This is a genomic window from Burkholderia sp. MSMB2157WGS (assembly GCF_001532755.1).
Lineage (GTDB): Bacteria > Pseudomonadota > Gammaproteobacteria > Burkholderiales > Burkholderiaceae > Burkholderia.
Map to the genome: position 1 here is coordinate 1 of NZ_LPJG01000036.1, position 57,671 is coordinate 57,671.

Consider the following 57,671-nt stretch of genomic DNA (forward strand, 5'->3'; position numbering starts at 1 on the left):
CTACGCCGATGATAGTGCGGATTCCCGTGTGAAAGTAGGTAATCGTCAGGCTCCCTAAGCCAGAAACCCCCGCCCGAAAGGCGGGGGTTTTTGCATTGGCGCGGCGGAAATACGCGGTGCAGGCGGAAAGTGTCACCCAGCCTATCGGCGTTAGCACTCCACCGCCGCAATCAATTGCAGTGCCGGACCGTCAATTTAGCCCTCCGCTGTTCTCGAGCACTCCGTGGTTGTGCCCTCCAGAATCTCCCTGCACCTCCACCAACCGTACCATCCGTCTTCGGGATCGATTCCGTCGGTGCTGCACATCCGGCGACGGTGTTGTGATGGCCGGTGATGAGCGATGTTGATCAACGATGATCAATAAACATCGCTTTCTGACGCAAAATCCCCCTTGTCTTGTCGCATCTTCGATGCGCCGCGTCCCGGGCATCACGCAGCGAACGCAGTGCGAAATCGCATAAAAATCTATGCGCATAAAGTTCATTCGCGCGACATGCTCGGCAGAGCAGGGAGTCAGTCCTTCGGAGTAATATCGCCGTTCGTCCCGATCTCACGGTGCTTGGTTGCATCCGCCGGCGGTCGGTGTCCTTTGCATTCCGTCTCCTGCATCGTTCATGACTGACAGCCCCGCTCAAGGTGGTCGGACGACCGACTTCTTGCCCTATCTCGTCGCCGCGACGTTCTTCATGGAGTATCTCGACACGACCGTCATCGCGACCGCGCTGCCGCAAATGGCCAGTTCGTTCGGCGTTGGGCCGAACGCACTGAGCCTCGGGATGACGGCCTACATGTTGGCGCTGGCGGTGTTCATTCCGATCAGCGGCTGGATCGCGGATCGCTATGGCTCGCGGACGGTCTTCGCGAGCGCGATCGTCGTCTTTACCGGCGCGTCGGTGCTGTGCGGGCTATCCGAAGGTGTGATGTCGTTCACGGCTGCCCGGCTGCTACAGGGCGTCGGCGGGGCGATGATGGTGCCGGTCGGGCGAATGATCGTCGTGCGGAGTACCGAGAAGGCGAGGCTGATGCGCGCGATCGCGACGATCACGTGGCCGGGCATCGTCGCGCCCGTCGTCGGGCCGCCGGTCGGCGGCTTCATCACGACCTATGCATCGTGGCGATGGATCTTCCTGTTGAACGTCCCGTTCGGCATCGCTGCGCTCGTTTGTACCTGCCTGATCGTCCGGAACACGCGGGCCGACGAGCAACGGCCGCTCGACTGGGTCGGTTTCGTGCTGGCCGGCGGCGCATTGACCTGCCTGCTGATCGGCACCGAAGCAGCCGGCCAGCAGGATGTCGACTTCACGCGCGCGGGTGTCCTGGTGGGGGCAAGCGTGCTGTTCGGCATCGCCGCATGGCTGCATGCGCGACGCTGCGCGCATCCGCTGCTCGATTTCACGACGCTGAAAGTGCCGACGTTCTCCGTGACGGTGATCACCGGCTCGATCACGCGGATGGCGATCAACGCCGTCCCGTACCTGATGCCGTTGCTGTTCCAGATCGGCTTCGGGCTGTCGCCGTTCCAGTCGGGGCTGTTGTTGCTCGCCAGCGCGCTCGGCAATCTCGGGATGAAGGCAGGCACATCGTGGATCCTCGACCGTTACGGCTTTCGGCGCGTTGCGCTCGTCGACGTGACGATCGTCGGCATCGTCACGATCGCATGCGGCTGGCTGACCGCGTCGACACCGCTGGCGATCACGTTGCTCGTCGTATTCGTCTACGGGCTCACGCGGTCGATGCAGTTCACGACGCTCGCGACGCTGGCTTATGCGGATATCCCGGCTCAGCAGACGAGCGCGGCGAGCACGCTGTGGAGCGCCGCGCAGCAGATGACGATCGGGATGGGGATCGCGTTCGGTGCATTGTCGCTGCGGCTCGCGGCATGGGGGCGCGGCGATGCGGCCGGCATGCACTACGTGCTCGACGATTTCCGCTGGGCGTTCGTCGCGGCGGGCGTGCTCGCACTGCTGACGTTGCCGGGCTACGCCCGGCTGGCTTCCGATGCCGGCGATCGGCTGCGGGCCAACATGGCGCGCGGCTAGGCCGGACTGCAAATCGTATTGGCGGGGAGGCAGGTGAGGGCGCGTGTTTTTCGGCGTTCACCGGTAGTGCTGATGCGTTGCAGCCGTGCTTGCCTGACGGTCAGCGCAACCGGCCTTCCGTCCCTCGGCCGAGTCGGCCTTCCGGCCAGCCATGCTTGGTCGGTCGTTTTCCGAACGACGGCGTGCGGTGCGGGGACGACCATGAATGCGATGCGCAATGAGCGGCGCGGCAGCAGCGCAGCTGTTTCGATTCCCGTTACTGCGCGTCATGGAAGATGATGCCGACCGTGTGGCGGTGGCCGCTTCGAATCCGGCTGACGCCATGACGCAGGTTGACGCGATAGACGCCACGGGTTCCCTGCACAGGCCGGCCGTGTACCGCGAAGATCACTGCATCACCTTGCGTCAGCGGCACCACTTCCGCACGCGACTGCATGCGGGGTCGCTGTTCCGTCAACACGAACTCCCCGCCACTGAAATCGCGGCCCGGCGCCGACAGCAGGATCGCGACCTGCAGCGGAAACACGTGCTCGCCGTACAGGTCCTGGTGGAGGCAGTTGTAGTCGTCGGCGCCGTATTGCAGGATCAGCGGCGTCGGTCGCATCTGTCCCGCCGCGTGGCAGCGATCGAGGAATGTCGCATGGTCTTTCGGATAACGGACGTCGATGCCGAGCGCCTGGTTCCAGCGATTCGCGACCGGCACGAGATGCGGGTAGATCGTCGCGCGCAGTTCGGCGATGACCGCTGGCAGCGGATACGCGAAATACTTGTACTCGCCGCGGCCAAAGCCGTGCCGCGCCATCACGACACGTGAACGATAGAGCGCATCGCGCGGATAGAGCGACGCGAGTGCATCGCACGCGCTTGCCGACATCAGGCCCGGCACGCACGCGCATCCGTAGCGATCGAGCTCGGCCTCGATGCTCGGCCAGTCGAGGGTGCCGACGCGTTGTGCGATGTCCAGCGGTTCGACGGCAGGTTGCAGATCGGCAATGTTCACGGGCGTACCTCGAGGCATCGGCAGTGTGGCGCCGTGCGATCGCGCACGGTCGAATTCACGGAAGTTGACGAACCCAGTCTAGCGGCGTCCGTGTGCCGGTACGCTCCAGATCTTGCGCTTTAATTCGGACGGGAAAACGTTGTAGGCGCGGCATCGACACACTAAATGCGGCGACGTGCCGGAGCGGAGAGACGGAGAGACGGAGAGACGGAGAGACGGAGAGACGGAGAGACGGAGAGACGGAGAGACGGAGAGACGGAGAGACCCTGCCTGCCGCGGCGGATGGCCGGCTATCGCCCGCCACCCGCCGTGTCGCCGATCAAGCCAGCGACCTGAACAACCAGTAAAGCCCTGCCGCCAGCGCGATCGACGCCGGCAGCGTCAGCACCCACGCGAGGACGAGGCTGCGCACGGTGCTCCATTGCAGCCCGGAGCCGTTCGCCGCCATCGTGCCCGCGACGCCCGACGACAGCACGTGTGTCGTCGACACGGGCAGCCCGTACATGTCGGCGGCGCCGATCGTCAGCATCGCGACGAGTTCGGCCGATGCACCCTGTCCGTACGTCAAATGCTGCTTGCCGATTTTTTCGCCGACGGTCACGACGATCCGCTTCCAGCCGACCATCGTGCCGAGACCCAGCGCGATCGCGACGGCAACCTTCACCCACGTCGGAATGAACTTGGTCGCGTGGTCGAGCTGCTTGCGATAGTTGTCGATCGCGAGCTTGTCGTCGGTGGCGAATGCGGGCTGGCCCGACTTCTCGATCAGGCGAATGGCTTCGGATACCAGATACATCGTGTTGCGCACGTTGTCGACGTCGCGCTGCGGCACGGCCGCCATCGAGCCCGACGCGCCGACGGCGGTCGCGAGCGACGTGGACAACTGCGCCACGGCCGGCAGCACGGCGGGCGTCAGTTCGCGATGCTGCACGTAGTGTTCGACATCGGCGCGCGGATTCGAGGAGGGCGCGACGCCGTTCGTGTACTTCCCGAACGTCGCAGCCGCCTGGTTCGCGACCGCCACGAAGGTCTGCGATTCAGCGGGCGTGACGGCCTTGTTCAGCGCATACGCGGTCGGCACCGTGCCGATCAGGATCAGCATGATGAGGCCCATCCCTTTCTGTCCGTCGTTCGACCCGTGTGCGAACGACACGCCGGTGCAGGTGAGGATCAGCAGGCAGCGAATCCAGAACGGCGGCGGCTGGTCCTTCGGCGGCTCCTTGTACAGCTCGGGAATCCGCACGACAGCCTTCAGCACGAGCAGCAACAGCGACGCACACAGGAAGCCGACGATGGGCGAGAGCAGCAGCGACTTGCCGACGCCGAGCGCCTGGCCCCAGTCGACGCCGCTCGTGCCGGACGGCCCGTGCATCAACTGGTTCATCAGCCCGACACCGATGATCGACCCGATCAGCGTATGCGAGCTCGACGACGGCAACCCGAAATACCAGGTCGCGAGGTTCCAGACGATCGCGGCGATCAGCAGCGCGAACACCATCGCGAAGCCCGAGCCGCTGCCGACCTGCAGGATCAGCTCGACCGGCAGCAACTGCAGGATGCCGAACGCGACGGCTCCACTCGAGACCATCACGCCGAGGAAGTTCCACATGCCCGACCAGATCACCGCGACGTTCGGCGTGAGCGAGTGCGTATAGATCACGGTCGCGACCGCATTCGCGGTGTCGTGGAAGCCGTTGACGAACTCGAAGCCGAGAGCGATCAGCAGTGCTGCGCCGAGCAGCAGGTACGGGAACATCGACCCTTCGCGGACCGGCGACAGATCGTCGACCAGGTGCGTGGCGATATAGGCGGCGCCAAGCACGAGCACCAACAGGAAGACGGTATAGCCGATCTGCCGGGTGCGCGCGACGGAGGCCGAATTGTTCGGGGCGGACGAAGCAGGTTGATTCATGACGACATCTCGTAAGGGAGCCTCGTCCGATCCTAGCTGCGGCTAGCAGTCAGTTTGATGACAGTCGGGATGCCGAACGGAATGTCTTACGGGATGTAAGGCGAGCGGCGGCATGCGAAGCGTCGGGGGCGCATCGTCCGCTCACATAGTGAACACGACAGCGGCTTACGCGCCGGTGTCGCGCGAGTCATCGTCCGTCGCGGCCAGGGTCCAGCCGGCCGGCGACGCGACGAACGTCGTGCACGACAGCGGCGCGACGTGGAGGCGTGTGGCTGCCCCGGTACCCATCCGCAGCACATGCGCGATGGCCGCGCGGACGATCGGCGCATGCGTGATCGCGACGACGTCGCGATCGGGCGGCAGTGCGCTCAACCATGTGCCGACCCGACGCGCGGCACCGTCGAACGATTCGCCGCGATGCGGCGACGCGGACGGTGTGCCGATCCACGCCGCCAGTTCGTCGGGCAGGTCGCGCGCGAGATCGTGCAGCCGCTTGCCGCGCCAATTGCCGTAATCGATGTCGCGCAGCGCATCGTCGATATCGGCGTGCAGTCCGAGTGCGTCGGCGGTCTGCCTCGCGCACCGCGCCGGGCTGCACAGCACGAGCGAGCCGGCACCGACCGTCCAGCGGCCGCGCAGCGCAGCGGCTTCGGCCAGCCCGTGCGCGTCGAGCGGATCGTCGTCGGGAAACGTGCCGGTGCGCATTGCGCGGGTCGATGCGTGTGCGATCAGGCGCAGCGAGGCATGCATGTTCATGTCGGTTGTCGGGCGATCGGGAGCGGTGCGCACTTGCCGTGTGTCATCGCTTCAATACGCGAACGTTCGCGCGTACAATTCGCCCGATACGAAGCGCGGAAGCCGGTGCAATTCCGGCGCGGTCGCGCCACTGTAACCGGGGAATCGACGATCCCGGAAGCCAGACCTGCCTTCGTACCCATCCATCATTTGTCGGGGCGCGATTCCCCTGAGGTGCATCCATGAGCGAAGCAGTGCTGAAGCCGGCGGTCGTGCCGGCGCCCATTCCCGTGCGTGAACTGTTGCCGTGGGCCGTGTTCGTCGGCCTGATCCTGCTGCTCGCACTCTATTTCGTCGGCGCGGAACAGGGCGCGACGTCGCTCGTGCCGGGCATGTACGTCCACGAATTCGTCCACGACGGCCGCCATCTGCTCGGCTTTCCCTGCCACTGACGCGGAGTAACAAGATGGTCGGAAAGCTGCTCATGCGCGGGATGCTCGCAGGCATCGCCGCGGGGCTTCTCACGTTCGGGTTCGCGAAAATGGTCGGCGAACCGCAAGTCGATCAGGCGATCTCCTTAGAGGAAAAAACCGCCGCCGCCCAGGGCGAGGCGCCGGAACCCGAGCTGGTCAGTCGCCACACGCAGGCCGGCCTCGGGTTGCTGACGGGTGTTGTGACCTACGGCGCGGCATTCGGCGGGCTGTTCTCGCTGGTCTTCGCGTATGCATACGGACGAGGCAGTCGCCTGCCGGCACGGCCGCTGGCCGCGTGGCTCGCGCTGGCGGCGTTCGTCGCGCTCGTGATCGTGCCGAACCTCAAGTACCCGGCCAATCCGCCGTCGGTCGGCGACCCCGACACGATCGGCTATCGCACCGGTCTGTTCTTCCTGATGATCGCGATCTCGGTCGCGACGATGGTGTTCTCGGTCGGCGTGCGTCGCCATCTGCTGGCGAAGCTTGGCCAATGGAACGCGTCGATCGTCGCGGGGCTCGTGTTCGTCGCGATCATCGCGGCCGTGCAGATCGGGCTGCCGTCGGTCAGCGAACTGCCGGCCGATTTCCCGGCGGCCTTGCTGTGGAAATTCCGCGTGGCGGCCATCGGCATGCAGGTGATCATGTGGACGACGATCGGCCTGCTGTTCGGCGCGTGGGTCGAGCGCGGCGAACGCGCGGGCATGCGCGCCGCCTGACGCGCGAGACCAACGGGTGCGCCTAGCGCAGCATGCGCGGCGCGCTCCCCGTCGATTCGCGCGCGAGCGCGACGAACGCGGCCAGATAGTCGATCGATGCGTCCGCTTCGCGGATGCCGAGGAAGATCTGCTTCGCGATGCCCTGCTTGCCGAGCTTGACCGGCACGACCGGCATCCGGTCCGCGTACTCGTCGGCGAGCCACCGCGGCAGCGCGGCCACGCCGCGCCCGCTCGCGACCATCTGCAACATGATGTCGGTGGTCTCGATCGACTTGTGTCGCCTCGGCACGATGCCGGCCGGCGTCAGAAACTGGTTGTAGATGTCGAGCCGGTCGGTTTCGACCGGGTACGTGATCAGGATCTCGTCGGTCAGTTGCTCGGGGCTCACGTAGTCGACATTCGCGAACCGGTGCGAATCCGCGACCACCAGCACCTGTTCGTAGTCGAACACGGGATCGAAGCGCAGCCCCGGCTTGTTCAGCGGATCGGGCGTCACGAGCACGTCGATGTCGTAACCGAACAGCGCGCCGATGCCGCCGAACTGGAAGCGCTGCTTCACGTCCACGTCGACGTCGGGCCAGCACGACAGGTACGGCGAGACGACCTTCAGCAGCCACTGGTAGCACGGGTGGCACTCCATCCCGATGCGCAGCGTGCCGCGCTCGCCCTTCGCGTACTGCTTCATCCGTTCCTCGGCAAGCTCGAACTGCGGCAGCAGCCGGTTTGCCAGCTTCAGCAGATACTGCCCGCCCTGTGTGAGCCGCAGGCCGCGGCCTTCCCGGTCCCAGATCGGCGTGCCGAGCTGCTGCTCGATTTTCCTGACGGTATGGCTGAGCGCCGATTGCGTGAGGTGCAGCGCATTGGCCGCCGCGGTCAGCGAGCCCTGGCGCTCGACTTCGCGAATGACGACGAGATGGAATCGTTCCAGCATGGATCGCGCTCATGCAGCAAATACATGAAGAATATTAATGGATGAATGAAATAATGCCATTTTATTTCATGGTTTGAAATCCCTATGATGGCTGCCGGATCTTCACCTTTTCTCTGGACGGCAGCTTCATGGTCACGACACACAACCTCGGTTTTCCGCGCATCGGCGCGAAGCGCGAACTCAAGTTCGGTCTCGAACGCTACTGGAACGGCGAATCGTCGCGCGACGAACTGACGGCGCTCGGCGCCGAGCTGCGCCGGCGTCACTGGCACGACCAGCGCGATCTCGACCTCGCGCCGATCGGCGACTTCGCGTTCTACGACCACGTGCTCGACATGAGCTTCACGCTCGGCAACTTGCCGAAACGCGTGCAGGATTTCCACGGCGATGCGCTCGACAACTATTTCCGCGTCGCGCGCGGCCGTTCGGCGCAGTCGGCGCAGGAGCACGCCGCGTGCTGCGGCGGTGTCGCGGCCGGCGAAATGACGAAGTGGTTCGACACGAACTACCACTACATCGTGCCGGAGTTCCATGCGGACACGAACTTCTCGCTCGATCCGTCGCGTCTGCTGCAGCAACTGGCCGAAGCGAACGCGCAGGGCGTGCACGCGAAGCCGGTGATTCTCGGCCCGGTCACGTACCTGTGGCTCGGCAAGGCGAAGGACGATTCCGATCGTCTCGCGCTATTGCCGAAGCTGCTGCCGGTGTACGGTGCGCTGATCGACACGCTGACCGCGCAGGGCGTCGAATGGGTGCAGATCGACGAGCCGATTCTCGTCACCGAGCTCGATGCCGAATGGCGCCGCGCGTTCCGTACCGCATACGCGGCGCTGGAAACTCGCCGCATCAAGCTGCTGCTCGCCACGTACTTCGGGCAGCTTCAGGACAACCTGACGCTCGCGGCGTCGCTGCCGGTCGACGGCTTGCATATCGACGCGATCAACGCACGCGACGAAGTCGACGCGCTGGTGCGTGAACTGCCGGCCGATCGCGTGCTGTCGGTCGGCGCGATCAACGGCCGCAACATCTGGAAGACGGATCTGAACGCGACGCTCGACTGGCTCGAGCCGCTCGCGAAGCAACTGGGCGACCGGCTGTGGCTCGCGCCGTCGTGCTCGCTGCTGCACGTGCCGGTCGATCTCGCGAGCGAGGAGAAGCTCGACGCGGAAATCCGTTCGTGGCTCGCGTTCGCGCTGCAGAAGCTCGACGAGCTGAAGGTGCTCGCGACCGCGCTGAACGAAGGTCGCGACAAGGTGGCCGCCGCGCTCGCCGCGAATGCCGCCGCGATCGATTCGCGCCGCCGCTCGCCGCGCGTGAACAACCCGGCGGTGAAGGCCGCGATCGCCCGCATCGACGCGCAGCTCGGCAACCGCGCGAGCCCCTATACGCAGCGTGCGTCGAAGCAGTCGGCGCGCCTGAACCTGCCGGCGTTCCCGACGACGACGATCGGCTCGTTTCCGCAGACCGCCGACATTCGCCAGGCGCGCAGCCGGTTCAAGGCCGGCGCGCTGGACGAAGCCGGCTATCGCGCGGCGATGCGGGCCGAGATCGAGCGCAGTGTCCGCGAACAGGAATCGCTCGAACTCGACGTGCTCGTGCATGGCGAAGCCGAGCGCAACGACATGGTCGAATACTTCGGCGAACAACTCGACGGCTACGCGTTCAGCCAGTTCGGCTGGGTGCAGTCGTACGGTTCGCGCTGCGTGAAGCCGCCGATCCTGTTCGGCGACATCAGCCGCCCGAAGGCGATGACGGTCGAATGGATCGCCTATGCGCAGTCGCTGACGGACAAGCCGATGAAGGGCATGCTCACCGGCCCCGTGACGATCCTGAACTGGTCGTTCGTGCGCGACGACCAGCCGCGCTCGGTATCGTGCTACCAGCTCGCGCTGGCGATCCGCGATGAAGTGCTCGATCTCGAGAAGGCCGGCGTGCGCGTGATCCAGATCGACGAAGCGGCGCTGCGCGAAGGGCTGCCGCTGCGCCGCGCGCAATGGAGCGAATACCTGCAGTGGGCGGTCGAGTCGTTCCGCATCGCCGCGAACGGCGTGCAGGACGATACGCAGATCCACACGCACATGTGCTATTCGGAGTTCAACGACATCATCGCGTCGATCGCCGACATGGACGCGGACGTGATCACGATCGAGACGTCGCGCTCGGACATGGAGCTGCTCGATGCGTTCGACGACTTCAAGTACCCGAACGAAATCGGGCCGGGCGTGTACGACATCCATTCGCCGAACATCCCGACGCAGGATCACATCGTCGGGCTGATGAGGAAGGCGGCCGAGCGGATTCCGGCGGAACGCCTGTGGGTGAACCCGGATTGCGGGCTGAAGACGCGCCAATGGTCGGAAGTGATTCCGGCGCTGACGAACATGGTCGCCGCCGCGAAGACGCTGCGCAACCAGATGCGTTAACCACGCAGCGAGCGCTGGGCGGCGCCGTCGCGATCGACGGTCGGAAGGCAAAAAATCGGCCCGCGGAAGAAGCGGGCCGATTTTCGTCATGCATGCAGTTGCGCACTGCGTCGCGCTACGCGGCGCGCGTGCCGCGCGGCAGCGCGTCGTTCGTCTTGCCGGGCGCACCCGCATCGTCGATGCCGACGCGGCGTGCGATCAGCCACACGCACAGCGACGACAGTGCGGCGGCGCTCGTGTACTGGATCGCGAGCGGCCACCATTGCGGGGCCGCGTTCTGCGCGATCAGCGTCGCGACGAGCGGCGTGAGGCCGCCGGCGAGCGCGCCGCACACCTGATAGGCGATCGAGATCGCCGTATAGCGGATCCGCGCGACGAAGATGCCGCTGACGAAGCCCGCCACCACCGAGTAGTAGCCCGATTCCGCGAGCGTCGCGAGGCCGACGCCGACCGTGATCGACACCGGCGTGCCCAGGTGCACGAGCGGCAGCATCACGAACGGGACGATCATCGCCCAGGCGCCGGCGATCAGCAGCACGCGCGTGGTGCCGAAGCGCTGCGCGAGGAACGCGGCCGCAAGCTGTACGACGAACTGCAGCACCGCGACGATCGTCATGCAATGCAGCACCATCGACCGGTCGAGCGACAGGAACTGCGTCGCATAGCTGATCATGAAGATGTTGCTGAAATACACGCCGGCGATCCCGTACACGTTCGCGCCGATCGCGAGCAGCAGCAGCGGCCAGTACTTGAGCGCTTCGCGCAGCGGTTTTTGCGCGATGTTGCCGCTCTGCTTCACTTCCTCGAACTCGGGCGACTCCGACACGCTCGCACGGATCACGAAGCCGACGATCAGGAGCACCGAGCTCGCGAGGAACGGCACGCGCCAGCCCCAGCTCATCATGTCGTCCTTCGACAGCGTGCTGATCGCGCCGAACGCGAGCATCGACAGGATCAGGCCGCTCGCGCTGCCGAGCTGCGCGAACGACGCGAAGAACGTGCGCTTGCCTTCGGGCGCATGCTCGCCGGCCAGCAGCACCGCGCCGCCCCATTCGCCGCCGACTGCGATGCCTTGCAGCACGCGCATCAGCACGAGCAGGATCGGGGCGATCACGCCGGCTTGCGCATGGGTCGGCAGCAGGCCGATCGCGACCGTCGACACGGCCATCAGCATCAGCGTCGCGAGCAGCGAACGCTTGCGGCCGAAGCGGTCGCCGAGGTAGCCGAACATCACGCCGCCAAGTGGCCGCGCGAAGAAGCCGACCGCGAACGAGCCGAACGACGCGAGCAGGCTGATGAAGCGGTTTTCGCCGGGAAAGAACAGCGGCCCGAACACGATGGCGGCGGCGGTCGCGTAACTATAGAAGTCGTACCACTCGATCGTGGTGCCGACGAACGAAGCGAGCGCCGCCCGCTTCGGTTGCTTGACGGAAGTCCCCATCTCGATGTGTGCTCCTCTGGAATCTTCTGATTTGGAATGGTGGCGGCGCGAGGATCAGTCGCGGTACGCGACGCCCGGCAGCACGCACAGCAGCTCGTACGCGAGGTTCGCGCCGAGCAGGGCCGTGGTGCCGAACGGGTCGTACGGCGGCGCGACTTCGACGAGATCGCACCCGACGATGTTCAGCCCCTTCGCGCCGCGGATGATCTCGAGCGCCTGCGGCACCGTGAGGCCCGCGATTTCCGGCGTACCGGTGCCCGGCGCGTAGGCCGGATCGATGCCGTCGATGTCGAAGCTGATGTAGACGGGCGTATCGCCGATGCGTGCGCGCACTTCCTCCATCAGCGGCGCGAGCGACTTGTTCCAGCATTCCTCGGCCTGGACGACACGGAAGCCCTGCTCGCGGCACCAGTCGAAATCCTCGGCCGCGTAGCCGGTGCCGCGCAGGCCGATCTGCGTGACCTTGTCGCCGTGCAGCAGGCCTTCCTCGACCGCGCGGCGGAACGGCGTGCCGTGCGCGATCTTTTCGCCCATCATCGTGTCGTTCACGTCGGCGTGTGCATCGACGTGGATCAATGCAACCTTGCCGTGCTTGCGGTGGATCGCGCGCAGGATCGGCAGCGCGATCGTATGGTCGCCGCCGAGCGTGATCGGCTTGCAGTCGTGCTCGAGAATCGCGTCGTACGCGGCCTCGATGCGGGCGATCGAATCGTGCAGGTTGTACGGATTGATCGCGACGTCGCCGATGTCGGCGATCTGCAGCGAATCGAAGGGGGCGGCGCGCGTGGCCATGTTGTACGGGCGCAGCAGCACGGATTCGGTGCGGATCTGGCGCGGGCCGAAGCGCGCGCCCGTGCGGTTGGACGTGCCGAGATCGAACGGCACGCCGACGAAACACGCGTCGAGGCCTTCGGCGCTCGCCACGTGCGGCAGGCGCATCATCGTCGCGATGCCGCCGCAGCGCGGCATTTCATTGCCGCCGAGCGGCTGGAAATGGGTGTGGTCGTTCATGGGGTGTCTCTTTCGGGGTGGGGTTGCCGTATCATGCGACGCGGTCTGGCGCACAGTTTTACGCGCTCCGTCGGGAAAGAAGAATGCGAAGATATCGACGTAAACATCGATCGTCGTCGATGTATGGAAGGGGATGAACGTGCTGGGGAATCTGTCGACCCTCGATCTGCGGTTGATCCGCGTGTTTCTCGCGGTCACGGACGCGGGCGGCGTGTCGGCCGCGCAGGCCGTGCTGAACGTCGGCCAGTCGACGATCAGCGCGCAGTTGTCGTCGCTGGAGACGCGGCTCGGCTATCGGCTCTGCGAACGCGGCCGCAGCGGCTTCCGGCTCACGCCGAAGGGCGAGCGGTTCCACGCGATGAGCCGCAAGCTGCTGGCGGCGCTCGACGAATTCGGGATGGCCGCGCGGCATATGGACCGCCAGTTGGTCGGCACGCTGAACATCGGCCTGATCGGCCATACGCCGGTGAGCCAGAATGCGCGGATCGCCGAGGCGATCGCCGCGTTCCGTACCCGCGACGAGGCCGTGCGCTTTTCGATTTCGGTGCGCGCGCCCGGCGATCTCGAGGAGAAGCTGCTGAGCGACGAGATCCAGATTGCGGTCGGCTACTTCTGGCATCGCGTGCCGTCGCTTCATTACACGCCGCTGTTCGTCGAGCGTCAGGTCGCGTATTGCGGCCGCGGCCATCCGCTGTTCGACGGCGCGGGCGCGCTGACGCCGGCCGACGTCGCCGGTTTCGAATGGGCGTGGCGCTCGTATCCGCTGCCCGAGGCGCAACTGTCGACGACGCCCGATCGCGTGACCGCGACCGCCGACAACATGGAGGCCGTCGCGCTGCTGATCCTGTCCGGCCACCATCTGGGTTACCTGCCGCAGCATTTCGCGGCGCCTTACGTCGCGCAGGGGCTGCTCGCACCGCTCAATCCGGAGCAACTGCGCTACGACGTGACGTTCCACATGGTCGTCGCGCGCAACGGCCGCGGGAATCCGCTCGTGGAGGCGTTTCTCGAGGATCTCGAGCGCGCGCACCAGTCATCCGACTTCGCATGACGGCGGTGCCGCCAACAGTGTGAACGAGCGTTACACCGGGGCAGGCCGCCGCTCCGGCGCGCGTCAGGGCACCGGCAACCCCGCGTCGTGCTTCACCTCGCGCAGCGACAGCGCCGACTCGATCGACGTCACGCCCGGCAGCATCCGCAGCGAATCGCGCAGGAACGTGCCGTAGTCGTCGAGGTCGCGCGCGACCACCTGCAGCAGGTAGTCGGCCGTGCCCGCGACGTTGTGGCAGGCCAGGATCCGCTCGATGCCGAGCACTTCCCGTTCGAACCGGTCGGCGACCTTGCGGTCGTGCGTCGCGAACCGCACGAGCACGAACGCGACCACGCCGAAGCCGAGCGCCTGGCGCGATAGCTGCGCGCGGTAGCGTTCGATGTAGCCGTCGGTTTCGAGGCGTTTCAGGCGACGAGCGCAAGGCGTCTCGGACAGCCCGACGGATTCGGCGAGCCGCGCGATCGGCAGGCGGCCGTCGCGTTGCACCGCAGCGAGGATCGCGCGGTCGGTTTTGTCGAGGTCGATCATATTGGCGGAATCCTTGTTTCGATCCATGGATTGTGGCGGATTCCCCTACCGATCGCCAATTATTCGCCAAAAATGGCCAGTAATCCCTCGTCCTTCAACGGCAACATATCGTCATTGGAGGACGGGGCAGACCATGATTTCCACGCATTTGCTGTTGATTTATCTTGCCGCGCTGGCGGCCATTTATGCGGTGCCGGGGCCCGACATGGCGCTCGTGCTGCAGACCAGCATCGGCCGCGGCGTGCGGCCGGGGATGGCGGCGGCGGCCGGCCTGTCGCTCGCGCGCACGGCGCACGTGACGCTGTCGGCGTGCGGCGTCGCGGCGCTGATCCGCAGCGCGCCGTGGCTGTACGAGGTGATCCGCTACGGCGGCGCGCTCTATCTCGCGTATGTCGCGATCCAGGTGTTCCGCTCGCCGGTGTTCGCGCTCGGCGACGGCGATGCGGCGGCGGGCGAACTGCGGCAGTCGTTCGTGAAGGGGCTGCTGACCAACCTGCTGAATCCGAAGGCGCTGCTGTTCTGCTCGGTGCTGCTGCCACAGTTCGTGCGGCCCGAGACCGGGCCGGTCGTCGGGCAGATGTTCGAGCTCGGCGCGTTGCTGGTGGCGGCCGGCGTGTGCTTCGACCTCGCATGCGTGTTCGGCGCGTCGCGCATCGCGGCATGGATGCGCGCGCATCCGCTGGCGCAGACGGTGCAGCGCTGGACCTTTTCCGCGGCGTTGATCGGTTTCGCACTGCGGCTGTCGATGGACTGAGCGTGGCCTTCGCTGCATGGCCGCCGCGCAGGTCGACCGACGTGGCGGCGGCCATGCGACGATCGACGCCGGCCGCGCGCGATGCCGGCCCGCGCTCGTGCGCGTTGCCGCAGAAGGGCGTGCGCGCAAATCGTCTGACTGTTCTAAACTTCCTCTAGCTTCGCGCGAACGCGCCGTCGCAAACCGACTGACCGAACGGAACCGTCTTCCGCAGGCTATGTCCGATTTCCTGGCTGTTCCGTGCAACGCGGTACCAAGGAGGGTCTGAACATGGCAAGGCATCTTCAAGCCGACCGTGAACCCCGCATCGTCGCCGAGTCCAAGTGTCTCGGCCAGTGCGATCCGGCAGAACGCATCCACGTCACGATCATGTTGCGGCGGCAGGAAGAAGGGCAACTCGATGCATTGGTTCACCAGCTCGCCACCGGCGACGCGCACGCAAAACCGCTGTCGCGCGATGCATTCGCGCAGCGTTTCTCCGCCAATCCCGACGATATCCGCAAGACCGAGGAATTCGCGCATCGTCATCAACTGACGGTCGATCGCGTCGACCCGGTCGAAAGCGTCGTCGTGCTGTCCGGCACGATCCGGCAGTTCGAAACCGCGTTCAGCGTGAAGCTCGAGCGCTTCGAGCATCGGGCGATCGGTCAGTATCGCGGCCGGTCGGGCCCGATCGCGCTGCCCGACGAGCTCGGCGATGCGGTGACGGCCGTGCTCGGTCTCGACAGCCGTCCGCAGGCGCGGCCGCACTTTCGGATCCGCCCGCCGTTCAGGCCGGCGCGCGGCGCGGCGGCCGTCACGTTCACGCCGATCCAGCTTGCGTCGCTGTACGACTTCCCGGCCGGCGACGGCGCCGGACAATGCATCGCGATCGTCGAGCTCGGCGGCGGCTATCGCGCGGCCGACATCCAGCAGTATTTCCGCGGGCTCGGGATCGCGACGCCGCCGACGCTCGTCGACGTGAACGTCGGCACCGGCCGCAACGCGCCGACCGGCGAGCCGAACGGCCCGGACGGCGAAGTCGCGCTCGACATCGAAATCGCCGGCGCGATCGCACCGGCCGCGAAGCTCGCGGTGTACTTCGCGCCGAACAGCGACGCGGGCTTCATCCAGGCCGTCAACGCGGCCGTCACCGACAAGACCAACCGGCCTTCCGTGATCTCGATCAGTTGGGGCGGCCCGGAAGCGATCTGGCAGGCGCAGTCGGCACACGCGTTCAACCGCGTGCTGCAGGCGGCCGCCGCGCAGGGGATCACCGTCTGTGCGGCGTCGGGCGACAGCGGCTCGGGCGACGGGCTGCAGGATGGCGCCGATCACGTCGATTTCCCCGCGTCGAGCCCGTACGTGCTCGGCTGCGGCGGCACGCAACTCGACGCGCTGCCCGGGCAGGGCATTCGCAGCGAAGTCGCGTGGAACGACGAGGCGTCCGGCGGCGGTGCGGGCGGCGGCGGCGTCAGTGCGCTGTTCGACCTGCCGGCATGGCAGCAGGGGCTCTCGGTTGCGCACGCCGACGGCAGCAGCACGCCGCTTGCCAAGCGCGGCGTGCCGGACGTGGCCGGCGACGCGTCGCCGCAGACCGGCTACGAGGTGTCGATCGCCGGCACCCCGGCGGTGATGGGCGGCACGAGCGCGGTCGCGCCGTTGTGGGCCGCGCTGATCGCACGAATCAACGCGGCGGCCGGCACGTCCGCCGGCTGGATCAATCCGACGCTGTACAAGAACCCGGGCGCGCTGCGCGACATCACGAAAGGATCGAACGGCACGTATGCGGCCGCGTCGGGCTGGGACGCGTGCACGGGCCTCGGCAGCCCGAACGGCGCGCAGCTCGCCGCGATCCTCGCGCGCAAGCCGTCGAGCTGACGCGCCGGCGCAGGTCTTTCGGTTCGACGCGGGTGGTCTGCCCGCGTCTTTTTTCACCTCCAGGAGCAGCACGATGGGCATCGATTCCGCATCTTCCGGCGGCGTGTATCCGCTGCATCACGGCGACCACAATTCGCATGGCGTGCCGCCGACCATCAACCCGGTCGCGCTGAGCCACGGCCGCGACCAGCCGTTCTTCGATCCGGTCGCATACGGCAACGGCCCGGACGACTCGGTGACCGACACGACCGAGGCGGCCGCGATCACGCACCACACGATCCTGATCGACGGCAAGCGCATCGCGTACACGGCGACGGTCGGCCATCTCGTGACGGTCGATCCGAGCAGTTCGCAGCCGGCCGCGAAGATCTTCTACGTCGCGTTCACGGCCGACGGCGCGAAGGAAGAAACGCGGCCCGTGACGTTCTTCTATAACGGCGGGCCCGGTTCGTCGTCGGTGTTCGTGTTGCTCGGCTCGTTCGCGCCGAAGCGCATCAAGACGTCGATGCCGGGTTTCACGCCGCCCGCGCCGTACCAGATCGAAGACAACCCGGACAGCATGATCGACCACAGCGACCTGGTGTTCATCAACCCGGTCGGCACCGGCTATTCGGCGGCCGTCGCGCCGCACAAGAATCGCGATTTCTGGGGCGTCGACCAGGATGCGGATTCGCTGAAGCAGTTCATCAAGCGCTACCTGACGAAGAACAATCGCTGGAACTCGCCGAAATACCTGTTCGGCGAATCGTACGGCACCGCGCGCAGCTGCGTGCTCGCGTACAAGCTGCACGAGGATGGCGTCGACCTGAACGGCGTCACGCTGCAATCGTCGATCCTCGATTACCGGCAGGCCGGCAACCCGGTCGGCGCGCTGCCGACCGCCGCGGCCGACGCGTGGTATCACAAGAAACTCGGCATCAAGCCGCCGCCGAGCGATCTCGGCGCGTTCGTCGAGGAAGTCGCGCAGTTCGCGCGCACCGACTACCTGGCCGCGCTGCGCGCGGCGCCGCACGCGAACCCGGCCACCGTGCAGAAGCTGTCGCAATACACGGGCATCGATACGGCGACGCTGCAATCGTGGGGCCTCGATATCGCGGGCTACGACACGCGCGGCAACTCGCTGTTCCTGACGACGCTGCTGCATGCGCAGGGGCTCGCGCTCGGTTCGTACGACGGCCGCGTGACGGGGATCTCGTCGGGCATCGCCGGCAAGATCGACCCGAATTCGGGCGGCAACGATCCGACGATGACGGCCGTGACGGGCGTCTATACGGCGATGTGGAACAGTTACCTGAACGAGCAGTTGAAGTTCACGTCGAATTCCGCGTTCACGGATCTGAACGACCAGGCGTTCCGGAACTGGGACTTCAGCCACGTCGACCCGACCGGCGCACAGCAGGGCATCGACGCGAAGGGGAACGTGATCCTCTACACGGCCGGCGACCTCGCCGCGGTGATGGCGCTGAACGTCGACCTGAAGGTGCTGTCGGCGAATGGCCTCTACGACTTCGTCACGCCGTTCTACCAGACCGTGATCGATCTGCAGCAGATGCCGCTGGAGGACCAGAAGGTGCGGCAGAACCTGTCCGCGCGGTTCTATCCGTCGGGGCACATGGTGTATCTCGACGGCGGCTCGCGTACCGCGCTCAAACGCGATCTCGCGACGATGTACGACGCGACGGTCAGCGATACGGGCGCGCGGATGCGGATTCGTGCGCTGCAGGCGAAGAAGACGGGCGGCAACGCGTAGCGCTGCCGGTCGCGCCCGTGCCGCGCGGAACCGTTCGGGTTTGCGCGGTGCGGCGCAGTGGCGCCGCGCCGTCGATCAGCCGCAGTGGCCGGGTTGCGCGGTCGGCCAGTCGAACATCGTGTACGGCAGTGCGCGCTTGTGGCGCGAGCCGTCGTAGAAGCGCAGCACCGTTTCGTAGACGCGGTCGGCGACCGGCTTGCCTTCGAGGAAATCGTCGATCTCGTCGTAGGTCACGCCATACGCGTGCTCGTCGGGGCGCAGCGGGCGCAGCTCCTCGAGGTCGGCCGTCGGCACCTTCATCACGATCAGCTCGTCGCCGCCGAGCGCGCGCGCCACCCCGCGCACGCGACGCTTGCTCAGGCCCGCGAGCGGCAGGATGTCCGCGCCGCCGTCGCCGAACTTCGTGAAGAAACCCATCAGCGATTCGGCCGCGTGGTCGGTGCCGATCACGATGCCGCGCCGCGCGCCGGCCACCGCGTACTGCGCGATCATGCGCTCGCGCGCCTTGATGTTGCCGTGCACGAAATCCTGCTGCGCGGGGGTTTCGAACGCGTGGCCGGACGCGACCAGCGAACGGAGCATCGCATCGGCGGCCGGCTTCACGTCGACCGTCAGTACCTCGTCCGCGCGCACGAACGCGAGCGCACGCTGCGCGTCCTCTTCGTCGTTTTGCACGCCGTTCGGCAAGCGCATCGCGATGAAGCGCGCATCGTAGCCTTCGGCGCGCAGGCGCTCGACCGACAGTTGCGCAAGCCGGCCGGCCGTCGACGAATCCACGCCGCCGCTGATGCCGAGCACGTAGGTCCGCAGGCCGGTCGAACGAAGGTACTGCGCGAGGAAATCGACGCGGCGATCGATTTCGGCTTCGGCGTCGAAGTGCGGGGCGACGTTCAGTTCGGCGATGATCGCGCGTTGGCGGCTGGCGTAATCGGCGGATGTCATGAGTGAAGTTCCGGAACGAAATGCAAGGCGCACATCATAAGCGCAATTGCGGCGTGTCGCCGCGCCGGGCCTGCGATCCGGCGGTTTCGCGTTGCTTCGGCGAGACGCGCCGCATCGCCGTGGTGCGCGGTGCGCCGGGCGGGTGCAGGAGGCGGCGCGAAGGGCGTCCGGGCGGCGCCCGATGGCCAGGTCAGCGCCGCGCGAGCACGACGCCCAGCAGCGCGAGCGCGAAGCCGGCGAGCTGGATCGTCGCGAGCGTTTCGCCGAACAGCCCGTAACCCTGCAGCGCGGCCAGCGGCGGCGCGAGAAACAGCAGCGACGTCGCGCGCGCCGCATTGCCGCGCCGCAGCATCCACATCAGCATCGTGACCGCGCCGCCGGACAGGAACACGACGCCCCACACGAGCGATATCCACAGCGCCGGCGCGCCGATCCAGCGGGTTTCGTGGAGCAGCACGACGAAGACGGCCGCGACGAGCGCCGCGCCGAAGTTCTGCACGGCGACCGCCGTGCGCAGATCGCTTTGCGCGAGCTTGCCTTTCTGGTACAGCGAGCCGGCGGTGATCGAGCCGACCGCCAGAACCGACACGGTGACGACGAGCCACGCGGGCGCCGCGCCCGGCGGCGGCGCGACGCCGCCCGTGACTTTCGGCGCGAGCACGAGCGCGACGCCGGCCAGCCCGAGCGCCATCCCGAGCCAGCCGCGTGCGGGCAGGCGTTCGTTGAACAGCGGGACCGCGAGCACGGCGGTGGCAAGCGGCTGCAGCGCGCCGAGCAGCGCCATCACGCCCGCATTCAGTCCCTGCGCGACGGCCCAGTAGCTCGCACCGAGATAGACGCCTTGCAGCAGCGCCCCGGCGATCAGGTGGCGCGGCCATTCGCGGCGGGCCGGCCACGGCGCGCGCGCGACGAGCGCCACCACGCCGAACAGCGCGGCCGTGCCGGCGAAGCGCGCGAGCAGGAACAGGTTCGGATCGACGTAAGGCTTGATCGCCCGGGCAACGATGAAGCCGGTGGACCAGAGCGCGACGAAAGCGGCGGCGACGATCGAGGTAAGCATGCATGACGGGCCGCGAGGCGGCCGGACGGAACCGGAAAGTCGGCCAGTATCGGTCGAAGCGGCGCCGGCGTCTTGTCGAATCCTGCACTCGTGCCGCGCGGCGTGCGATCGTGCCGGCGGCCATCGCGCCGGTGTGCGGGGCGGCGGGGACGAGCGGCCGCCGCACGGCGCGGCGCGGACGGGGCGCGCCGCGGCGACGGTCAGTCGATCGAGAACGTGTCGAGCGGCTGGTTGGCGCGCGCGTCGGTCGCGAAGCGCGCGGCGAGCTGTTCGTAGAGCCGGCGCGCTTCGTCGAGCGTCAGGTCGATCCAGTATGGATCGCCTGCCGCGTCGTTGAGGCGTTCCGGCGGGAACTGGATTTCGATCACACTGCCTTTGCGATACATGGCGCGAGCCCCTTTGTCGGTCGTTCGTTCGGCGAAGCGCAAAGTGTAGCAACCGGCGCCGCGCGGATTCGCGCGCGCCAGACAATACAGAATTTCGCTTTCGGGAAACGCGCCGGGCCGCCGCCCGGCCACGTTTCCCGGCGCGGTCAAATGGTCGTCAAACGTCCGTAATACAATGGCCGGCTTACCCATTACCAGTCGCCTCGGGCGTACACGCGATGCTGGCGGAACAACGTCATCAATACATTCTGTCGGAGCTCGGACGGTCGGGCGCGTTGTCGGTCGCGGAACTCGTGCGCTCGCTCGACGTCTCGCGCGAAACCGTGCGGCGCGACCTGAACGCGCTGGCCGCGCGCGGCCTGCTCGTGATGACGCATGGCGGCGCGCTGGCCGCGGATCGCCGCGAGCCGAGCCTGTCCGAGCGCGAAGCCGCGAACGCCGACGCGAAGCGCACGATCGGGCGGCGCGCGGCCGAATTCGTGCCCGACGATGCGTCGGTGCTGATCGATTCGGGCAGCACGCCGCATGCGGTCGCGCTGGCGCTCGCCGACCGGCACCGGCTGTCGATCTACACGAACGACTGGCGCACCGCGTTCGTGCTCGCGCGGCGCAACGGCAACCGCGTGACGCTGCTCGGCGGCGAGCTGTCCGACGACGAGGATGCCACGTTCGGTCTCGACACGATCCACCAGCTCGCGCAATACCACGTCGATTTCGCGTTCGTCGGCGCCGGCGGCATCACGCCCGACGGCGAGTGCACCGACTACTCCCGGCTCGCGGCCGAAGTGCGCAGCCGGATGATCGCGGCGGCGGGCACGGCGATCATCGTCGCCGACCATTCGAAATTCGGCCGCGTGACGCCGGTGCGGATCAACGGCGCGGCCGCCGCCCGCTATCTGGTGACCGAGCGCGCGCCCGACAAGGCCGTGCGGCGCGCGCTGACGGCGCGCGGGATCGAGCTGCTCGTGTGCGACTGACGCGCGTCCGACATACAAGGTTCATCGAACGGTCATCGTCCGGGAAGAACCGTCGTCAAGACTGACCCATTCATCTCGACCGGCCGCCGGGCCAGGGAGCAACGAATGACCGTCAGCGTGCGCAGCTATCTTTCCCCCACCCTGGTCCTGCTGGCTTTCGACTGGCCCGATGCGGCGTCGCGGTCCGATTTCCTCGGCTTCGCGATCCGGCGCACGCCCGGCTTCTGGTCGGCCGACGGCAAGACGCGTGCGCCGGACAGCTGGCTGCCCAATCGCCTGACGTTCGACGGCCCGGCCGCCGACACGCAGGGCGATGCGCCGACCGATCAGGCGCCGATTCAGAAATTCATGTGGTGGGACGCGCGCATCGATCCGCAGGACCGCGGTGCGTCGTTCCGCTACGACGTCTATCCGGTCGTCGGCACGCCGGCGAACCTGCAGGTGCTCGACGCGCAAGCCGGCGTGTGCGACGTCGTGCTGCCCGCGCACATCGAGGACGGCATCGGTACGTGGTTCAACCGCGCGGTGGTCAGCTCGCAGGCGTTCGCGAAGCAGGTCGCGGCGCTGGGCCTCGCGCCGAACGAGGCGCCGAGCGCCGCGCAGGCGCTGAAGCTGCGCACGTGGCTCGCGAACGACATGGAGCAGGTGTTCGCGGAGATGCTCGATCCTGCGTCGCGCGCGGTATCGGCCGTCTATCACCTGACCGACACGCTGTGGGCGCTGCCCGCGTTCGAGGCGTTCGGCCGCCGGCACGGCGAAGCGTCGCTCGCGATCGTCTACGACGCGCATACGACGGCGCGCAAGGGCAAGCCGCCGCTGCCGTCGCCGAACCAGCCGGCCGTCGACGCGCTGCAGGGCCTTGCGACGCTCGCGCCGCGCGACCGGACGCACATCATGCACGACAAGTTCATCGTGACCGATGCGCCGTCCAGCGCGGCGCCCGCGCGCGTGCTGACCGGTTCCGCGAATTTCACGACCGAGGGGCTGACCGAGCAGGCCAACGTGCTGCACGCGTTCGATTCGCCCGCGCTCGCCGCGCTGTACAACGAGCGCGCCCATGCGCTGGCCGGGAATCCGTCGATTGCGGAAACCGCCCGGCTGTCGCCGGGCTGGTCGGCGCCGATGACGATCGGCAGCGCGCAGGTACGCGTCGCGTACTCGCCGGAGCCGTCGGGGCAGCGTACCGAGATCGATACGATCGTCGCCGCGATCGCGGCCGCGAAGCATTCGGTGTCGTTCTGCCTGTTCATGCCGACCGACGCGGCGCTGCGCGATGCGTGTTTCGCGGCCGGCGACCGCGGGTTGATGATGTTCGGCCTCGTGAACCGGATCAACGCGGGCAGCGCGGCGAAGGCCGATGCCGCGCAGCAGGGCGGCCAGTCGCTCGATGCGGCGACGCTCGCGAACCTCGAGCTGTACCACCGCAGCCGCGACAACCATGACGTGATCGATGCGTCGTATTTTTCGCCGGCCACGGTGCCGCAAGGCTTCGAGCCGGAGCTGCGGCTCTTCCCGGGCGAGCCGGCGCCGGCCTTTCCGCCCGTCGTGATCCATCACAAGTTCATCGTGATCGATGCGGAAGGCGCGAATCCGGTCGTCTATACGGGCTCGGCGAACATGAGCCGCAACTCCGAGCAGTACAACGACGAGAACCTGCTCGAGATCCGCGACGAGCGGATCGCGGCGATCTATCTCGCGGAATTCCTGCGGCTTTACGAGCACTACCGCGCACGCGCATTGGCGATCGATGCGAAGCAGCGGGGCACGGGCGCGCATGCGCGGCTCGCGCTCGCGCCCGATTCGAGCTGGGCGAAGAAGTATTACGTGGCGGGCAGCCCCGAACAGAAGGCGCGGATCGCGCTGGCGTCGACCGCGCCGACGGACTGATGCGCTGAAACGTTGCAGGGCCAAGGGCCGCGGCCGGGGCGCGCCCCGGCCGGCTGCGGGCGGCGCTTACGCGGCGACGTAGCGGAGCACCGCGTCGGCGATCGTGTCGCGATGCCGCGCGCGCAGGCGCGGCGCCGACGGATCGCGGCCGAACGCGGCGCCGAACGTGTAGCGGTTCGACACGCGATGGAAGCAGAACGAGCTGATCAGCAGGTGCAGGTCGAACGCGTCGATGTCCTTGCGGAACGCGCCGCTGGCCGCGCCGCGCTCGAGCAGTTCCTCGAGCGTCTTGATGATGCTGACGTTGCGGTTCTTGAACGACTTGAGCTGTTCGACATATTTCGCGCCGTGGATGTTCTCGATCGACACGAGACGGACGAAATCGCGATGCTTGTCGTGATAGTCGAACGTGAACTCGACGAGACGGCGCATGCCTTCGCGCGGCTCCATGTCGCCGACGTGCAGTTCCTGCTCGAGTGCGCGGATGTCGCCGTACACCTTCTCCAGCACGGCCTCGTACAGGCCTTCCTTGCTTTCGAAGTAGTAGTAGAGCATCCGCTTCGTCGTGTTCGTCCGCTCCGCGATCGCGTCGACGCGCGCACCGGCGAGGCCCATCGCGGAGAATTCCTGCGTGGCGACATCGAGGATGTTGCGCTTGGTTTGCTCGGGATCGTATTTACGCCGCGCATCGGACGCAAGCGCGCGGGTGTCGGACGTGGCGGCCTTGCTTCCTGCTTTCATGTGACTTTGTTGTGGTTCGCGGCGGCTTGGAAAAGGCATTCTAGCATGTGGGAAATGGCCGCCCGGCCGACCTTCCGCTCTAATCGGCAAGGCCGTCGCGGGCGCTCAGCGGCGGCAGGAGGCGAGCGCATCGCGGGCCTGGTACGCCGTATACGTGAGTTGCGCGGCGGCGAGGCCGGCCAGGCCGAACGTGCGCGTGAGCCCGAACGCGGCGAAGCCGTCCGGCACCGGCCGGCCTTCGGCCAGCGCGGCGGCGAGCGCCTCGCCGGCCACCGTGGTCGGCGCCATCCCGTGGCCGCCGAAAGCGATCGCGTGCCACACGCCGTCCGCGTCGCGGCCGATCTGCGGCATCTTGTGCCGCGCGTAGCTCATCAGCCCGCCCCACGCATAGTCGACCTTCACGCCGTCCAGTTGCGGATACACGCGCAGCAGGTCGCGCCGCAGCAGGCGCGCGATCGCGTCGGGGCCGCGGTCGAGCACGGAGATCCGGCCGCCCCACAGGATCCGCGTGTCCTTCAGCGGACGGTAGTAGTCGAACGCGAAACGCGTGTCGTAGATCGCGTACGGCGCGTCGATGGCGTCGGGCAGGCGCGTGCCGAGCGGTTCGGTCGCGATCACGTAGGTCGCGATCGGCAGCACCGCGCGCTCGATGCGCGGCGACACGCCGCGCGCGTAGCCGCCGCCGGCGAACACGACGTCCTTGGCGCGCACCGTGCCCTGCGCCGTGCGCACGACGTACCCGGCGCCGTCGCGCGCGATGCCCAGCGCGGCCGAACGCTCGTACACGCGCGCACCGCCGCGCGAGGCGGCCGCCGCGACGCCGAGCACGTACTTGAGCGGGTGGAGGTGGAACGCGTTCGGCTCGAACAGGCCGCCGTAATAGCGCCGGGTCTTCAGCCGCTCGCGCAGCGCGCCGGTCGGGACGGGTTCCCACTCGACGCCGAGTTCGTTTTTCATCAGCGTGCGCACACCGTCGAGCCGCGACGGATCGTCGAACCAGTTCGCGAGCATCACGCCCTCGTCGACGATGTCGCAGTCGATCCCGTAGCGGGCGATGCGCGCGCGGATCAGGTCGACCGCGTCGACGGTGAGCCGGTACAGCCGGCGCCCTTCGTCGCGGCCGAGCGTGCGCAGCAGGTCGGCGTTGTCGAGGCTATAGCCGCCGAACACGAAGCCGCCGTTGCGGCCCGACGCGCCGAAGCCGACCCGTTCGCTGTCGAGCACGACGACGTCGCGCACGCCGCGCTCGACGAGGCCGAGCGCCGTGCACAGGCCGGCGAGGCCGCCGCCGACGATGCAGACCTGCGTATCGATCGGGCCGGTCAATTGCGGATAGGGCTGGCGGGTAACGGTGGCTTCGTAGAAGTTCTGCATGCGTTTTCGGTGAATCGTGACGGCGGAAAAACGGACGGCGCGCGTGGATCTTGCCTGAACGCGCGCGCCGCGTCGAATGGGGTTTTCAGCGCAGCGGCCGCCGCGGTCGGGCGGTCGCCGGCGCGTTGCCGGGCGTCAGGCGCCCGGCGTCGGGTTGACCGGCCGGGCGACGTAGGCCGGATAGCCGGCATCGGCCTTTTCGGTGGCGTCGGGCGTCGCGTTGCGGTCGATCCACGGCGCGATTTCCATGTCCTCGTAGCGTACCAGCCGGCATTTGCGCACCAGCGCGTAGCCGAGCCAGATCGCGAGGAAGAACGGCAGGCCGATGTAGGTCGCGGCGACGCCCGTCCAGTCGATCTTGTCGGCGAGGAACGCGTGGTAGTCCTGGCCGAGCGCGACGATCGCGCACAGGGCGAACGCGAACAGCGGTCCGAACGGGAACCACTTCGACCGATACGGCAACTGGTCGAGCCGGTAGCCCTGCTTCAGGAAACCCTTGCGGAACCGGTAGTGGCTGACCGCGATGCCGAGCCACGTGATGAAGCCGGCCATGCCGGACGTGTTCAGCAGCCACAGGTAGACGGTCTTGTCGCCGTACAGCGACGTGAGAAAGCACAGCGCGCCGACGGCGGTGGTCGCATACAGCGCGTTGCGCGGCACGCCGCCGGGCGACAGCTTCGCAAACAGCTTCGGCGCGCGGCCTTCGACCGCGAGGTTGTAGAGCATCCGCGTCGACGCGTACATGCCCGAGTTGCCGGCCGACAGCACGGCCGTCAGGATCACCGCGTTCATCACGCCGGCCGCGAACGCGAGGCCCGCGTGGCGGAACACCAGCGTGAACGGGCTCACGCCGATGTCGGTCACGTCGCTCTTCAGCAGGCTCGGATCGGTGTACGGAATCAGCACGCCGATCACGAAGATCGCGAACACGTAGAACAGCAGGATGCGCCAGAAGATCTGGCGCACCGCGCGCGGAATCGTCGTGCGCGGGTTTTCCGATTCGCCGGCCGCGACGCCGATCATTTCGGTGCCCTGGAACGAGAAACCCGCGATCATCGCGACGCCGAGCATCGTCGCCCAGCCGCCGACGAACGGCGCGTCGCCGATCGTGAAGTTGCCCCAGCCGGCGCTCGGGCCGCCCTGCATGATCCCGAAGATCATCAGCAGACCGACGCCGACGAACGCGAGCACCGTCAGCACCTTGACCAACGCGAACCAGTATTCGGCTTCGCCGAAGCCGCGCACCGACAGCGCGTTGAGCGCGAAGATCAGCGTGAGGAACAGCGCGCTCCACCAGACGCCCGGCACGTGCGGGAACCAGTAGTTCATCACGAGCTGCGCGGCGACGAGCTCCACCGCCAGCGTCACGGCCCAGCTGTACCAGTAGTTCCAGCCGAGCGCGAAGCCGAAGCCTTCGTCGACGAACTTCGCGCCGTAGGTCGCGAACGAGCCCGACACCGGCATGAACGCGGCCATCTCGCCGAGGCTCGTCATCAGGAAATAGACCATCAGGCCGATCACCATGTACGCGAGCATCGCGCCGCCGGGGCCGGCCTGCGAGATCGACGCGCCGGATGCGACGAACAGCCCCGTGCCGATCGAGCCGCCGATCGCGATCATCCGTAGATGGCGGGCCTGCAACGCGCGGTGGAGGGACGGCTTCGCGGGCGGCGAGCCGGACGGACGGGACGAATCGGGGCGGGCATCTGAATGCATGGCGGGCGCTGGGCGCTGTCTCCGGGATTGTTTTTCGGTGACGAAGCGCGACGCGTGGCCGGCCGCGGCCGGGTAGCGGTGATGCGGTGCGAGACGGGCCCGCTGAGCCGGGCCGTGGTGCGTGTCGCCTTCGTCGGTCGTCCGGCTGCCGTGGTGGCGGCCGGCGGCGCGCCGGGTGCGTTGCACCTCGACGTCGCACCGATTGTGTGTGCCCGGTGCATCGGCGGCAAACGATATTTCCGAACAGGGTGATGCGAGATGATCATCAACTTGTGTCGTGCCGCGACGTATCCGAGCGCCCGGTTGCGGGCTTGGGAAACGTCCCATATCGGTACTGAAACAGGCCTGGCGAGCCGGCTTACTTCTTGCGCTTTTGGAATGAAGTCGTGAGTTAATATCAATAGCGGCCCGACTTGTGGCCATCGACAATGCGTTTCATGGATCGTGCCTCGCGAGGCTGGGGCGCGCCGTCCGGCCTGGCTTTCCGGCGACGGCGCAGCACGATGCGCCGGATGGCGCACCGGGCCCGCCGCGCGGCGCATCCGCTTGCACAAGGCGCTCGAACGCGCTCCAATCGAATCACGCGGGCGGCGCTGCCGCCGCACCGATCAATCTGTCCCTGAAGAGGAAGTGATGCAATTCAACGACATTCTTGCCGCGCTCGACATCGATCTCGCCCAGTGGAAAGGCAACGCGCTGACCGCGCGTTCGCCGCTCGACGGCGCGACGCTTGCGACGCTGGCCGTCGACACGCCCGCCGACGCCGAGCGCAAGATCGACGCCGCGCACGACGCATTCCTCAAGTGGCGCACGGTGCCGGCGCCGGTGCGCGGCGAACTCGTGCGCGTGTTCGGCAACGTGCTGCGCGAGCACAAGGCCGAGCTCGGTCGCCTCGTCACGCTCGAAGCCGGCAAGATCACGTCGGAAGGCCTCGGTGAAGTGCAGGAAATGATCGACATCTGCGATTTCGCGGTCGGCCTGTCGCGCCAGCTTTACGGCCTCACGATCGCGTCCGAGCGTCCGGGCCACCGGATGATGGAAACGTGGCACCCGATCGGCGTGTGCGGCGTGATCTCGGCGTTCAACTTCCCGGTCGCGGTGTGGGCGTGGAATGCGGCGCTCGCGTTCGTGTGCGGCGATTCGGTCGTGTGGAAGCCGTCCGAGAAGACGCCGCTCACCGCGATCGCTTGCCACGTGCTGCTTCAGAAGGCGCTGCGCGAGTTCGAGAAGACGCATCCGGGCGTCGCGCCGGCGGAGCTGAGCCAACTGGTGCTGGGCATGCGCGATGTCGGCGAGGTACTGACGGCGTCGAAGAAGGTGCCGGTCGTCAGCGCGACGGGCAGCGTGCGGATGGGCCAGGAAGTCGCGAAGGTACTGAGCCAGCGTCTCGGACGCGGCATCCTCGAGCTCGGCGGCAACAACGGGATGATCGTCGCGCCGAGCGCGGATCTCGACCTCGTCGTGCGCGCGGTCACGTTCGCGGCGGTCGGCACGGCCGGCCAGCGCTGCACGACGCTGCGCCGGCTGATCGTGCATCGCAGCCTCGTCGAGCAACTGCTGCCGCGCATCGAGAAGGCGTATGCGTCGGTGAAGGTCGGCAATCCGCTCGAGGAAGGCACGCTGGTCGGCCCGCTCGTCGATCGTGCGTCGTTCGACGCGATGCAGAAGGCGCTGGCCGATGCGCGCGAGCAGGGCGGCGAAGTGAAGGGCGGCGAGCGCGTGGACGTCGGTCACGCGGATGCGTACTACGTGCGTCCGGCCATCGTGCGGATGCCGAAGCAATCGGCGGTGGTCGAGCGCGAGACGTTCGCGCCGATTCTGTACGTGATGGTCTACGACGATTTCGACGACGCGATTGCCGTGCACAACGCGGTGCCGCAGGGGCTGTCGTCGGCGATCTTCACGAACGACATGCGCGAGGCCGAGCAGTTCATGTCGGCGGCCGGCAGCGATTGCGGGATCGTCAACGTGAACATCGGCACGAGCGGTGCGGAGATCGGCGGCGCGTTCGGCGGCGAGAAGGAAACGGGCGGCGGGCGCGAGTCGGGTTCGGATGCGTGGAAGGCTTATATGCGTCGTGCGACGAATACGATCAATTACAGCCGGCAGTTGCCGTTGGCGCAGGGGGTGAAGTTCGACGTATAAGTGCGGGCGCCCGGCTTGGGCGTTCCGACGGTCGAATGAAATGGGCCGGTTGCCGTGGAAGCGGTAACCGGCCCATTTCGTTTACTGCGTGGCGCGCGGCGCGCCGATCGATCGCGAGCGTACCCGCTCGATGGCTCACTTACGATTCGTGCCGCGTGGAACCATCGGCCGCCGGCATGTTCTGCACGACCAGCATCTGCGGGCTCGACAACGTAATCCCCGCCGCCCGCAACTGCTTGAGGATCTCGAACAGCAGATCGCTTTTCGTCGAACTCGCGATCCGCGGGCTCGACACGTAACCCGTCACGCTCAGCGTGATCCCGTCCGGCGTGAGCTGGCTGAACGTCACCGACGGCGCCGGCTTCTCGAGAATCGCCTGGTGCTCGCGATACGCATCGAGCAGCAGGTCGCGCACCTGCTCGGGATCGGTGTTCAGCGGGAACGTCAGCACCAGCGTCGCGACGCCCTGCGTGCTGTTGCCCATCGTCACGTTGCGCACGTTCTGCGAGATCAGTTGCGAGTTCGGCACGATCACGGTCGAGCGGTCGCTCAGCTGGATCTCGGTCGCACGCACGTTGATGCGGCGAATATCGCCTTCGACGCCCGCGATGCTGACCATGTCGCCTACCTTCACCGGGCGCTCGGTCAGCAGGATCAGCCCCGACACGAAGTTCTTCACGATTTCCTGCAGGCCGAAGCCGATCCCCACCGACAACGCGCTGACGATCCACGCGAGATTGTTCCACTTGACGCCGAGCAGCCCGAGCGTCATCAGCACGAGCAGCACGTAGCCGACGTTGGTGAACAGCGTGATCAGCGACACGCGCATGCCCGTATCCATGCCGAGCGCGGGCATGAACTCGCCGTCGAGCCAGCGGCGCAGCGAGCGCAGCAGGTACAAGCCGATCGCGAAGCCGATCACGGCGTTCATGATCCGGTCGGGCATGATGTTCAGGCTCTGCAGCCGCTGGCTGCCGATCATCGCGACCGCGCTGTCGAGCAGGTCGCTCGGCGTGGTGCCGAAGCCGCCGGTCAGCAGCGCGATCGCCGCGATCAGCATCAGCAGGCTCGTGCCGAAGCCGGACAGGACCGTACGCGCCTGGTCGAGGTGGCGGTCTTCGAGCGCGAACAGATGCTTGATCTGCTGGCCCGACGACAGGCTCGACGAGAACAGGCTTTCGCTCGCGTCGCGCGTCAACTGAATCAGGATGTAGGTCGCGCACAGCACGATCTCGAACCACACGAGCTCGTACGTGATGAAGCGCGCGACCGTGATGTAACCGATCAGGAGTGCGATCAACGAAGCGACGATCGCGAGCGTGACGCCGGCATGGATCAGGCCGGCGAGCGTCGAGCGTTGCTCGGGTGCCTCGCCTGCCGCCGCGAGTGCGCTGCGCGCGCGGTTCGCGCGCAACAGCGATGCGCCGACCGTCAGCGCGACGACGAGCGATACGATGCCGCGGCCGAGCAGCGTGACCGACAGGCTGGTATCGACGATCCGGTTGATCGATTCGAGCGTGCCCGACACCAGCAGCAGCGCGGCCAGGATGCTGGGGAACGGCTTCATCGCGAGCGCGACCGGGTCGGCGAGCGCAGGCAGTCGCCACGACGGATGCTTCGTGCAGAGCAGGGCGCGGCCGAGCCCGGCGATCAACGCGCAGGTTGCGGCGAGTTTCGCGAACTGGTCCCACAGATCGGTCAGCGACGGCGTGAGCTCGTAGCGGCGCGCGACGGCGAGGTAGAAAATCTGAATCGCGATGGCCGTCGCGAGGAAGGTCGACAGCACGGTCGACAGCGCGAGCGCACTGCGGCGCAAGCGGGTGGGCGGCAGGCGGGTCAGCGCGATCCATGCGAGCCCGCGCTCGATGAGCCGGCGGCCGCCGAGCCATGCGGCGAATGCAGCGATCAGCAGCAGCGTGGTGATCGCCCGTTGCCCGGGGACCCACGACGAATGCAGCATGTCGAACAGTTCGCCGTTGAAATCATCGAGCCGCTGGCGATCGTCCGGCGACAGGTGGAACAGCGGCAGCCAGAACTGCGCGCTGAAGATGCTGCTCGAACGGAACGCGAGCTGGTTCTTCAGCAGGCTGCGGTGCAGCTTCGCGAACTGCTCGGTCAGGTTCGCGAGGCTCGCCTTCTGGTCGGCGGCCTGCTTCAGCGCGGCGTCGATCTGCGTCTTGCGCGCGTCGAGCGCGGCCCGCTGCTTCGCGACGGCTGGCGTTTCCGGCGCGGCGCCCTCGGCCGGCGGCGGGCCGAGCACGTCGAGTTGCGCCTGGACCTGCGCGCGTTGCGGCGTGAGATCGCTCTGCAGTTTCGCGACATCGGTGCTCAGTTCCTGCGCCGAATCGTCGAGCGCGTCCAGCTCCTTGCTGTTGGACGTGGTCGAGGTCTGCTGCTTGATGCGGTCCAGCTCCGCCTGCATCTGTTTGAGCTGGGCGACGGCGTCGGGCAGCGAGATGGCCGGCACGGATGCGCCGACGCCGCTCGCGACGGGAGCGGAAGCGGCGGCCGGGAATGCCGACGCGGTCGCGATGGCCGCGAACTGCAGCAGCGCGATCAGCGCGATCCGGCGGGCGTACGTGGATAGTCGTTGTATGGACATGGAATTCTTACGATTTGCCGACAATGCCGGTTGCCGAAAGGCAGCCGGAAGCCGGTAGTTGGCCCGCTAGCATGTTACCGGGGCGCGGAACGCGTGGTTGTACCGATTGCGTCTTGTCGTCCGCGGCGATTTCAGCGGCGCGCGCCCGCGCGAAACGGCGCGGCAGCCCCATTATTACCGGCCCGCGCGGCCTGCGCGTGCGGCCGATGGCACCGGAACGCCACGCGGACGCGCCTTTCGTCCCCGACACGCGGTTACGGAAGTTACACATTATTCGACGGGGGAACCGGGCATCGAATGGCCGCGGTGCCTGGAAGGCGTCCGGCCTGCTGGCTTGCCCATGCGTCGAGCGGGCGTGCCGGTACAATGCAGCGATTCGCCCGGCGGCGGTTCGGCAGTCCGCCGGACGGCGACGCACGACACGATACGACACGATCAGGAGACGCGCCCAAGATGGCCTCAACGGACAGCCTTTCCCAGGCACCTGCCCAATCCCCCTCCATCGACCCCGGCTCCATCTCGGCCCGCCTCGATCGCCTGCCGCCGACGCGCAGCGTCTGGAAGCTCGTCGTGCTGCTGAGCCTCGGCTTCTTCTTCGAACTCTACGACCTGCTGTACAGCGGCTACATCGCGCCGGGCCTCGTGAAAAGCGGCATCCTTTCCGCGACCACGCACGGCCTGTTCGGCACCACCGGCGTCGCGAGCTTCATCGCCGCGCTGTTCTCCGGGCTCTTCATCGGCACGATCGCGTGCGGCTTTCTCGCCGACCGCTTCGGCCGCCGCGCGATCTTCACGTGGTCGCTGCTGTGGTACACGGCCGCGAACATCGTGATGGCGTTCCAGGACACCGCGGCGGGGCTGAACTTCTGGCGCTTCGTCGTCGGTCTCGGCCTCGGCGTCGAGATGGTGACGATCGGCACGTACATCTCCGAACTCGTGCCGAAGCAGATTCGCGGTCGCGCGTTCGCGTGCGAGCAGGCGGTGGGGTTCGTCGCGGTGCCGGTGGTCGCGTTCCTCGCTTACCTGCTCGTGCCGCACGCGCCGCTCGGCCTCGACGGCTGGCGCTGGGTCGTGCTGATCGGCGCGCATGGCGCGCTGTTCGTGTGGTGGATTCGCCGCGAACTGCCGGAAAGCCCGCGCTGGCTCGCGCAGCAGGGCCGGGTCGACGAAGCCGACCGCATCATGCGCGCGCTCGAGGCGAAGGTCGAAGCCGAATACGGGCGGCCGCTGCCGCCGCCGGCACCGGCCGAACCCGTGCCGCCGCGCGGCAGCTTCCGCGACATGTGGGTGCCGCCGTATCGCAGCCGCACGATCATGATGACGATCTTCAACGTGTTCCAGACGGTCGGCTTCTACGGTTTCGCGAACTGGGTGCCGACGCTGCTGATCAAGCAGGGCATCACGATCACGTCGAGCCTGATGTATTCGAGCGTGATCGCGCTCGCGGCGCCGATCGGCCCGCTGATCGGCCTCGTGATCGCCGACCGCTTCGAGCGCAAGTCGGTGATCGTCGCGATGGCGGCGGCGATCGTCGTCTGCGGGCTGCTGTTCAGCCAGACGACGGTGGGCGCCTTCCTGATCGTGCTCGGCATCGGTCTCACGCTGGCGAGCAACATCATGTCGTACAGCTTCCACGCGTACCAGGCCGAATTGTTCCCGACGTCGATTCGCGCGCGGGCCGTCGGCTTCGTCTATTCGTGGAGCCGCTTCTCGGCGATCTTCTCGTCGTTCGTGATCGCGGCCGTGCTGCGCGGGTTCGGCACGTTCGGCGTGTTCGCGTTCATCGCGGGCGCGATGGTGATCGTGATGGCGGCAATCGGATGGATGGGGCCGCGCACGAAGGGTATCGCGCTCGAAACCATCTCGAAGTAGCGGGCAGGTGCGCACGCGTGCCGCACGGTTCGTTGCGGCATGCGTGCGATGCGGTCCAACGTTTCTGGTTCGGGCTATCCGGTCTCCCAGTTGTTTTGTTATGCGAATCAAAAGGGAAGTGCGATCGAACCGGCTCGAGCGCGCACGCGTTCGGCCGCGGGCGAAACGTCAACACACGAGCCTGCCACGCACCGACGACACGAGCGGCAACGAGTTGAAACAAAGCGTGACGAAGCGCAATGACACCGTGAAATCGCGATTTGCATCGCAGCCGATTCGCGTATGGACGAGTAAAATGAGGGGCCTGACGACTCATTAGCCGCCATCGGAGCGCCCGCGTTGGATCAGTGAACGGCTCCCCCGCGAAGAGGCGTCGGCGCCGGGCGCACGCGATGCGCCGGACGTGTCGATGGCTTGCGCGGAAGATGCGCCGCTCGCAACAGCACGCTGCGGCGGCCGGATCGGCCGATGGCTTCGAACGTATGATTCTTGCCCACCTGGCGCGGCAATTTGCAAAGCCGCGTTGCCGTCACCGCGCAGTCGCCGCATACGTGTGGCTCGCTGCGACGGTGTCGATTTCCGTTCTCGCCGAACGGCCTGCCTTTGCCGCGCCCGACGCGCCGTCGTCGGCCGTGCAATCGTCATCCGGTGCGTCGCCTGCATCGGCGGCCTCTCCCACGCATCCCGCTTCGTCCGCGCATGCGGCGTCGGGCGCATCGGCCGCCGCGCCGACATCCGCCGCGTCACAAGCGAATCACGTGAATCATGCAGAACCCGCGAGCGCGGGATCGGGTGCGTCGGCTGCTTCCGCCGCGTCGGCTAGCGCGCCTGCGTCGGCTGCCTCCGGCACGCCTGCCAGCGAGGCCGAGCCGCCACCACCCACTCCGCCGCGCCGGCATCCGCCGCTGTCGGCCGAGGAAGCGCAGAACGCGACGACGCGCGCGCTCGACATGCGCAAGCGTTTCATGCAGGAAGTCACGCGACGCCTGACCGTGCCGGCGAGCGAGCAGCGCGCGTATGGCGAGCGGCTCCAGAAAGCGCTCGCCGATGCGGATCTCGGCGATCTCGCCGGCGAATACGTCGCGATGGTCGACCGCGCGCCGAACGTGCAGGCGCTGTTCATCTATTTCCGCGCGACGCCGGCCAATGCATGGCTGATGATCGGCGCATCGCCGGTCGGCACCGGCTTGCCGGGCCAGTACGACCATTTCCTGACGCCGCTCGGCGTGTTCCATCACTCGCCGGACACGATGGATTTTCGCGCGGAAGGGACGACGAACGAGAACGGTATTCGCGGCTACGGCCGCCGCGACATGCGTATCTACGACTTCGGCTGGGTGGACGGCGAGCGCGGCTGGGGCAAGGGCGGCGTGTCGCCGATGCGCTTCCAGATGCATGCGACCGATCCCGACCGGCTCGAGGCGCTGCTCGGCATCCGGCACTCGAAGGGTTGCGTGCGGATTCCCGCGTCGCTGAACACGTTCCTCGACCGGCACGGCCTGCTCGACGACGATTACCAGGCGCGTGTCGAGGCCGGCAAGTCGCTGTGGGTGCTGCGTCGCGATCGCGACATCACGCCGATCGCGGGCCGCTATCTGGTCGTGATCGACAGCGCCCGCAAGACCCGCCCGGCGTGGTCGCCGATGCCGGGGCGCGGCGCATGGTCGAAGCTGCCGAAGGGCGGCGACACGGCAGACTGAGCGCCGGCGCGCCGAACGCGGGCGCGCGAGGATGAGAATAAATCCGTTTTATCGAGATATAAAGAAAGCAAACTTTTATTATCCGATCCGGGTTCGTATAGTCGAGGCCAGTTTCGCGGAACCCTGCCGCGCCTGGACCACCACCGACCACACGACCCGCATGAAAACTCTTTACAAGCTCGCTCCGCTCGCGATGCTCGGCGCCTTCGCGACCCATGCCTGTGCGCAAAGCAGCATCACGCTGTACGGTCTCATCTCGGCCGGTGTCGGGTTCGCGACGAACCAGGGCGGCAAGAACGCGTGGCAGGCGCTGTCCGGCACGAACCAGAACCCGCGCTGGGGGCTGAAGGGCAAGGAGGATCTCGGGCAAGGGCTGTCCGCGGTCTTCCAGCTCGAGAACGGCTTCAACGTGATGACGGGCACGGCCGCGCAGAACGGCCGCGAGTTCGGGCGCATGGCGTACGTCGGCCTGGCCGACCGCACTTACGGCTTGCTGACCTTCGGTCGCCAGTACGACGCGATCCACGACTACATCGGGCCCGTGATCATCGCGAGCAACGGCGTGAACATCGGCGACAACGACAACGGCTACAACGACATTCGCGTGCAGCACTCGGTCAAGTACGTGAGCCCCGTCTACTACGGGCTGAAGTTCACCGCGCTGTACGGCTTCAGCAATGCGACCGGTTTCGCGAACAACAGCGCGTACAGCTTCGGGCTGGGCTATGAGCGTGGCCCGCTGCGCTGGAGCGCGGTCTATGCGCAGTACAACCATCCTTACAGCGCGACGAACCAGGACGGCGCGATCGCGAACGACTACGCGTCTCCGCTGCTGATCTTCAGCAAGAGCGCGATGACGCCCGCCGCATATGCGAGCCGGCAGCGGATCGCGGGCACGGGCGGCTTCTACACGATCGGCCGCGCGCAGTTCGCCGCGATGTTCACCGACGTGCGCTACGATTACCTCGACAATTCGCACCTGCACCTGCAGAACCTCGGCGTGAACGTCGTCTACACGATGACGCCGCAGCTCTTTCTGGGCGCCGCGTATGCGTTCACGAACGGCAAGTACGACGTGATCGACAAGCGTCCGAAATGGCATCAGGTGAACCTGCAGGCCGATTACTTCCTGTCCAAACGCACCGACGTCGCGCTGACGGTGATCGCGCAGCAGGCGGCCGGCGACGCCGATCATGCGCAGATCTTCGCGTATGCGCGTTCGACCGGCACGCGCCAGATGATGGCGACGCTCGGCGTCCGGCACGTCTTCTGAGTACCCGACCATGAGCCATCCGATCCCATCCCGCCGCACCTTCCTGAAACTGTCCGCCGCGCTGGCCGGCACCGCGCTGTTGCCCGAAACGGGCGCATTCGCGGCTGGCGCCGCCGCCGCGCGCCGCACGGTGATCATCGATACCGATCCGGGGCAGGACGACGCCATCGCGATCCTGTTCGCGCTCGGCGCGCAGGATCGGCTCGACGTGCGCGCGCTGACGGCCGTGGCGGGCAATGTGCCGCTCGACCTGACCGAACGCAATGCGCGGATCGTCCGCGACTGGGCCGGCCGCACGACGACGCTGCCGGTGTACGCGGGCTGCCCGCGCCCGCTCGTGCGCGAGCTCGTGACGGCCGCGAACGTGCACGGCAAGACGGGGCTCGAAGGCGTCGAACTGCACGCGCCGCGCGCGCCGCTCGCCGCCGGTCACGCGGTGTCGTACCTCGTCGATACGCTGAGCCGTGCGGCGCCGAACAGCGTGACGCTGTGCGCGCTCGGCCCGCTGACGAACATCGCGACCGCGCTGGTCGAAGCACCGCAGATTCGCGGCGCGCTGCGCGAGATCGTGCTGATGGGCGGCGCGTTCTTCGAGCGCGGCAACATCACGCCGGCCGCCGAGTTCAACATCTACGTCGATCCGCAGGCGGCCGACGTCGTGTTCGGCAGCGGCGTGCCGATCGTCGTGCTGCCGCGCGACGTCGCGGTGAAGGCGCCGATCACGCCGGCGCGCGTCGCGCCGTTCCGTGCGCTCGGCAACCGCTGCGGCGCGATCGTCGCGGACATCATGGAGGCGGAGCTCGCGTACAACAAGAAGCGGCGCGGGATCGACGACGCGCCGATGTACGACCCGACGGCCGTCGGCTATCTCGTCGATCCGACGCTGTTCGGCGGACGCAAGGCGAACGTGGTGGTCGAAACGACCGGGCAGTGGACGCTCGGCGAGACGATCGTCGACTGGAACGGGCGCAGCGGCCGTGCCGCGAACGCGACGTGGATCAACGAGGTCGACGCGGACCGCTTCTATGCGACGCTCGTCGAGCGCATCGCGAAGCTGCCCTGAACGCGGGCGGCACGCGCGGCGAACGCGGCATCAGATGTGCTTCGCAATCCACTCGCGGCACGTGCGTACATGCGGGCCGCGATCGTCGGCGGCGAGCGAGATCAGCGAGATCGCACGCGTGACACGCGGTTTGTCGACGCGTAGTGCGACGAGTTCGGGATCGTGCAGATGCATCGTGTAGAGGCTCGGCAGCACGGCGGTGGCGAGGCCGTTGCGCGCGAGCGCGTAGAGCGGCTCGGTGTATTCCATCCGGTACGCGACGTTCAGGCGCAGCTTCCCGGCGCCGCCGGTGCGATGCAGCGATTCGCTGACGCTGCCGCGCACGAACACCGCGAGCTCGCGATCGACGAGCTTCGCCCACGTGACGCTCTTCGCGCGGGCGAGCGGATCGTCGTGCCGCACGACGATCACGATCTCGTCCTCGAACAGTTGCCGGTAGCGCAACGTGCCGTCGTCGCCGTCCGGTTCACGCACGCCGATGCCGAGATCCGCGACGCCGTCGCGCACCGCTTCGACGAGCGCGCTGTTCGGTAAATCGGTGAGCGTGAAGCGCAGCGTCGGGTGCGTGCCGCGCAATGCATTGAGCGCGGGCAGCAGGCGGCCCGCGGCCGACGGAATGAACGCGATGCGCACGGTCTGGATGCGTTCGCCGATGAGCCGCGTCATGTCGTCGAAGGTGCCGCGCGCCTGGTTGAGCAGGCGTTCGGCGAGCGGCAGCACGGCTTCGCCGGCCGTGGTCAGCGTGAGCCGGTGCGCGGTGCGTGCGAACAGGCGGCCGCCGAGCAGGAACTCGATCTGGCGGATCGACGCGGTGAGCGCCGGCTGCGTGAGCGACAGCGCCTGCGCGGCTCGAGTGAAGCTGCGTGCATGTGCAAGGACGACGAAGTGCTGGACCTGCCGCAGCGTGAGCGCGGGGAGCAGCGACGAGCGGTCGGACATCGGGCAATAACGGTCGGGATGCGGTACGCGGCAGTATAAGGCCGCGCTGCACGAACCGACACGGGACAATATTCGGAATCACGGGAGAACCACCATGTCAGCGACTGACACGATGCCGGCGCGCGCGCCGGCCAACTGGATCGAACGCCGCTTCGCGCTCGCCGCGCGCGGCACGAGCGTGCGCACCGAGACGATCGCGGGCGTCACGTCGTTCCTCGCGGCCGCGTACCTGCTCGTCGTGATTCCGTCGCTGCTTGCGACGGGCGGGATGGAGCGCGGCGCGGCGACGACCGCGACGATCGTCGTGTTCGTGCTGTTCACCACGCTGATGGGGCTGTACGCGAACCTGCCGTTCCTCGTCGGCCCCGGCATCGGCGGCTCGGTGATCATCGGCGTGACGCTCGCGACGACCGAGCACGTCGGCTGGCAGACGGGCCTCGGCATCGCGTGCGTGTCGGGCGTGCTGTTCTTCCTGCTGACGATCCTCGGCGCGCGCGGCGTCGTGGTGCGGCTGATTCCGGTGCAGATCAAGCTCGGCCTCGGCGCGTCGATCGGACTGTTCGTCACGATGCTCGGGCTGCGCAATGCGGGGATGGTCGTCGCGAACGCGAAGACCAACGCGTTCGCGCTCGGCGACTTCTCGCGGCCGGGCGCACTCGTCGCGCTGATCGGCCTCGCGGTGGCGATCGTGCTGCAGGCGCGCAAGGTGCCCGGCGCGATCCTGATCGCGATCCTCGTCGCGGCCGCGGCCGGCGTACCGCTCGGCGTCACGCACCTGCCGGCGTCGTTCGTGTCGCTGCCGCACAGCATCGCGCCAATCGCGTTCAAGCTCGATATCGGCAGTGCGTTGAGCGTGGCCGCCGCGCCGTACCTGTTCGCGTTCTTCGCGGCGGAATTCTTCTCGACGCTCGGCACCGCGCTGGCGGTCGGCGCGAAGGCGAACCTGCTCGACGAAGAGGGCAACCTGCCGAACATCAATCGGCCGTTTCTCGTCGATTCGCTCGCCGCGACGCTCGGGCCCGTGTTCGGCATTCCGGCGCTGACCGCGCTGATCGAATCGGCTGCAGGCGTGGAAGCCGGCGGCCGCAGCGGGCTGTCGTCGCTGGCCGCGGCCGTGCTGTTCGCCGCGATGTTGCTGTTCGTGCCGGTCGCGCTCGCGATCCCGAAGGAAGCGACCGCGCCGGCGCTGATCCTGATCGGGCTGTCGATGTTCGCGACGATCCGCCATACGCATTTCGACGACTTCACCGATGCGCTGCCCGTGATGTCGATGGTGCTGCTCACGCTGATGTCGAACAGCTTCGGCACCGGCATTGCCGGCGGGCTACTGTGCTACGTGCTCGTCAAGCTGCTGGCCGGCCGCTGGCGCGACGTGTCGTGGGGGCTCGTCGTGCTCGCGATTCCGCTCGGCTATTACTTCTGGACCGTCGTGAAGCCGCACTGAGAGACGGCTTGCGCGACGCATCGCACTACCGCAAAAGAGACTGACATGAAGGGAACACCAGGCAACGTCCCGGCCGCGCGCACGGGCATCGACATCACGCCGGCCCATCGGGCCTTCTTCCACGCGCTGCCGAAGGTCGAACTGCATTGCCACCTGCTCGGCGCGGTGCGGCACGACACGTTCGTCGCGCTGGCCGAGCGCAGCGGCGCGCCGATCGAGCGTGCGCAGATCGATGCGTTCTACGCGCGCGGCGAGAAGCCGGTCGGCGTGCTGCACGTGCTGCGCGCGCTCGACCGGTATCTGCTGACGCAACCCGACGATCTGCGGCGAATCGCATACGAATATCTGGAAGACGCGGCCGCGCACAACGTGCGGCACGCGGAGTTCTTCTGGAATCCGACGGGAACGGTGCGCGTGTCGGGCATCGCGTATGCGGACGCACAGGCCGCGATCGTGACCGCGATCCGCGATGCCGCGCGCGATTTTCGGATCGACGCGCGCCTGATCCCGAGCATCGATCGCGAGCAGGACCCGGACGAAGCGGTTGCGATCGTCGAGTGGATGAAGGCGAATCGCGCGGACGAAGTCGCGGGGCTCGGCATCGACTATCGCGAGAACGACCGGCCGCCCGAGCTGTTCTGGAAGGCGTACCGCAATGCACGCGCGGCCGGTTTTCGCACGACCGCGCATGCGGGCGAGTTCGGGATGTCGTGGCGTAACGTCGAGACGGCCGTCGATCTGCTGCAGGTCGACCGTGTCGATCACGGCTATACGATCGTCGACAACCCTGAGCTGTGCGCGCGCTACGCGGAGCGCGGGATCGTGTTTACCGTCGTGCCGACGAATTCGTACTATCTGCGCACGTTGCCGCCGGAGCAATGGGCCGAACTGCATCCGATGCGCAAGATGCCGGGCCTCGGGTTGAAGATTCATCCGAACACGGACGATCCGACGTTGCACAAGGTCAATCCGAGCGAGGCGTGGGAACTGATGTTCAGTCATTTCGGCTTCACCGTGGCCGACTTGAAGCAGTTCATGCTGAACGGGATCGACGGCGCGTGGGTCGACGATGCAACGAAGGCTGCGTGGCGTGCCGTATGGGCGCCGGCGTTCGATGCGCTGGCTGCAACGCTCGCGGCGGGCTGAGCGGGCCGCCGGCATCGCGCAACCCGGCATAGCGGGGCAGCGGGTTCGCGATTTCGGTTGTGCCCGACGTCATGCGGCGTTCGGCGTCGATGGACGACGACGAAGCGGGCGGTGATGCGTGCCAAGCCCGCTTCGTTCAGGCGGGCCAGGGAGCGCATGAGTCGGTCGGGCCCGATGTCCCGCATCCGTAGCGTCGTCGCTGCGCACCGCGTGGCCGCAGTAGGCCCCCTTTCAGGCTGGCATACGCCGCTTGCGTTCGCTATATTGGCGTCCGGCGGCATCCGATTGCGATGCCGCCGCCGTGCGCGCCCGCGCCGGCATTCCAACAGCAATTCGAACCTGAGAGGCTCCGCCGTGCGCATTCCCGTTTTCTGTCTGATGTTGTTCGTTTCGCTGTCCGCGCGAGCCGGCAGTGCCTGCGATGGGCTGCTCGGCGATTACGCGCCGGCCGCCGGCAAGCCTGCGACCATGCGGGTCGAGAAGGTGGGGAGCGACATCGTGCTGCGTGCGCGCGATGGCGGCCGCTGGAGCGTCGATACGGCTCCGGCGCACGAGGCCGAACTCGATACGGACGGTCCGGAGAAACCGCCTGCCGACGCATGCGTGCTCGAGGTGCCGGGCGGCCAGCTCGTCAGGATGCCGATCGGGACGCCGTATCAGGTCACGTCCATCACGGGCAACGGCTTCACGACGAAGCATTCGACCACCGGCGTCCTGCTGCTGAGGACGCAAGGCTTCCAGGTCGACGGCATCGAACTGCATCGGGTCGCGCGCAGCGGCGATTCGCCGTCGGCGCCGTGAGGGCGATGGCCGCGCGCTGATGGCGAGCGGACCGGCAGGTTGCGGCACACGGCGACACGACAACGAGGCGACTCCTTCCGATGGGCAATCGAGCATGGCTGTATCTCCAGGCCGGTGACGGCGACGAGGCGCGAACGATCCCGTTCGCGGAATCCAATAACCACTTCCCGCTGCTGTGGCGCGTGCTGCTTGCCGACGGCGACGCAGGCAACGCGATTACCGATCAGCGCGTGTTCGGCGACGCCGGCACGCCTAACCTCGTGAGCGACGCCCGTGCCGCGCATGCGCGCGTCAGCCGGCTGGCATCGTTCGTCACCGCGTATCCGCTGCCGGGCGACGATCCGGCGCTGGCGCGCCAGTTCGATGCGCTCGTGCGTCATCTGGGCGAATCGATCGATGCGCTCGGCGACGCGCATGGCGCGCCGCGGCTGTCCGCGAACCTCGACGAACTGTCATGGTTCGACGGGGGCGACCCGAACGACTACATCGCCGGGGAGCGCGATGCGTGCACGCGCCTGTGGTGGCGCGTCGCGAACTGCATGGACTTCCGCGACGTGGGCGGCGTGCGCGACGTGCTCGAGATCGACACGCCCGCCGACTGGCGCGACTGGGCATGGGGCTTCGGGTTCGGCGGTGTGTCGCACTACTACTTCTGGCGGCAGGAGCCGCCGCGCAGCGCGACCTACGACGATCTGTTCGGCGGCGGCGAACTGCATGGCGACTATCTCGGCGACGGCACGTTCAGCTTTCGCTCGCGCAACGGGCAGTGGGGCGTACGGCGCGAAACCGACGATGCATGGCGCGTGATCGTGCCGCCCGAATGGGCGAACCTGTGGGCGAGCGGCGCGCGTGACGACCGGTTGCTGTGGGCCGCGCGCGACGGCAAGGTCGGGCTGTTGCTGGCCGACGGCGACGGGGCGCGGATCGTACGCGAACCGGCGTTCGACGCGGTGTGGGATTTCAGCGGCGACGTCGCCTGCGTGCGCGTGGGCGAGCGGTTCGGGCTCGTGCGCACGGATGGTGCGTGGGCGATCGAACCGACGCTCGACGATTTCGGCGAGTTCACCGGCGGCGTTGCGTCCGCGAGCTTGGGCGGCCGTTGGGGCTTCGTCGACACACATGGCGCGTGGGTGATTCCGCCGCGTTTCGACGACGCGCACGAATTCGTGAACGGCGCCGTCGCGGCGGTGGCCGAACGGGAGCAGTGGGGGCTGATCGGGCGCGACGGGCAATGGCGCGCGCAGCCCGAGTGGGCCGCGCTCGAATGGTCGTCCGAGTGCGGCGCGTTCGTCGCGCGGCGCAACGGTCACGTCGGTCTCGTCGATGCGAAAGGCCGGGTGATCGTCGAACCGTGTTACGCGGAAGTGGCCCCGCTGACCGACGGCGACCGCGTGGAAATGTTCGACGAACTCGGTGCGATCCGCCATATCGTGCGGCGTGACGACGGACGTTGCGCGATCGTCGACGGGCAGGGTCGCGTGCTGACGCCGTTCGACTTCGTCGACATGGGTGCGCTGTCGTGGTTGCCCGACGACGAAGCGGTGCCGGGCGAGCTGTTCACGCGTTACGCGATCGGCGTCCTGCCGGGCGAGCCGGTGCAACTGGCGATCTGCGATCTCGAGACGGGCGCGACGATCGCGCAGGGACGCTACGACGACGTGGCCGGGCTGTTCTGGGGCGCCGATCACGGCTGGCTGGCCTGCGTGCAGGATGACGACGGCAACGACGTGCGCGCGACGGTATTGCGCGCGGACGGCACCGTGCTCCATCCGGCGCATTACACGCGGCTCGGCGACGACACGCTGTTCGACGACGACCGCGACGACGATGCCGCGCATGCGACGTCGATGCCGTGGTTCGTTCGCCGTGTCGAGATCGCGCAGCGCTGGAGCATGGACGAACCGGTCGCGGCACTGCGCGACGACGGCACGCCGATGTGGCTGTACGTGGACGGACACGCGACGACGACGCCCCGGTAGCCCGGAGCGTCGCCCGCACGTCAGCGAAAGAATCTCAGCCAGTCGAACCAACCCGAATGCTGCGCGCGCCGCTTCGGCGCCGGTGCGCTGCGCGGCCGGAAGTCCGGCGAGAACTGCACGTGCGGATCGATCGCATGCGCGCGCAGCGCCGCATCGTAGAACGATCCGACGATCGGCAGCGCGCTGTGCGCGCCCGCGCCCCAGTAGTCGCTGCGCAGCGTCACGCTGCCGTCGTCGAAGCCGACCCACGCGCCGGCCACCAGTTGCGGATGCATCAGGATGAACCAGCCGTCCGTGTTGTCCTGCGTCGTGCCGGTCTTGCCCGCGACGTCGATCCGGATTCCGTAGCGCGAGCGGATGTCGGCGCCGGTGCCGTAATCGACGACGCCGCGCATCGCGTCGACGAGCGTCTGCGCCGCGGCCACCGGTAACGCACGCTCGGGCGGCGCGCTGCCGAACGCGGCGAGCACCTTGCCGTCGCGATCCTCGATGCGCGTGATCATCTGCGGTGCGACGTACACGCCGCGGTTCGCGATCGTGCCGTACGCGGACACCATTTCCTTCAGCGTGACGGGGCTCGTGCCGAGCGCGAGCGACGGCACCGCATCGAGCGGGCTGTCGCGCACGCCCATCGCACGCGCGAGCTGCGCGACCTTCGCGGCGCCTTCGTGCTGCATGACCTGCGCGGTGATGCGGTTGCGCGACAGCGCCAGCCCGTCGCGCAGCGTCATCGGCTCGCCGGTCGGCGGCTCCGCATCGGTCGGACGCCACACCGAGTGCGCGTCGATCGGGATCGCGACGGGACGGTCGACGAACGTGTCACCCGGCCGCATCCCGTCCGCAAACGCGGCGCCATAGACGAACGGCTTGAAGGTCGAACCCGGCTGGCGCCGCGCCTGCGCGACGTGATCGAACGGCGCGCTGCCGAAATCGGGGCTGCCGACCCATGCGCGGATCGCGCCGTTGCGCGGATCGATCGCGACGAAGCCTGCCTGTACCTGCGTCTTGCGCTCGCACAGCGCGCGCATGAATGCGCGATTCGCGCCGAGCTGCTTCAGCGCAATCTCGTCGGCGAGCCCGGTGTCGCGTGCCTGCCGATACTCGGGCGTCTGGCGCATGAAGCCGCGGAACAGATCGTTGCGCAGCCCGCAGCCGGACGGCCCGCGCCACGCGCCGTCGGCGATCGCCTGCAGCCGTTCGGTCTGCCGCGTCAGCGCCTGCGTGGCCATGTCCTGCAGCCGCGCATCGAGCGTCGTGCGCACGACGAGGCCATCCGAGTAGAGATCGTGGTCGTTGCGGTCGGCCCACGCGATCAGCCACTTGCGCAGTTGCACCGCAAAATGCGGCGCGAGGCCCGGCTGCGCCGTCTGCGGCTCGAAGTCGACGCGCAGCGGCTGGCGCTGCAGTTGCGCGAGTTGCCGCGGCGACAGCATGCCCATCTGCGCCATCCGGCCGAGTACGATGTTGCGCCGCTGGACCGCGCGTTCCGGATTCAGCACCGGATTGTAGTAACTGTTGCCCTTCAACATCCCGACGAGCGTCGCGCTTTCCGCGATGTCGAGCTGGTCCGCCGACTTGCCGAAGTAGGTGCGCGCGGCCATTTCGACGCCGTATGCGTTGTACAGGAACGGCACGGTATTCAGGTAGGTTTCGAGAATCTCGTCCTTGCTGTACACCGATTCGATCTTGAACGCGGTGATCAGCTCCTTCAGCTTGCGCGTGAGCGTCGGCGCGCGGCCGACTTCGTCGGGATACAGGTTGCGTGCGAGCTGCTGCGTGATCGTCGAGCCGCCCTGGCGGTTGCCCGAGAACGTATGCAGCCCGGCCGCGAGCGTGCGGCGCCAGTCGATGCCGTGATGCGTGTAGAAGCGGTGATCCTCGGTCGCGATCAGCGCGTCGACCATGTGCGGCGAGATCTGCTCGAGCGGCACCCATTCGCGGTTCACGGACCGGAATTCGGCGATCAGCTGGCCGTCGGCCGACAGCACGCGCGCGGGGCGGTCGATGCGCGCCTTGCGGATGTCGCCGATACTCGGCGTGAACGGAACGAACGCGAGCAGGACCAGCAGGCCCAGCACGGGGAGCGCGGCGAGCGTCAGCGCCACGCCGCGCCGGGTCGGATGGCGCAGGCGATGCAGCGCGCCGGCACACAGTGCGCGCACGCGCGTGCGGCACGCGGCGGCGAGCGGCGCGACACGGGCGCGGCAACGGAGCCACGCGTCTCGGAGAAACGGCACGAAGCGATTCAAGGCGGCAGGGGCGCGGAACGAAGACGCGCGATCCTAGCAAACGGAACCCGCGCGCCGGCCGCCGAAACGGCCGTTTGCTTGCAGGATTTACAGACGATTACGTTTGTTGCCCGCCGCCAACCTTTTATCGCGTTCGGGGCCGCGATTCCACCGACGAAACCACGTCCGCGAGCCGCTGCGCGGCCGCTTCCATCTGCGCGCGGCCGAATCCGCCGAAGCCGAGCACGAGCCCGGGGCGCGCCGTGCCCGGCGCGAACATCGGCGACACCGCACGCACCGCGACACCGGCCCGGGCGGCGCGCGCGACCACGTCGAGATCGTCGATGCCCGCCGCGAGCCACAGCACGACGTGCATCCCCTGGTCGCCCGGCTGTACCCACGCGCGCTCGCGCGGCAGCCGCGCGCTAAGCGTGTCGATCAGCAGCGCGCGCTGTTCCGCATAGACGCCGCGCACGCGGCGGATGTGGCGGTCGAGATGGCCTTCGGCGATGAACGCGGCGAGCACGTGCTGGTCGGCGGTCGGCGCATGGCGGTCCATCAGCGCGCGCGCGCCGCAGAACGCGGGCACGAGATCGTCGGGTGCGATCACGTAGCCGAGCCGCAGCGACGGAAACAGGATCTTGCTGAAGGTGCCGAGATAGATCACGCGGCCGGGCGCGAGGCCCTGCATTGACGGAAACGGATAGCCTTCGTAGCGCAATTCGCTGTCGTAGTCGTCTTCGACGACCCATGCGCGGTGCGCGCTCGCCCACGCGAGCAGCGCATTGCGCCGCGCCATGCTCAGCGGCATGCCGAGCGGGTACTGGTGCGACGGCGTGACGAACGCGGCGCGCGCATCGGGCGCGAGACGCACGCCGGCGTCGACGTCGAGGCCGTCGGCGTCGACCGGCACGCGCACCATCGCGTCGCGCCGCCCGGTGCTTTCGAGCAGTGCGGTGATGCCGCGATAGGCCGGATTCTCGACCCACGCACGATCGTTCTCGCCGAGCAGCACCTGGCTCGCGAGATGCAGCCCCTGCTGCGTGCCGCTCGTGATCACGACCTGGCCGGCATCGCAGCGCACCGAGCGCGACCGGCGCACGTAGTCGGCGATCGCCTCGCGCAGCGGCAGCGCGCCTTGCGGATCGGCATAGCCGGACGGCGCGCCGGCGCCGCGGGCGCGCAGGCGATTGCCGAGTCGGCGCCAGATGTCGTCGGGCGCGGTGAGGCCGAGCGGCACCGAGATCGCGAACGGCATGGCCGGCAGCGGACTGAATTCGTGGGCGAGCCGCGCGAAGGTGGCGGCGGGCTCGGGCAGGCCGTCGCGCACCGGGCGCCGGCGCCGGGCAGGCGGCTCGGGCTCGGTGCCGGACGCCGCCTCCGCGAGCGCGTTCGCGACCCGCGTGCCCGCGCCGCCGCGCGATTCGAGAAAGCCTTCGGCGACGAGCTGCGCATACGCGTCGACGACGGTGCCGCGCGCCACCTGCAGCGACGCGGCTAGCAGCCGCGTGGAAGGCAGCGCGTCGCCGGGCCGGACGTCGCCGCGGCGCACGGCGTCGCGCAGCGCCTGCGCGAGCTGGCGGCTCAGGTCGCCGGCTGCGCGGTCGAGCGCGCCGAGCGACGGGATTTCGACGATCCGGGCCGTTCTTGCCATGATTCTGGTCTGCTGAAATTGTTTCAAACCGGCTCTACAGGATAAACCAGTTTGCAGCCACAATCGAACCATGACGGGCCAGCACCCGCGCCATTTCCCACCCCGTACGACCGTGGAGCCGACATGTACATCCCTGCCGCTTACAACGAACCCAACCCCGACGTGCTGCGCGAGCTGATCGTGCAGCATCCGTTCGGCAGCCTGATCACGCACGGCAAGAACGGGCTCGACGCGATCCATATTCCGTTCGTGCTGATGCCCGACGACGACGGCGGGCTCGGCGAACTGCACGCACACGTCGCGCGTGCGAATCCGATCTGGCAGGACGTCGCGGACGGCGACGAGGTGCTCGCGATCTTCCGTGCCGGCGACGCATACATCTCGCCGGGCTGGTATCCGAGCAAGCAGGCGACGCACCGGGAGGTGCCGACGTGGAACTACCGGGTCGTGCATGCGCACGGCCGCATCACGGCGCGCGACGACGAGAAGTTCGTGCGCGGCGTGGTCGCGCGGCTGACGCGGACGCACGAAGCGTCGCAGCCGGTGCCGTGGAAAATGGGCGACGCACCGCAGGACTTCATGGACGAGATGCTGCAATCGATCGTCGGGCTGCAGATCAGGATCACGCAGCTCATCGGCAAGCGCAAGCTCGGGCAGAACAAGCCCGTGGCCGATATTCGCGGCGCGGGCGAAGCGCTGGTCGCGGACGGCAATCTCGCGATCGGGGAGGCGATGCTGGCGGAGGCCGACGCGAAGCGTACTTGAGCGCATGAGGACTGCAGCGCGCGGGCGCATGTCGCGCTCGCGCGCCGCGTCGGGTCACTCCGTGCGCGTCGCGCTCTTCATGCCTTCTCCCGCCTGCGCCAACGCCCCCCGAATCGCGGCCTCCGTCTTGTCGTACCCGCCTTCGCCATAACGCGTATAGACGATCTTGCCGTTCGCATCGATCAGGTACAGCGCGGGCCAGTACTGGTTGCCGTACGCGCGCCACGTGTCGTAGCGGTTGTCTTGCGCGACCGGATACCGGATGTCGAAGCGCCTGATCGCATCGGCGACGTTCTTCGCGTCGCGCTCGAACGGATATTCCGGCGTATGCACGCCGACCACGACGAGCCCCTGGTCGCGATACTTCCGATACCAGTCGTTCACGTACGGGATCGTATGAATGCAGTTGATGCACGAATACGTCCAGAAATCGACGAGCACGACCTTGCCGCGCAACTGGTCGAGCGTCAGCGGCGGGCTGTTGTGCCAGCGGTCGATGCCGGTGAAACCGGGCGCCGTCGCGCCGGCCGGCGACGCCTGCACGCCCGCGTCGTCGCGGGTGCCGGCGAAGGCGGCGAGCCCGGCCGTGGCGGCGAGGGCGATGACGAGGGCGGCGGTCTTGAGTCGGGGCAGCATGGCGTTCTCCTGATCTTTGGGGGCCGTGGCGCGATGGCGGCGGCCGGGACGGGTTTCGACAGGCCCCATTAGGCGGCGCCGACGTATCTGCGATGTGTCCGGCCGGCCGCGCGTGTGCAATGTTGTGTGTCGTCGCGGCGGCGCGATACATTGGGATACAAACGCGTGGCCGCCGTGCGGTATAAAAGCGGACATCGCCCGCCCGAACGAACCCCGACACCGATACCGACAACGACTCATGGACAAGATCGACCACGTGCTGATCGTCGACGACGATCGCGCGATCCGCGAACTGATCGCGGACTACCTGGAGAAGAACGGCATGCGCGTGTCGCTGGCCGCGAACGGCCGCGAGATGCGCAACGTGCTCGATGACGGCGCGCCCGACCTGATCGTGCTCGACCTGATGCTGCCCGGCGAGGACGGCCTGACGCTGTGCCGCGACCTGCGCGCCGGCAAGTTCCGCACGGTGCCGGTGCTGATGCTGACCGCACGCGGCGAGGAAACCGACCGGATCATCGGCCTCGAGATGGGCGCCGACGATTACCTGGCCAAGCCGTTCGCGGTGCGCGAGCTGCTCGCGCGGATCCGCTCGGTGCTGCGCCGCGCGCGCATGTTGCCGCCCGGCATGCAGGTGACGGAAACGGCCGCGCTGCTGGCGTTCGGCGAATGGCAGCTCGACACGACCGGGCGTCACCTGCTCGACGCCGACGGCACGCTGGTCGCGCTGAGCGGCGCCGAATACCGGCTGCTGCGCGTGTTCCTCGACAATCCGCAGCGCGTGCTGACGCGCGACCAGTTGCTCAACCTCACGCAAGGGCGCCAGTCCGATCCGTTCGACCGCTCGATCGACCTGCTCGTGAGCCGGCTGCGCCAGCGCCTGCGCGACGGCGCGCGCGAACCGCGCTACATCAAGACGCTGCGCAACGAGGGCTACGTGTTCTCGTCGGCCGTGACCGCCGTCGGCGGTACGCCGTGAGCGCGCGCATGCCGTGGCGCTGGCCGCGCTCGCTGTTCGCGCGGCTCGCGCTGATCCTGTGCGTGGGCCTCGCGCTCGCGCAGACGCTGTCGTTCTGGCTCACCGTGACCGAGCGCGACCAGGCGACCACGAACCTGATGATGGGCTACATCGAGCGCGAGGTCGCCAGCTCGGTCGCGCTGCTCGACCATCTGCCGCCGGCCGAGCGGGCCGCGTGGTTGCCGCGTCTCGCGCGGCGCAGCTATGCGTTCATCCTCGGGCCGGGCCAGACCGGCACGCCGCCGGAGGCGCGGCTGTCGGCGCGCGTCGAGCGCTCGATTTCGGACGGCATCGGCGGCGACTACCCGCTGACCGCGAATTCGATCCCCGGCGACCGCGAACATCTGCAGGTCCATCTGCGGCTGACCGACGGGTCGCCGCTGACGATCGACATCCATCCGATGTCGACGGTGCCGCTGTCGGGCTGGCTGCCGGCCGTGCTCACGGTGCAACTCGCGGTGCTGGCCGCGTGCTGCTGGCTCGCGGTGCGGCTTGCCACGCGGCCGCTCAAGCAGCTCGCGCAGGCCGCCGACGCGCTCGGCCCCGATCTGAAAGGCGAGCGGCTGAGCGAAGAAGGGCCGTCGGAAGTCGCGCGCGCCGCGCGGGCCTTCAACGCGATGCAGGACCGCATCGCGCAGTACATGGCCGAGCGCATGCAGATCCTCGCGTCGATCTCGCACGATCTGCAGACGCCGATCACGCGGATGCGGCTGCGCGTCGACGTGATGGACGACGACACGCAGGGCGCCAAGCTGCGCCAGGACCTGCTGGAGATGGAGCATCTGGTGAAGGAGGGCGTCGCGTACGCGCGAACGCTGCACGGTACCGAGGAAGCCGCGCGCCGCATCGATCTCGACGCGCTGCTCGACAGCATCGTGTACGACTACACGGATGCGGGGCAGGACGTCGCGCTGCACAGCCGCGCGCCGCTCGCGCTCGTCACGCGGCCGAAGGCGCTGCGCCGCATCGTCGGCAACCTGGTCGACAACGCGCTGAAATTCGCGGGCGCGGCCGAGATCGACGTGCAGGCGGCGCCGGACGGCGGCGCGGTGATCGCGGTGCTCGACCGCGGGCCCGGCATTCCGGACGATCAGCTCGACGCGGTGTTCGAGCCGTTCCGGCGCGTGGAGACGTCGCGCAATCGCGATACGGGCGGCACGGGGCTCGGCCTCGCGATCGCGCGGCAACTCGCGCTTGCGATGGGCGGCACGCTCACGCTGAACAACCGGCCCGACGGCGGCGGGCTCGAAGCGAGGCTGACGCTGAGGAACGCGGGGTGACGCGACGCGGCGCGCGAGCGTCGCGGTTTCTGTCGCGAGCCGATGCGTGTGATGCGTGTGATGCGTGCGAGGTGTGCGACGTCGTACGCGTTGCGGATGCGCGTCAGCAGCGGCCGGTGCGCAGCGCGACGGTCCAGTCGTCGCGGCCGCGCGAAGCCGCGATGGCCGCGGCCGTGTGCCAGTCGTATTCGACCGCATGGAATTCGACGGTCCAGCCGGCCGCCGTGCGCGACACCATCGCGTAGCGCGCATGGGGCGAGCCGGTCTCGATCCGGTGCGGATGCGGCAGGTCGTCCGCGTACGCCTGCAGCCCGACGCTGCCCGGATTGACGATCAGCCGGCCGTCGTCGAGCTTCGCGGTACGCGGCACGTGCGTGTGGCCGCACAGGATCAGCGAGGCCGCCGCGTCGCCCGCGCGTTCCGCGATCTCGTCGCGCGTGGCCGCGCGGCAGCCGTCGGGCGTGACCGTTTCGAGGAAATAGACGAGATCGCTGGCCGGCGTGCCGTGCACCATCAGCACGTCGTCGTCGAGCATCAGGCGTTCGGGCAGCGCGGCGATCCAGTCGAGCTGATCGGCGCGCAGCGTATCGTGCGCCCAGCGATCGGACAGCCGCATCGCGTCGCGATCGTAGGTGAGCAATTGGCGTTCGTGGTTGCCCTTGACGGTCGGCAGGTCGAGCGCGATCAGGCGGTCGGCCGTCTCGGCCGGATGGAGCGCGCCCGATACGATGTCGCCGAGATTGACGATCACGTCGGCGCCGCGGCGGCGGACGTCGTCGAGCACCGCGTCGAGCGCGGCGAGATTGCCGTGGATGTCGGACAGCGCGGCGATTTTCATGGCGGGGCGTCGATGGGGGGAGCGGCGATTGTCGCGCAATTCGGCGCGGGCCGTCCAATCGCGTCGCGGCGTCGCGGCGTCGCGGCGTCACGGCGTCACGGCGTCACGGCGTCGGCGCGCGAGGCCGCGGGCGGCGCGTCAGTCGGTCGCGAGCCGTGCGTACATCGCGAAATCGCCCGGCGTGCCGCGCACCATCTTGTAGGCGCGCAGCAGCCCTTCGTAGCGGTAGCCGCACTTCTGCAGCACGCGCGCGGAGCCGGCGTTGCCGGTCAGCACGACGGCCTGCATGCGGATGAAGCCGCCGTGCGCGAACGCCCACGCGGTGACGGCTTCGCATACCGCGCTCGCGATGCCGCGCCCCCAGTGCGTCGGCGCGAGGTCGTACGCGATCTCCGCCGAGCGGTTCGCGGTGGACACCGTATGCAGCCCGATCGTCCCGGCGAGCGCGCCCGATGCCGTGTCGACGATCGCGAGACGCCGGACCGAATCCGGATTGGCCGATTCGATGTCGTCGAACAGCGGCAGCAGATCGTCGGGCGAGCGCAGGTTCCAGCTCGTGTGGCGGACGACGTCGGGATTCGACAGATACGCGTACCACGCGTCGAGGTCCGCGCGTTCGAGTTGCCGGAGCGACAGGCCGGGGAATCCGCTGCGGGGCGGTGCGGCGATTTTCATCGAACCGGGCGCCTACGCGGCATGGCGTCGGTACAGCGCCAGCGACCCGGCGAGCGCGAGCAGCATCGCGCCGCACGTGCGTTCGAGCCACAGCGCGCCCGAGCGCTTCAGCAGTCGCACCGCGCGTGCGCCGAGCAGCGCGTAGCCGAACATCACGACGCCGTCGAGCAGCGCGAACGTGACCGCGAGCGCGACGTATTGCGGCGCGAGCGGCGCCTGCGGATCGAGGAACTGCGGCAGGAACGCGGAGAAGAACAGATAGCCCTTCGGGTTCGTCACCGCGGTCAGGAAGCTTTTCGCGAAGATCGACGCGTGGTGCCCGGTGGCCGTGCCGCCTTGCGCGGCCGCCACGTCGAGCGATCCCTTCGACATCAGCAGCCGGACGCCGACATAGGCGAGGTAGGCGGCGCCGAGCCATTTCACGACCGAGAACCAGAACGCCGACGCCATCAGCAGCGCGCCGAGGCCGAGCGCGACCGCGACGATCAGCACGCAGTCCGACAGCATCGCGCCCGCGAAACCGTAGGCCGCGCGGCGCACGCCGTAGCGCGAGCCGTTGGTCAGCGCGAGCAGCACGGTCGGGCCGGGTGTCGCGATGCCGACGAACGCGACGGCGGCGAAGATCAGCAGGGTCGTTTCATGCATGAAGAAGCTCCCGATGGAAGGCGCGCAGCCGATTATCGTGCGCGTCGCCCGTGCTGTACAGGCGCGATGACCGCGCGTCCGGCCGTGCATCCGACTATCTCAATTTTGGCAAGAAACTGTTGTCATTATTCCGCTGTGGAACGGAACCGGTTCCAACTACCATGCCGGCCGCAGCGGGCATGCCCGCCGCTTCGTCGCGCGCGAACGTCGCCGGCCTCGCACCGCCGGCGGATGTCGGCGCCCGCGCGCCACTCGCCACAGCCAGAACAACGGGTTCACCGCCCGGAGACATGAAAACCATGAACAAGCAACTGATCGCAGCCCCGCTGCTGCTCTCGCTCGCGGGTATCGCCGCCGCGCAAAGCTCCGTCACGCTGTACGGCATCGTCGACGCGGGCGTGACCTATCGCAGCAACGAACGCGTCGGCTCCGCGGGCGCGTACGCCGGGCATTCGAGCGTCGGGCTCACGACCGGCAACCTGTCCGGCAGCCGCTGGGGCATCAAGGGTTCGGAGGATCTCGGCGGCGGGATGCGCGCGCTGTTCGTCCTCGAGAACGGCTTCGACATCACCAACGGCACGTCGGGCCAGGGCGGCCGCCAATTCGGCCGGCAGGCGTTCGTCGGCGTCGGCAGCGACCGCTATGGCACGATCACGCTCGGCCGCCAGTACACGTCGCTCGACGATTTCGTGAGCCCGGTCGGCCCGTCGTCGTTCATCGGCGGCTTCGGCGCGCACCCGGGCGACATCGACGATCTCGACCAGACCGCGCGCGTCGACAGCGCGATCAAGTACACGAGCGCGAACTACTCGGGCTTCACGTTCGGCGCGCTGTACGGCTTCGGCGGCCAGCCGGGCAGCATGAAGCAGCGCAACACGTGGAGCGTCGGCGCCGCGTACGCGGCCGGCCCGCTGCGCGTGGGCGTCGGCTACGAGCGCTCGGACAACAGCAAGACGGGCGCGACCGATCCGACGGCGGGCAAGTGGCAGAGCACCGACGACGGCCTGTTCAATTCGTCGATCAACGAAGGCTACGCGAGCGCGCAGTCGCAGCAGGTGATCGCGACGGGGGCGACGTACGACTTCGGCCCGGCCGTCGTCGGCGTGAACTACAGCAACGTGCAGTACCGCAGCGGCGCGCAGTCGCTGTTCAGCGGCCACGCGACCTTCAACGTCGCGGGCGTGTTCACGCGCTGGAACGTGCAGCCGCAGACGCAGCTGTTCGCCGGCTACAGCTACACGCGCGGCAGCGACGTCGACGGCATCGACAACCGCGCGCAGTATCACAACGTCACGCTCGGCGCCGTCTACGACCTGTCGAAGCGCACCAGCGTGTACCTGCTCGGCGCGTATCAGCATGCGTCCGGCACGACGCTCGACGCGCTCGGCCGGCCGGTGGCCGCGACCGCGTCGGTGTCGGACAAGGCGAACGGCCATTCGTCCGATTCGCGGTCGCAGGCAATCGTGAGCCTGGGGCTGCGCCAGAAGTTCTGACGCAGCGATCGTTGCGCATGCAACGGGGCCCGCTGCCGCTACGCGGCGGGCCCCGTCGTGTGCAGGCGCCTATACTGTCGCCTCCGTTTTCGAGGAGACGACATGACCCGAACGTTTTCCGCGCGCTGCCTGTGCGGCGCCGTGACCGTCACGCTGTGCGGCGAGCCGGCGGCGCGTGCGAATTGCCATTGCGCGACCTGCCGCGATTTCTATGGCACGCCGATGCTGTCCGCAACCGCGTGGCCGCCGGAGCAGGTGACGATCGACGGCGGCCACGCGACGTTCCCGCATCCGTCGAAGTCGATGTCGCGCGCGTGGTGTGCGTCGTGCGGCGAGATCGTGTTCGGGACGAACCGGCTCGGCATGCGCGTCGTGCCGAACAGCCTGAGTGCGCGTGCGCATGGTGGGCAATTGCCCGGCGACCTGCAGCCGACGATGCACCTGTTCTACCGGCAACGCGTGATCGACGTCGTCGATGCCCTGCCGAAATACGTCGACGGCTGGGACGGCCCGACGTTCGACCCGACGAACTGAACGATCGGCGCCGCGTGCCGGTACGGCCGGCGCGCTTTTTTCCGCCGCATTTTCCTTTCCCATCCGCTTTCCCTGCCGTGCGCGAACTCGCAAAAAGCGGATCGCGCCGGATCAATATTTTTTCTCTTTCATTTAAATTTCGATTTGTAATAATCGGAACGACTTCCGGCGAATGAAAAGGAATGCGGTCATGTCAGAAAAAATGACGTGCCTGCATTCGGAGACCCGGAAGAAAATGCCGGGGAATGCGCCGAAACCGCGCGGCTGGCAGGCCGTCGCGGCGAGGGTTCGCAGATTTTGCGATCGTTGACGAAAAAGCGCCGGACGGCAAAAGGCGCGGAGTGAATAATTCGGGGTAACGGCGAATGCGCATTGCCGGAATCACCAATATTTCATGCGCCGCGATTTACAGTGTCGACCATTGTTCGTCTGGGAGCATTATTCATGTCAATGAAACGAATCCGCGCGGTATTGCTGGGAATGTGCATGGCGATGCTGGCGCCGGCAAGCCATGCGCAGGCGCAATACACGACCGACTGGCTCGCGAACACGTACGGCACGCTGGCGTCGCACGTCGGCAACGGCGCGCGCTCGATGTGGGTCGCGCCCGAAGGCGTGATCTACACGGCGTCGCGCTGGGACGAGAACGCGGGCGGCGTCGCAATCTACCAGAACGGCCAGCCGCTCGGCACGATCGGCATCCATGACGAATTCCAGGGCGGCGCGATCACCGGCAACTCGACGTCGCTGTTCGTCGCGCTCGGCTACAACCGCACGTTCGGCAGCGGCTCGGTGGGCCGCTACAACCGGAGCACGAACCAGCGCGACCTGCGCATTCCGGTCAGCACGTGGACGGGCATCCAGTACGCGGACGTGATCACGGGCCTCGCGACGGGCGGCAACCTGCTGTACGTGAGCGACTTCTACGGCAACCGCGTGCGCGTCTATACGACCGACGGCGTGTGGCAGCGCGACATCGGCGTCACGGGCCCCGGCGCGCTGGCGCTCGATGCGGCCGGCAACCTGTGGGTCGCGCGCAAGAGCGCGGGCGTCGTCGCGCAATTCAGCGCGACCGGCGCGGCGATGAACACGCTGCAGATGGCGGCCGGCGCGCGGCCGGCGTCGCTGTACTTCGATGCGTCGATGGGCCAGCTGATGGTGGGCGACGAAGGGCCCGACATGAACATCAAGGTATACGGCGGGCTGCCCGGGCTGCCGGTGCAGGTCGGCACGT

Annotated in this window: 46 protein-coding genes and 1 riboswitch (1 of these 47 running past the window's edge); of the genes, 25 read left to right on the forward strand and 21 right to left on the reverse strand. The window is 67.9% G+C overall.

The window, feature by feature from the left end; all coding sequences use genetic code 11:
• Positions 1–614 precede the first annotated feature (614 nt).
• The gene (locus WT53_RS25290) at positions 615–2,039 is read left to right on the forward strand and encodes an MFS transporter (protein ID WP_060262165.1); all 1,425 of its coding nucleotides are present in this window, start codon (positions 615–617) and stop codon (positions 2,037–2,039) included.
• Between the two features lie 256 nt (positions 2,040–2,295).
• On the opposite strand, the gene WT53_RS25295 is transcribed toward WT53_RS25290, so the two are convergent.
• The 3 genes from WT53_RS25295 to WT53_RS25305 form a co-directional block, all read right to left on the reverse strand.
• Entirely contained in the window at positions 2,296–3,057 is a 762-nt protein-coding gene (locus tag WT53_RS25295; RefSeq protein WP_060262168.1) for a 2OG-Fe(II) oxygenase, read from the reverse strand.
• Between the two features lie 301 nt (positions 3,058–3,358).
• Positions 3,359–4,951 (reverse strand): inorganic phosphate transporter, encoded by a 1,593-nt coding sequence (locus WT53_RS25300; RefSeq protein WP_034204108.1) that lies wholly within the window; start codon positions 4,949–4,951, stop codon positions 3,359–3,361.
• Positions 4,952–5,116: 165 nt separating this feature from the next.
• Entirely contained in the window at positions 5,117–5,707 is a 591-nt protein-coding gene (locus WT53_RS25305) for a histidine phosphatase family protein (RefSeq protein WP_060262171.1), read from the reverse strand.
• Positions 5,708–5,752: 45 nt separating this feature from the next.
• Positions 5,753–5,896: riboswitch (cobalamin riboswitch) on the forward strand.
• A gap of 32 nt (positions 5,897–5,928) precedes the next feature.
• Between WT53_RS25305 and WT53_RS25310 the strand changes: the two genes are divergently transcribed.
• Positions 5,929–6,138, forward strand: a complete 210-nt coding sequence (locus tag WT53_RS25310) for a CbtB-domain containing protein (protein WP_006488502.1) — start codon at positions 5,929–5,931, stop codon at positions 6,136–6,138.
• Positions 6,139–6,152: 14 nt separating this feature from the next.
• Positions 6,153–6,875, forward strand: a complete 723-nt coding sequence (locus WT53_RS25315; protein WP_034204110.1) for a CbtA family protein — start codon at positions 6,153–6,155, stop codon at positions 6,873–6,875.
• Between the two features lie 22 nt (positions 6,876–6,897).
• Here the strand turns inward: WT53_RS25315 and WT53_RS25320 are convergent, their stop codons facing one another.
• On the reverse strand, positions 6,898–7,806 hold the full coding sequence (locus WT53_RS25320; RefSeq protein WP_060262174.1) for a LysR family transcriptional regulator: 909 nt from the start codon (positions 7,804–7,806) through the stop codon (positions 6,898–6,900).
• Between the two features lie 128 nt (positions 7,807–7,934).
• On the opposite strand from WT53_RS25320, the gene metE reads away from it, so the two are divergent.
• Entirely contained in the window at positions 7,935–10,229 is a 2,295-nt protein-coding gene (gene metE, locus WT53_RS25325; protein ID WP_060262177.1) for a 5-methyltetrahydropteroyltriglutamate--homocysteine S-methyltransferase, read from the forward strand.
• A gap of 115 nt (positions 10,230–10,344) precedes the next feature.
• On the opposite strand, the gene WT53_RS25330 is transcribed toward metE, so the two are convergent.
• On the reverse strand, positions 10,345–11,670 hold the full coding sequence (locus WT53_RS25330) for an MFS transporter (RefSeq protein ID WP_060262180.1): 1,326 nt from the start codon (positions 11,668–11,670) through the stop codon (positions 10,345–10,347).
• Positions 11,671–11,724: 54 nt separating this feature from the next.
• A complete protein-coding gene (speB, locus tag WT53_RS25335; protein WP_006495120.1) occupies positions 11,725–12,681 on the reverse strand; it encodes an agmatinase in 957 nt (318 codons plus the stop codon).
• A 133-nt stretch (positions 12,682–12,814) separates the two neighbouring features.
• Here speB and WT53_RS25340 point away from each other — a divergent pair, with 133 nt between their 5' ends.
• A complete protein-coding gene (locus WT53_RS25340; RefSeq protein WP_373558457.1) occupies positions 12,815–13,732 on the forward strand; it encodes a LysR family transcriptional regulator in 918 nt (305 codons plus the stop codon).
• A gap of 63 nt (positions 13,733–13,795) precedes the next feature.
• Here the strand turns inward: WT53_RS25340 and WT53_RS25345 are convergent, their stop codons facing one another.
• Positions 13,796–14,260, reverse strand: a complete 465-nt coding sequence (locus WT53_RS25345) for an Lrp/AsnC family transcriptional regulator (protein WP_059500532.1) — start codon at positions 14,258–14,260, stop codon at positions 13,796–13,798.
• 133 nt (positions 14,261–14,393) lie between these two features.
• Between WT53_RS25345 and WT53_RS25350 the strand changes: the two genes are divergently transcribed.
• The 3 genes from WT53_RS25350 (at position 14,394) to WT53_RS25360 (ending at position 18,624) form a co-directional block, all read left to right on the forward strand.
• Positions 14,394–15,014 carry a LysE family translocator gene (locus WT53_RS25350; protein ID WP_059823510.1) on the forward strand — a complete coding sequence of 207 codons (621 nt, stop codon included), beginning with the start codon at positions 14,394–14,396 and terminating at the stop codon, positions 15,012–15,014.
• Positions 15,015–15,284: 270 nt separating this feature from the next.
• On the forward strand, positions 15,285–16,874 hold the full coding sequence (locus tag WT53_RS25355) for a protease pro-enzyme activation domain-containing protein (RefSeq protein ID WP_059823508.1): 1,590 nt from the start codon (positions 15,285–15,287) through the stop codon (positions 16,872–16,874).
• A gap of 73 nt (positions 16,875–16,947) precedes the next feature.
• On the forward strand, positions 16,948–18,624 hold the full coding sequence (locus WT53_RS25360; protein ID WP_059823506.1) for a S10 family peptidase: 1,677 nt from the start codon (positions 16,948–16,950) through the stop codon (positions 18,622–18,624).
• Between the two features lie 75 nt (positions 18,625–18,699).
• On the opposite strand, the gene nadE is transcribed toward WT53_RS25360, so the two are convergent.
• The 3 genes from nadE to WT53_RS25375 form a co-directional block, all read right to left on the reverse strand.
• A complete protein-coding gene (nadE, locus tag WT53_RS25365) occupies positions 18,700–19,566 on the reverse strand; it encodes an ammonia-dependent NAD(+) synthetase (RefSeq protein ID WP_034204118.1) in 867 nt (288 codons plus the stop codon).
• Positions 19,567–19,756: 190 nt separating this feature from the next.
• Complete coding sequence (locus WT53_RS25370; protein WP_060262182.1) at positions 19,757–20,626, reverse strand: DMT family transporter; 870 nt, start codon at positions 20,624–20,626, stop codon at positions 19,757–19,759.
• Positions 20,627–20,826: 200 nt separating this feature from the next.
• Positions 20,827–21,012 carry a hypothetical protein gene (locus tag WT53_RS25375; RefSeq protein ID WP_006480515.1) on the reverse strand — a complete coding sequence of 62 codons (186 nt, stop codon included), beginning with the start codon at positions 21,010–21,012 and terminating at the stop codon, positions 20,827–20,829.
• 218 nt (positions 21,013–21,230) lie between these two features.
• Between WT53_RS25375 and WT53_RS25380 the strand changes: the two genes are divergently transcribed.
• Both WT53_RS25380 and WT53_RS25385 read left to right on the forward strand, forming a co-directional pair.
• Positions 21,231–21,989, forward strand: a complete 759-nt coding sequence (locus WT53_RS25380) for a DeoR/GlpR family DNA-binding transcription regulator (RefSeq protein ID WP_006491117.1) — start codon at positions 21,231–21,233, stop codon at positions 21,987–21,989.
• Between the two features lie 105 nt (positions 21,990–22,094).
• Positions 22,095–23,876 carry a phospholipase D-like domain-containing protein gene (locus WT53_RS25385; protein WP_060262184.1) on the forward strand — a complete coding sequence of 594 codons (1,782 nt, stop codon included), beginning with the start codon at positions 22,095–22,097 and terminating at the stop codon, positions 23,874–23,876.
• 66 nt (positions 23,877–23,942) lie between these two features.
• Here WT53_RS25385 and WT53_RS25390 read toward each other — a convergent pair whose 3' ends face one another.
• The 3 genes from WT53_RS25390 to WT53_RS25400 form a co-directional block, all read right to left on the reverse strand.
• Positions 23,943–24,617 (reverse strand): TetR family transcriptional regulator, encoded by a 675-nt coding sequence (locus WT53_RS25390; RefSeq protein WP_034204121.1) that lies wholly within the window; start codon positions 24,615–24,617, stop codon positions 23,943–23,945.
• Positions 24,618–24,722: 105 nt separating this feature from the next.
• Positions 24,723–25,991, reverse strand: coding sequence for an FAD-binding oxidoreductase (locus WT53_RS25395; RefSeq protein ID WP_060262186.1), 1,269 nt, complete (start codon positions 25,989–25,991; stop codon positions 24,723–24,725).
• A 135-nt stretch (positions 25,992–26,126) separates the two neighbouring features.
• On the reverse strand, positions 26,127–27,707 hold the full coding sequence (locus tag WT53_RS25400) for an amino acid permease (protein ID WP_060262188.1): 1,581 nt from the start codon (positions 27,705–27,707) through the stop codon (positions 26,127–26,129).
• A gap of 633 nt (positions 27,708–28,340) precedes the next feature.
• On the opposite strand from WT53_RS25400, the gene WT53_RS25405 reads away from it, so the two are divergent.
• Complete coding sequence (locus WT53_RS25405; RefSeq protein ID WP_034204124.1) at positions 28,341–29,852, forward strand: aldehyde dehydrogenase family protein; 1,512 nt, start codon at positions 28,341–28,343, stop codon at positions 29,850–29,852.
• Positions 29,853–29,991: 139 nt separating this feature from the next.
• On the opposite strand, the gene WT53_RS25410 is transcribed toward WT53_RS25405, so the two are convergent.
• Positions 29,992–32,454 (reverse strand): DUF3772 domain-containing protein, encoded by a 2,463-nt coding sequence (locus WT53_RS25410; RefSeq protein WP_034204125.1) that lies wholly within the window; start codon positions 32,452–32,454, stop codon positions 29,992–29,994.
• Between the two features lie 453 nt (positions 32,455–32,907).
• Here WT53_RS25410 and WT53_RS25415 point away from each other — a divergent pair, with 453 nt between their 5' ends.
• From WT53_RS25415 to WT53_RS25430, 4 genes are all read left to right on the forward strand, one after another.
• On the forward strand, positions 32,908–34,326 hold the full coding sequence (locus WT53_RS25415) for an MFS transporter (RefSeq protein WP_034204126.1): 1,419 nt from the start codon (positions 32,908–32,910) through the stop codon (positions 34,324–34,326).
• 392 nt (positions 34,327–34,718) lie between these two features.
• Entirely contained in the window at positions 34,719–36,026 is a 1,308-nt protein-coding gene (locus tag WT53_RS25420) for a hypothetical protein (protein WP_034204127.1), read from the forward strand.
• Positions 36,027–36,186: 160 nt separating this feature from the next.
• Positions 36,187–37,299: a porin gene (locus WT53_RS25425; protein WP_060262191.1), complete on the forward strand. Its 1,113-nt coding sequence runs from the start codon at positions 36,187–36,189 to the stop codon at positions 37,297–37,299.
• Positions 37,300–37,309: 10 nt separating this feature from the next.
• Positions 37,310–38,362, forward strand: coding sequence for a nucleoside hydrolase (locus WT53_RS25430; RefSeq protein WP_034204128.1), 1,053 nt, complete (start codon positions 37,310–37,312; stop codon positions 38,360–38,362).
• A 30-nt stretch (positions 38,363–38,392) separates the two neighbouring features.
• Here WT53_RS25430 and WT53_RS25435 read toward each other — a convergent pair whose 3' ends face one another.
• Positions 38,393–39,301, reverse strand: coding sequence for a LysR family transcriptional regulator (locus WT53_RS25435; RefSeq protein ID WP_034204129.1), 909 nt, complete (start codon positions 39,299–39,301; stop codon positions 38,393–38,395).
• Positions 39,302–39,395: 94 nt separating this feature from the next.
• Between WT53_RS25435 and WT53_RS25440 the strand changes: the two genes are divergently transcribed.
• From WT53_RS25440 to WT53_RS25455, 4 genes are all read left to right on the forward strand, one after another.
• Positions 39,396–40,745 (forward strand): NCS2 family permease, encoded by a 1,350-nt coding sequence (locus WT53_RS25440; protein ID WP_034204130.1) that lies wholly within the window; start codon positions 39,396–39,398, stop codon positions 40,743–40,745.
• 45 nt (positions 40,746–40,790) lie between these two features.
• Entirely contained in the window at positions 40,791–41,891 is a 1,101-nt protein-coding gene (add, locus tag WT53_RS25445) for an adenosine deaminase (protein ID WP_060262193.1), read from the forward strand.
• 378 nt (positions 41,892–42,269) lie between these two features.
• Positions 42,270–42,692, forward strand: coding sequence for a hypothetical protein (locus tag WT53_RS25450; RefSeq protein ID WP_060262196.1), 423 nt, complete (start codon positions 42,270–42,272; stop codon positions 42,690–42,692).
• A gap of 80 nt (positions 42,693–42,772) precedes the next feature.
• The gene (locus WT53_RS25455) at positions 42,773–44,671 is read left to right on the forward strand and encodes a WG repeat-containing protein (RefSeq protein WP_060262198.1); all 1,899 of its coding nucleotides are present in this window, start codon (positions 42,773–42,775) and stop codon (positions 44,669–44,671) included.
• 20 nt (positions 44,672–44,691) lie between these two features.
• Here the strand turns inward: WT53_RS25455 and WT53_RS25460 are convergent, their stop codons facing one another.
• Together WT53_RS25460 and WT53_RS25465 are read right to left on the reverse strand one after the other, a co-directional pair.
• Entirely contained in the window at positions 44,692–46,920 is a 2,229-nt protein-coding gene (locus WT53_RS25460; protein ID WP_060262200.1) for a penicillin-binding protein 1A, read from the reverse strand.
• A gap of 124 nt (positions 46,921–47,044) precedes the next feature.
• On the reverse strand, positions 47,045–48,553 hold the full coding sequence (locus tag WT53_RS25465) for a PLP-dependent aminotransferase family protein (protein ID WP_060262203.1): 1,509 nt from the start codon (positions 48,551–48,553) through the stop codon (positions 47,045–47,047).
• Between the two features lie 123 nt (positions 48,554–48,676).
• Between WT53_RS25465 and WT53_RS25470 the strand changes: the two genes are divergently transcribed.
• The gene (locus WT53_RS25470; RefSeq protein WP_060262205.1) at positions 48,677–49,318 is read left to right on the forward strand and encodes an FMN-binding negative transcriptional regulator; all 642 of its coding nucleotides are present in this window, start codon (positions 48,677–48,679) and stop codon (positions 49,316–49,318) included.
• A 54-nt stretch (positions 49,319–49,372) separates the two neighbouring features.
• Here the strand turns inward: WT53_RS25470 and WT53_RS25475 are convergent, their stop codons facing one another.
• Positions 49,373–49,954 carry a thioredoxin family protein gene (locus WT53_RS25475; protein ID WP_034204137.1) on the reverse strand — a complete coding sequence of 194 codons (582 nt, stop codon included), beginning with the start codon at positions 49,952–49,954 and terminating at the stop codon, positions 49,373–49,375.
• A gap of 238 nt (positions 49,955–50,192) precedes the next feature.
• Here WT53_RS25475 and WT53_RS25480 point away from each other — a divergent pair, with 238 nt between their 5' ends.
• On the forward strand, positions 50,193–50,933 hold the full coding sequence (locus tag WT53_RS25480; RefSeq protein WP_034204138.1) for a response regulator: 741 nt from the start codon (positions 50,193–50,195) through the stop codon (positions 50,931–50,933).
• Positions 50,930–52,252, forward strand: coding sequence for an ATP-binding protein (locus WT53_RS25485; protein WP_060262207.1), 1,323 nt, complete (start codon positions 50,930–50,932; stop codon positions 52,250–52,252). Before WT53_RS25480 ends, WT53_RS25485 begins: the two co-directional genes overlap by 4 nt.
• Positions 52,253–52,355: 103 nt before the next feature.
• On the opposite strand, the gene WT53_RS25490 is transcribed toward WT53_RS25485, so the two are convergent.
• The 3 genes from WT53_RS25490 to WT53_RS25500 all read right to left on the reverse strand — a co-directional run bounded on the left by WT53_RS25490 (position 52,356) and on the right by WT53_RS25500 (position 54,410).
• The gene (locus WT53_RS25490) at positions 52,356–53,090 is read right to left on the reverse strand and encodes a metallophosphoesterase (RefSeq protein ID WP_060262209.1); all 735 of its coding nucleotides are present in this window, start codon (positions 53,088–53,090) and stop codon (positions 52,356–52,358) included.
• 138 nt (positions 53,091–53,228) lie between these two features.
• Positions 53,229–53,765 carry a GNAT family N-acetyltransferase gene (locus WT53_RS25495; RefSeq protein WP_034204141.1) on the reverse strand — a complete coding sequence of 179 codons (537 nt, stop codon included), beginning with the start codon at positions 53,763–53,765 and terminating at the stop codon, positions 53,229–53,231.
• A 12-nt stretch (positions 53,766–53,777) separates the two neighbouring features.
• A complete protein-coding gene (locus WT53_RS25500) occupies positions 53,778–54,410 on the reverse strand; it encodes a LysE family translocator (protein ID WP_059782837.1) in 633 nt (210 codons plus the stop codon).
• A gap of 299 nt (positions 54,411–54,709) precedes the next feature.
• On the opposite strand from WT53_RS25500, the gene WT53_RS25505 reads away from it, so the two are divergent.
• The 3 genes from WT53_RS25505 to WT53_RS25515 all read left to right on the forward strand — a co-directional run.
• Positions 54,710–55,903 carry a porin gene (locus WT53_RS25505; RefSeq protein WP_059823477.1) on the forward strand — a complete coding sequence of 398 codons (1,194 nt, stop codon included), beginning with the start codon at positions 54,710–54,712 and terminating at the stop codon, positions 55,901–55,903.
• A gap of 102 nt (positions 55,904–56,005) precedes the next feature.
• A complete protein-coding gene (locus WT53_RS25510) occupies positions 56,006–56,437 on the forward strand; it encodes a GFA family protein (protein ID WP_034204144.1) in 432 nt (143 codons plus the stop codon).
• 444 nt (positions 56,438–56,881) lie between these two features.
• Positions 56,882–57,671, forward strand: partial view of a hypothetical protein gene (locus tag WT53_RS25515; protein WP_060262211.1) — the 5' end (the start) only. 1,136 nt of this gene lie beyond the right edge of the window; 790 of the gene's 1,926 nt are visible here — the first part of the coding sequence; its start codon is at positions 56,882–56,884; its stop codon lies beyond the right edge, outside the window.

Excerpts from the sequence above, each read along its gene's own strand:
- WT53_RS25295 (WP_060262168.1), bottom strand. The coding sequence starts at position 3,057 with ATGCCTCGAGGTACGCCCGTGAACATTGCCGATCTGCAACCTGCCGTC.
- WT53_RS25480 (WP_034204138.1), top strand. The coding sequence starts at position 50,193 with ATGGACAAGATCGACCACGTGCTGATCGTCGACGACGATCGCGCGATC.
- WT53_RS25390 (WP_034204121.1), bottom strand. The coding sequence starts at position 24,617 with ATGAAAGCAGGAAGCAAGGCCGCCACGTCCGACACCCGCGCGCTTGCG.
- WT53_RS25385 (WP_060262184.1), top strand. The coding sequence starts at position 22,095 with ATGACCGTCAGCGTGCGCAGCTATCTTTCCCCCACCCTGGTCCTGCTG.
- nadE (WP_034204118.1), bottom strand. The coding sequence starts at position 19,566 with ATGACATCCGCCGATTACGCCAGCCGCCAACGCGCGATCATCGCCGAA.
- WT53_RS25470 (WP_060262205.1), top strand. The coding sequence starts at position 48,677 with ATGTACATCCCTGCCGCTTACAACGAACCCAACCCCGACGTGCTGCGC.
- WT53_RS25500 (WP_059782837.1), bottom strand. The coding sequence starts at position 54,410 with ATGCATGAAACGACCCTGCTGATCTTCGCCGCCGTCGCGTTCGTCGGC.
- metE (WP_060262177.1), top strand. The coding sequence starts at position 7,935 with ATGGTCACGACACACAACCTCGGTTTTCCGCGCATCGGCGCGAAGCGC.
- WT53_RS25305 (WP_060262171.1), bottom strand. The coding sequence starts at position 5,707 with ATGAACATGCATGCCTCGCTGCGCCTGATCGCACACGCATCGACCCGC.
- WT53_RS25370 (WP_060262182.1), bottom strand. The coding sequence starts at position 20,626 with ATGCTTACCTCGATCGTCGCCGCCGCTTTCGTCGCGCTCTGGTCCACC.
- WT53_RS25490 (WP_060262209.1), bottom strand. The coding sequence starts at position 53,090 with ATGAAAATCGCCGCGCTGTCCGACATCCACGGCAATCTCGCCGCGCTC.
- WT53_RS25300 (WP_034204108.1), bottom strand. The coding sequence starts at position 4,951 with ATGAATCAACCTGCTTCGTCCGCCCCGAACAATTCGGCCTCCGTCGCG.
- WT53_RS25380 (WP_006491117.1), top strand. The coding sequence starts at position 21,231 with ATGCTGGCGGAACAACGTCATCAATACATTCTGTCGGAGCTCGGACGG.
- WT53_RS25465 (WP_060262203.1), bottom strand. The coding sequence starts at position 48,553 with ATGGCAAGAACGGCCCGGATCGTCGAAATCCCGTCGCTCGGCGCGCTC.
- WT53_RS25415 (WP_034204126.1), top strand. The coding sequence starts at position 32,908 with ATGGCCTCAACGGACAGCCTTTCCCAGGCACCTGCCCAATCCCCCTCC.
- WT53_RS25290 (WP_060262165.1), top strand. The coding sequence starts at position 615 with ATGACTGACAGCCCCGCTCAAGGTGGTCGGACGACCGACTTCTTGCCC.
- WT53_RS25330 (WP_060262180.1), bottom strand. The coding sequence starts at position 11,670 with ATGGGGACTTCCGTCAAGCAACCGAAGCGGGCGGCGCTCGCTTCGTTC.
- WT53_RS25495 (WP_034204141.1), bottom strand. The coding sequence starts at position 53,765 with ATGAAAATCGCCGCACCGCCCCGCAGCGGATTCCCCGGCCTGTCGCTC.
- WT53_RS25355 (WP_059823508.1), top strand. The coding sequence starts at position 15,285 with ATGGCAAGGCATCTTCAAGCCGACCGTGAACCCCGCATCGTCGCCGAG.
- WT53_RS25350 (WP_059823510.1), top strand. The coding sequence starts at position 14,394 with ATGATTTCCACGCATTTGCTGTTGATTTATCTTGCCGCGCTGGCGGCC.
- speB (WP_006495120.1), bottom strand. The coding sequence starts at position 12,681 with ATGAACGACCACACCCATTTCCAGCCGCTCGGCGGCAATGAAATGCCG.
- WT53_RS25320 (WP_060262174.1), bottom strand. The coding sequence starts at position 7,806 with ATGCTGGAACGATTCCATCTCGTCGTCATTCGCGAAGTCGAGCGCCAG.
- WT53_RS25405 (WP_034204124.1), top strand. The coding sequence starts at position 28,341 with ATGCAATTCAACGACATTCTTGCCGCGCTCGACATCGATCTCGCCCAG.
- WT53_RS25430 (WP_034204128.1), top strand. The coding sequence starts at position 37,310 with ATGAGCCATCCGATCCCATCCCGCCGCACCTTCCTGAAACTGTCCGCC.
- WT53_RS25340 (WP_373558457.1), top strand. The coding sequence starts at position 12,815 with ATGAACGTGCTGGGGAATCTGTCGACCCTCGATCTGCGGTTGATCCGC.
- WT53_RS25450 (WP_060262196.1), top strand. The coding sequence starts at position 42,270 with ATGTTGTTCGTTTCGCTGTCCGCGCGAGCCGGCAGTGCCTGCGATGGG.
- WT53_RS25410 (WP_034204125.1), bottom strand. The coding sequence starts at position 32,454 with ATGTCCATACAACGACTATCCACGTACGCCCGCCGGATCGCGCTGATC.
- WT53_RS25400 (WP_060262188.1), bottom strand. The coding sequence starts at position 27,707 with ATGCATTCAGATGCCCGCCCCGATTCGTCCCGTCCGTCCGGCTCGCCG.
- WT53_RS25510 (WP_034204144.1), top strand. The coding sequence starts at position 56,006 with ATGACCCGAACGTTTTCCGCGCGCTGCCTGTGCGGCGCCGTGACCGTC.
- WT53_RS25360 (WP_059823506.1), top strand. The coding sequence starts at position 16,948 with ATGGGCATCGATTCCGCATCTTCCGGCGGCGTGTATCCGCTGCATCAC.
- WT53_RS25395 (WP_060262186.1), bottom strand. The coding sequence starts at position 25,991 with ATGCAGAACTTCTACGAAGCCACCGTTACCCGCCAGCCCTATCCGCAA.
- WT53_RS25420 (WP_034204127.1), top strand. The coding sequence starts at position 34,719 with ATGCGCCGGACGTGTCGATGGCTTGCGCGGAAGATGCGCCGCTCGCAA.
- WT53_RS25425 (WP_060262191.1), top strand. The coding sequence starts at position 36,187 with ATGAAAACTCTTTACAAGCTCGCTCCGCTCGCGATGCTCGGCGCCTTC.
- WT53_RS25375 (WP_006480515.1), bottom strand. The coding sequence starts at position 21,012 with ATGTATCGCAAAGGCAGTGTGATCGAAATCCAGTTCCCGCCGGAACGC.
- WT53_RS25475 (WP_034204137.1), bottom strand. The coding sequence starts at position 49,954 with ATGCTGCCCCGACTCAAGACCGCCGCCCTCGTCATCGCCCTCGCCGCC.
- WT53_RS25315 (WP_034204110.1), top strand. The coding sequence starts at position 6,153 with ATGGTCGGAAAGCTGCTCATGCGCGGGATGCTCGCAGGCATCGCCGCG.
- WT53_RS25310 (WP_006488502.1), top strand. The coding sequence starts at position 5,929 with ATGAGCGAAGCAGTGCTGAAGCCGGCGGTCGTGCCGGCGCCCATTCCC.
- add (WP_060262193.1), top strand. The coding sequence starts at position 40,791 with ATGAAGGGAACACCAGGCAACGTCCCGGCCGCGCGCACGGGCATCGAC.
- WT53_RS25440 (WP_034204130.1), top strand. The coding sequence starts at position 39,396 with ATGTCAGCGACTGACACGATGCCGGCGCGCGCGCCGGCCAACTGGATC.
- WT53_RS25505 (WP_059823477.1), top strand. The coding sequence starts at position 54,710 with ATGAACAAGCAACTGATCGCAGCCCCGCTGCTGCTCTCGCTCGCGGGT.
- WT53_RS25455 (WP_060262198.1), top strand. The coding sequence starts at position 42,773 with ATGGGCAATCGAGCATGGCTGTATCTCCAGGCCGGTGACGGCGACGAG.
- WT53_RS25345 (WP_059500532.1), bottom strand. The coding sequence starts at position 14,260 with ATGATCGACCTCGACAAAACCGACCGCGCGATCCTCGCTGCGGTGCAA.
- WT53_RS25435 (WP_034204129.1), bottom strand. The coding sequence starts at position 39,301 with ATGTCCGACCGCTCGTCGCTGCTCCCCGCGCTCACGCTGCGGCAGGTC.